The 56,943-nt window shown below is 73.1% G+C and carries 49 protein-coding genes (1 of these 49 only partly in view); 25 read left to right on the top strand and 24 right to left on the bottom strand.

Annotated features, from left to right (window positions below; translation table 11 throughout):
• The 3 genes from ACWGJO_RS15905 to ACWGJO_RS15895 all read right to left on the bottom strand — a co-directional run.
• Positions 1–556 carry the 5' portion of a redox-sensing transcriptional repressor Rex gene (locus ACWGJO_RS15905; RefSeq protein ID WP_359902755.1) on the bottom strand. Its footprint begins 347 nt before the window's first position, so only the first 556 of its 903 coding nucleotides appear in the window; its start codon is at positions 554–556; the stop codon falls past the left edge of the window.
• Between the two features lie 101 nt (positions 557–657).
• Positions 658–1,413 carry a 3'-5' exonuclease gene (locus ACWGJO_RS15900; RefSeq protein ID WP_452184185.1) on the bottom strand — a complete coding sequence of 252 codons (756 nt, stop codon included), beginning with the start codon at positions 1,411–1,413 and terminating at the stop codon, positions 658–660.
• A 172-nt stretch (positions 1,414–1,585) separates the two neighbouring features.
• Complete coding sequence (locus ACWGJO_RS15895; protein ID WP_452184183.1) at positions 1,586–1,879, bottom strand: glutaredoxin family protein; 294 nt, start codon at positions 1,877–1,879, stop codon at positions 1,586–1,588.
• Between the two features lie 104 nt (positions 1,880–1,983).
• Between ACWGJO_RS15895 and ACWGJO_RS15890 the strand changes: the two genes are divergently transcribed.
• The 3 genes from ACWGJO_RS15890 (at position 1,984) to ACWGJO_RS15880 (ending at position 6,077) form a co-directional block, all read left to right on the top strand.
• Entirely contained in the window at positions 1,984–3,048 is a 1,065-nt protein-coding gene (locus tag ACWGJO_RS15890; protein WP_452184181.1) for an HAD family hydrolase, read from the top strand.
• Positions 3,049–3,694: 646 nt separating this feature from the next.
• Positions 3,695–4,522, top strand: a complete 828-nt coding sequence (locus tag ACWGJO_RS15885; RefSeq protein ID WP_452184198.1) for an ECF subfamily RNA polymerase sigma factor, BldN family — start codon at positions 3,695–3,697, stop codon at positions 4,520–4,522.
• Between the two features lie 265 nt (positions 4,523–4,787).
• On the top strand, positions 4,788–6,077 hold the full coding sequence (locus tag ACWGJO_RS15880; RefSeq protein ID WP_452184179.1) for a DUF5667 domain-containing protein: 1,290 nt from the start codon (positions 4,788–4,790) through the stop codon (positions 6,075–6,077).
• A 160-nt stretch (positions 6,078–6,237) separates the two neighbouring features.
• On the opposite strand, the gene ACWGJO_RS15875 is transcribed toward ACWGJO_RS15880, so the two are convergent.
• The 5 genes from ACWGJO_RS15875 to ACWGJO_RS15855 all read right to left on the bottom strand — a co-directional run bounded on the left by ACWGJO_RS15875 (position 6,238) and on the right by ACWGJO_RS15855 (position 10,432).
• Positions 6,238–7,245, bottom strand: coding sequence for a lysophospholipid acyltransferase family protein (locus ACWGJO_RS15875; protein ID WP_452184177.1), 1,008 nt, complete (start codon positions 7,243–7,245; stop codon positions 6,238–6,240).
• Positions 7,246–7,252: 7 nt separating this feature from the next.
• Positions 7,253–8,374 carry an NAD-dependent epimerase/dehydratase family protein gene (locus ACWGJO_RS15870; protein ID WP_452184175.1) on the bottom strand — a complete coding sequence of 374 codons (1,122 nt, stop codon included), beginning with the start codon at positions 8,372–8,374 and terminating at the stop codon, positions 7,253–7,255.
• Positions 8,375–8,522: 148 nt separating this feature from the next.
• Complete coding sequence (locus ACWGJO_RS15865) at positions 8,523–8,621, bottom strand: 30S ribosomal protein bS22 (RefSeq protein WP_003948845.1); 99 nt, start codon at positions 8,619–8,621, stop codon at positions 8,523–8,525.
• 190 nt (positions 8,622–8,811) lie between these two features.
• Positions 8,812–9,021, bottom strand: a complete 210-nt coding sequence (locus tag ACWGJO_RS15860) for a helix-turn-helix domain-containing protein (RefSeq protein ID WP_045699258.1) — start codon at positions 9,019–9,021, stop codon at positions 8,812–8,814.
• A gap of 214 nt (positions 9,022–9,235) precedes the next feature.
• Positions 9,236–10,432: an acetoin utilization protein AcuC gene (locus ACWGJO_RS15855; protein WP_380351274.1), complete on the bottom strand. Its 1,197-nt coding sequence runs from the start codon at positions 10,430–10,432 to the stop codon at positions 9,236–9,238.
• A 178-nt stretch (positions 10,433–10,610) separates the two neighbouring features.
• On the opposite strand from ACWGJO_RS15855, the gene ACWGJO_RS15850 reads away from it, so the two are divergent.
• The gene (locus ACWGJO_RS15850) at positions 10,611–11,132 is read left to right on the top strand and encodes a hypothetical protein (RefSeq protein ID WP_359902736.1); all 522 of its coding nucleotides are present in this window, start codon (positions 10,611–10,613) and stop codon (positions 11,130–11,132) included.
• Here the strand turns inward: ACWGJO_RS15850 and ACWGJO_RS15845 are convergent.
• Positions 11,125–12,324, bottom strand: a complete 1,200-nt coding sequence (locus ACWGJO_RS15845) for an MFS transporter (RefSeq protein ID WP_452184196.1) — start codon at positions 12,322–12,324, stop codon at positions 11,125–11,127. The two genes, ACWGJO_RS15850 and ACWGJO_RS15845, sit on opposite strands and share 8 nt — an antisense overlap.
• Before the next feature lie 154 nt (positions 12,325–12,478).
• Positions 12,479–13,306 carry a pyrroline-5-carboxylate reductase gene (gene proC / locus ACWGJO_RS15840; RefSeq protein ID WP_359902730.1) on the bottom strand — a complete coding sequence of 276 codons (828 nt, stop codon included), beginning with the start codon at positions 13,304–13,306 and terminating at the stop codon, positions 12,479–12,481.
• Between the two features lie 168 nt (positions 13,307–13,474).
• On the opposite strand from proC, the gene ACWGJO_RS15835 reads away from it, so the two are divergent.
• Positions 13,475–13,924 carry a hypothetical protein gene (locus ACWGJO_RS15835; protein ID WP_359902728.1) on the top strand — a complete coding sequence of 150 codons (450 nt, stop codon included), beginning with the start codon at positions 13,475–13,477 and terminating at the stop codon, positions 13,922–13,924.
• Positions 13,925–14,048: 124 nt separating this feature from the next.
• Positions 14,049–15,341: an SCO2583/SCO2584 N-terminal domain-containing protein gene (locus tag ACWGJO_RS15830; RefSeq protein WP_452184173.1), complete on the top strand. Its 1,293-nt coding sequence runs from the start codon at positions 14,049–14,051 to the stop codon at positions 15,339–15,341.
• Between the two features lie 17 nt (positions 15,342–15,358).
• On the opposite strand, the gene ACWGJO_RS15825 is transcribed toward ACWGJO_RS15830, so the two are convergent.
• The 8 genes from ACWGJO_RS15825 to ACWGJO_RS15790 form a co-directional block, all read right to left on the bottom strand.
• The gene (locus ACWGJO_RS15825) at positions 15,359–15,889 is read right to left on the bottom strand and encodes a hypothetical protein (protein ID WP_452184171.1); all 531 of its coding nucleotides are present in this window, start codon (positions 15,887–15,889) and stop codon (positions 15,359–15,361) included.
• 113 nt (positions 15,890–16,002) lie between these two features.
• Entirely contained in the window at positions 16,003–17,847 is a 1,845-nt protein-coding gene (gene ilvD, locus ACWGJO_RS15820) for a dihydroxy-acid dehydratase (protein ID WP_452184169.1), read from the bottom strand.
• 140 nt (positions 17,848–17,987) lie between these two features.
• The gene (locus tag ACWGJO_RS15815) at positions 17,988–18,794 is read right to left on the bottom strand and encodes a class I SAM-dependent methyltransferase (RefSeq protein ID WP_452184167.1); all 807 of its coding nucleotides are present in this window, start codon (positions 18,792–18,794) and stop codon (positions 17,988–17,990) included.
• Between the two features lie 46 nt (positions 18,795–18,840).
• Positions 18,841–19,644 (bottom strand): sugar phosphate isomerase/epimerase family protein, encoded by an 804-nt coding sequence (locus ACWGJO_RS15810; RefSeq protein WP_452184194.1) that lies wholly within the window; start codon positions 19,642–19,644, stop codon positions 18,841–18,843.
• Between the two features lie 569 nt (positions 19,645–20,213).
• On the bottom strand, positions 20,214–21,176 hold the full coding sequence (locus ACWGJO_RS15805) for a Ppx/GppA phosphatase family protein (protein WP_452184165.1): 963 nt from the start codon (positions 21,174–21,176) through the stop codon (positions 20,214–20,216).
• Positions 21,177–21,391: 215 nt separating this feature from the next.
• Positions 21,392–22,702, bottom strand: coding sequence for an SUKH-4 family immunity protein (locus ACWGJO_RS15800; protein ID WP_452184163.1), 1,311 nt, complete (start codon positions 22,700–22,702; stop codon positions 21,392–21,394).
• Positions 22,703–23,247: 545 nt separating this feature from the next.
• On the bottom strand, positions 23,248–26,019 hold the full coding sequence (locus ACWGJO_RS15795) for a toxin glutamine deamidase domain-containing protein (protein WP_452184161.1): 2,772 nt from the start codon (positions 26,017–26,019) through the stop codon (positions 23,248–23,250).
• A 26-nt stretch (positions 26,020–26,045) separates the two neighbouring features.
• Positions 26,046–26,540: a hypothetical protein gene (locus ACWGJO_RS15790; RefSeq protein WP_452184160.1), complete on the bottom strand. Its 495-nt coding sequence runs from the start codon at positions 26,538–26,540 to the stop codon at positions 26,046–26,048.
• A gap of 228 nt (positions 26,541–26,768) precedes the next feature.
• Between ACWGJO_RS15790 and ACWGJO_RS15785 the strand changes: the two genes are divergently transcribed.
• A complete protein-coding gene (locus ACWGJO_RS15785; RefSeq protein ID WP_387686033.1) occupies positions 26,769–27,680 on the top strand; it encodes a hypothetical protein in 912 nt (303 codons plus the stop codon).
• A 77-nt stretch (positions 27,681–27,757) separates the two neighbouring features.
• Here ACWGJO_RS15785 and ACWGJO_RS15780 read toward each other — a convergent pair whose 3' ends face one another.
• Both ACWGJO_RS15780 and ACWGJO_RS15775 read right to left on the bottom strand, forming a co-directional pair.
• Positions 27,758–28,927: an NADH-quinone oxidoreductase subunit D gene (locus ACWGJO_RS15780; protein WP_380357499.1), complete on the bottom strand. Its 1,170-nt coding sequence runs from the start codon at positions 28,925–28,927 to the stop codon at positions 27,758–27,760.
• Positions 28,924–29,940 carry an SAM-dependent methyltransferase gene (locus ACWGJO_RS15775; protein WP_452184157.1) on the bottom strand — a complete coding sequence of 339 codons (1,017 nt, stop codon included), beginning with the start codon at positions 29,938–29,940 and terminating at the stop codon, positions 28,924–28,926. The genes ACWGJO_RS15780 and ACWGJO_RS15775 overlap by 4 nt, the downstream gene beginning before the upstream one ends.
• 129 nt (positions 29,941–30,069) lie before the next feature.
• Between ACWGJO_RS15775 and ACWGJO_RS15770 the strand changes: the two genes are divergently transcribed.
• The 8 genes from ACWGJO_RS15770 (at position 30,070) to ACWGJO_RS15735 (ending at position 38,078) form a co-directional block, all read left to right on the top strand.
• The gene (locus ACWGJO_RS15770) at positions 30,070–31,302 is read left to right on the top strand and encodes a sensor histidine kinase (RefSeq protein ID WP_452184155.1); all 1,233 of its coding nucleotides are present in this window, start codon (positions 30,070–30,072) and stop codon (positions 31,300–31,302) included.
• A 79-nt stretch (positions 31,303–31,381) separates the two neighbouring features.
• Positions 31,382–32,071 carry a response regulator transcription factor gene (locus ACWGJO_RS15765; protein WP_359910511.1) on the top strand — a complete coding sequence of 230 codons (690 nt, stop codon included), beginning with the start codon at positions 31,382–31,384 and terminating at the stop codon, positions 32,069–32,071.
• A gap of 110 nt (positions 32,072–32,181) precedes the next feature.
• A complete protein-coding gene (locus ACWGJO_RS15760) occupies positions 32,182–33,159 on the top strand; it encodes a Rossmann-like and DUF2520 domain-containing protein (RefSeq protein ID WP_359910508.1) in 978 nt (325 codons plus the stop codon).
• Positions 33,160–34,065 (top strand): pantoate--beta-alanine ligase, encoded by a 906-nt coding sequence (gene panC, locus ACWGJO_RS15755; RefSeq protein WP_452184153.1) that lies wholly within the window; start codon positions 33,160–33,162, stop codon positions 34,063–34,065.
• 69 nt (positions 34,066–34,134) lie between these two features.
• The gene (panD, locus tag ACWGJO_RS15750; protein ID WP_359910502.1) at positions 34,135–34,584 is read left to right on the top strand and encodes an aspartate 1-decarboxylase; all 450 of its coding nucleotides are present in this window, start codon (positions 34,135–34,137) and stop codon (positions 34,582–34,584) included.
• A gap of 15 nt (positions 34,585–34,599) precedes the next feature.
• Entirely contained in the window at positions 34,600–36,270 is a 1,671-nt protein-coding gene (locus ACWGJO_RS15745; protein WP_452184151.1) for an L-aspartate oxidase, read from the top strand.
• A gap of 4 nt (positions 36,271–36,274) precedes the next feature.
• Positions 36,275–37,243, top strand: coding sequence for a carboxylating nicotinate-nucleotide diphosphorylase (nadC, locus tag ACWGJO_RS15740; RefSeq protein ID WP_452184150.1), 969 nt, complete (start codon positions 36,275–36,277; stop codon positions 37,241–37,243).
• A gap of 46 nt (positions 37,244–37,289) precedes the next feature.
• Entirely contained in the window at positions 37,290–38,078 is a 789-nt protein-coding gene (locus tag ACWGJO_RS15735) for a type III pantothenate kinase (protein WP_452184148.1), read from the top strand.
• Positions 38,079–38,085: 7 nt separating this feature from the next.
• Here the strand turns inward: ACWGJO_RS15735 and ACWGJO_RS15730 are convergent, their stop codons facing one another.
• Together ACWGJO_RS15730 and ACWGJO_RS15725 are read right to left on the bottom strand one after the other, a co-directional pair.
• Complete coding sequence (locus ACWGJO_RS15730; RefSeq protein ID WP_452184146.1) at positions 38,086–38,979, bottom strand: hypothetical protein; 894 nt, start codon at positions 38,977–38,979, stop codon at positions 38,086–38,088.
• Positions 38,980–39,051: 72 nt separating this feature from the next.
• Positions 39,052–39,606, bottom strand: coding sequence for a SigE family RNA polymerase sigma factor (locus ACWGJO_RS15725; RefSeq protein WP_452184144.1), 555 nt, complete (start codon positions 39,604–39,606; stop codon positions 39,052–39,054).
• 162 nt (positions 39,607–39,768) lie between these two features.
• Between ACWGJO_RS15725 and ACWGJO_RS15720 the strand changes: the two genes are divergently transcribed.
• The 8 genes from ACWGJO_RS15720 (at position 39,769) to ACWGJO_RS15685 (ending at position 51,813) form a co-directional block, all read left to right on the top strand.
• Positions 39,769–40,515 carry a hypothetical protein gene (locus ACWGJO_RS15720; protein ID WP_452184142.1) on the top strand — a complete coding sequence of 249 codons (747 nt, stop codon included), beginning with the start codon at positions 39,769–39,771 and terminating at the stop codon, positions 40,513–40,515.
• Positions 40,516–40,800: 285 nt separating this feature from the next.
• The gene (locus ACWGJO_RS15715) at positions 40,801–42,585 is read left to right on the top strand and encodes a hypothetical protein (protein ID WP_452184140.1); all 1,785 of its coding nucleotides are present in this window, start codon (positions 40,801–40,803) and stop codon (positions 42,583–42,585) included.
• 96 nt (positions 42,586–42,681) lie between these two features.
• Complete coding sequence (lysX, locus tag ACWGJO_RS15710) at positions 42,682–44,238, top strand: bifunctional lysylphosphatidylglycerol synthetase/lysine--tRNA ligase LysX (RefSeq protein ID WP_387686008.1); 1,557 nt, start codon at positions 42,682–42,684, stop codon at positions 44,236–44,238.
• A gap of 297 nt (positions 44,239–44,535) precedes the next feature.
• Entirely contained in the window at positions 44,536–44,973 is a 438-nt protein-coding gene (locus ACWGJO_RS15705) for a BlaI/MecI/CopY family transcriptional regulator (RefSeq protein WP_452184138.1), read from the top strand.
• Positions 44,974–44,984: 11 nt separating this feature from the next.
• On the top strand, positions 44,985–45,521 hold the full coding sequence (locus ACWGJO_RS15700) for an amino-acid N-acetyltransferase (RefSeq protein ID WP_359910474.1): 537 nt from the start codon (positions 44,985–44,987) through the stop codon (positions 45,519–45,521).
• Positions 45,522–45,612: 91 nt separating this feature from the next.
• Entirely contained in the window at positions 45,613–45,966 is a 354-nt protein-coding gene (locus tag ACWGJO_RS15695) for a histone-like nucleoid-structuring protein Lsr2 (RefSeq protein ID WP_387686004.1), read from the top strand.
• Positions 45,967–46,603: 637 nt separating this feature from the next.
• On the top strand, positions 46,604–49,123 hold the full coding sequence (locus ACWGJO_RS15690; RefSeq protein ID WP_452184135.1) for an ATP-dependent Clp protease ATP-binding subunit: 2,520 nt from the start codon (positions 46,604–46,606) through the stop codon (positions 49,121–49,123).
• A 344-nt stretch (positions 49,124–49,467) separates the two neighbouring features.
• Complete coding sequence (locus ACWGJO_RS15685; protein ID WP_452184134.1) at positions 49,468–51,813, top strand: immune inhibitor A domain-containing protein; 2,346 nt, start codon at positions 49,468–49,470, stop codon at positions 51,811–51,813.
• A gap of 99 nt (positions 51,814–51,912) precedes the next feature.
• On the opposite strand, the gene ACWGJO_RS15680 is transcribed toward ACWGJO_RS15685, so the two are convergent.
• Positions 51,913–53,139 (bottom strand): threonine aldolase family protein, encoded by a 1,227-nt coding sequence (locus ACWGJO_RS15680; protein WP_452184131.1) that lies wholly within the window; start codon positions 53,137–53,139, stop codon positions 51,913–51,915.
• A gap of 357 nt (positions 53,140–53,496) precedes the next feature.
• On the opposite strand from ACWGJO_RS15680, the gene ACWGJO_RS15675 reads away from it, so the two are divergent.
• On the top strand, positions 53,497–54,447 hold the full coding sequence (locus ACWGJO_RS15675; RefSeq protein ID WP_452184130.1) for a M23 family metallopeptidase: 951 nt from the start codon (positions 53,497–53,499) through the stop codon (positions 54,445–54,447).
• A gap of 15 nt (positions 54,448–54,462) precedes the next feature.
• On the opposite strand, the gene ACWGJO_RS15670 is transcribed toward ACWGJO_RS15675, so the two are convergent.
• Positions 54,463–55,095 carry a TetR/AcrR family transcriptional regulator gene (locus ACWGJO_RS15670; protein ID WP_452184128.1) on the bottom strand — a complete coding sequence of 211 codons (633 nt, stop codon included), beginning with the start codon at positions 55,093–55,095 and terminating at the stop codon, positions 54,463–54,465.
• A gap of 221 nt (positions 55,096–55,316) precedes the next feature.
• On the opposite strand from ACWGJO_RS15670, the gene ACWGJO_RS15665 reads away from it, so the two are divergent.
• The gene (locus ACWGJO_RS15665) at positions 55,317–56,912 is read left to right on the top strand and encodes an MDR family MFS transporter (RefSeq protein ID WP_452184126.1); all 1,596 of its coding nucleotides are present in this window, start codon (positions 55,317–55,319) and stop codon (positions 56,910–56,912) included.
• Positions 56,913–56,943: the final 31 nt, after the last annotated feature.

Raw genomic sequence — 56,943 nt, 5'->3', positions numbered from 1 at the left:
GGTCGCACACCTGCTGGGCGGCGCCGGGCGGGGTGGTGATCACGCCGATGGAGACGTGCTGGCTCTCGACGATCGACTCCAGCTCGTCCATGTGCCGCACCGGCAGTCCGGCCGCGGTGGAACCGACCACGTTGGGGTCGGCGTCCAACAGGGCGGCCACCCGGAAGCCGCGGGAGGCGAACCCGCCGTAGTTGGCGAGCGCGTGGCCGAGGTTCCCGATGCCGACGATGACGACCGGCCAGTCCTGGGTCAGGCCGAGTTCGCGGGAGATCTGGTAGACGAGGTACTCGACGTCGTAGCCGACACCGCGGGTGCCGTAGGAGCCGAGGTAGGAGAAGTCCTTGCGCAGCTTGGCCGAGTTCACGCCCGCCGCGGCGGCCAGCTCCTCGGAGGAGACGGTCGGCACCGAGCGCTCGGAGAGCGCGGTGAGGGCCCGCAGATAGAGGGGCAGGCGGGCGACTGTCGCCTCCGGGATGCCCCGGGCACGCGACGGTCGGCGCGCGGCGCCCTGGTCGGGCGTCTGCGAACTGCTCTGTGGTGATCGGCCGATTGCCACGGTGCTCCTGTGGGTGAAGCTGGGCTTTGGCAGCCAGGCTATGCGTTTGTGAACGTGTGCACAAAGATGGTGTCCGTTTTGTCCCTGCACAGTGATGCGCATCACGCCATCGACCGCATAGCACCGGCCCGGGTCAGCACGACCTCCGGGGCTCGCGAACCGGGCAGCCAGGGGCCGTACGGGGCCTCCCTGCGCAGCAGCGGGACGCCGGCGCCGGACGGGTGGGAACGGGCCCGCCCCAGCCGGGGCCAGGGCACCTCGGCGGCCTCGCGCAGCGGGCCGGTCCAGTCGCCCGGCGGGCAGGACGGGGCACCCAGGCAGTGCCGCAGCAGCTCGGCGGTCACCCGGGCGTCGCCCAGCGCGGTGTGCGCCGGGTACCAGCCGAGGTCCGCCGCCTCCGCGCAGGCCGCCAGGCCCTGGCCGCGGGCCTGCGGCAGGTGGGCGCGGGCCAGCCGCATCGTGCACAGCAGCGGCACGGGCGGCAGCGGCACCCCGATCCGGGCGAACTCGCGATCCAGGAAGGCGTGGTCGCAGCTGACGTGGTGACCCACCAGCACCCGGCCGGCCAGCAGCTCCAGCAGCCGCGGGGCGATCTCCCGGAAGCGCGGGGCGCCCTCCACGTCGCACTGGCGTATCCGGTGCACATGGGTCGGGCCGACCGGGCCCAGCGGATCCAGCAGGGTGGCGAACTCGCCCTCGGGACGCAGCCGCTCGTCGAGCAGCACCACGGCCACCTCGACCACCCGGTGCCGCCACGGGCTGCGGCCGGTCGCCTCCACGTCCACCACGGCGAAGCCCCGGGGGACCGTCCGGGGCTCCGGAGCTCCGGACACCCCGGGGGCAGGACCGGGAAGCATGGCGCACTCCTCGTGTGCTCAGCCCCCCACGGGCGCAAACGCGTTCGATCGTAAGCCGACCAACCCGCCCCGCCCCACGCCGGAACGGAGTGTCTTTGGCAACGATTCGGCGAACCTCCCCCGCCGATCGGCGGGGGGTCGGTACACGGACGAACGCCCGGTCAGGCCCCGCTCAGCCGCCGAGGGCAGTGCGCAGACGGCGCTCGTCGACCCGCCAGAAGTCGTGCTGGCGACCGTCGATCAGGGTGACCGGAATCTGCTCCCAGTAGCGGCGGTACAGCTCCTCGTCCCGGGTGATGTCCCGCTCCTCGAAGGACGCCCCCAGCTCGCCCGTCACCCGGAGGATCACCTCGCGGGCCTCGTCGCACAGGTGGCAGCCCGGCTTGCCGACCAGGGTCACGGTCCGGTCCGCGGGCTCGGGGCTCTTACGTCGCAGCAGTGGGCTCACCACCCCATTCTCCGCCATGGCACCCGCCCGCCCGGCGGCGCCCGGCACCCGGTGGAGCTGTTCACCTCGCGGGCACGGCTCCGTCACGGTCGCCGCGCGCCCGGCTGGCTATCCTCGATGACATGGCCGTGCTCAGAAGGCTCACCCAGGCAAGGCGTTCCAGCAGCGAGCGGAGCGCCCTGGCCGGCGAAGCCGCGGCCGAGGCGGCCGAGGCCGCGCTGCGGGCCGAGCCCGGGCCGGACGGCACCGCGGGGCGGGACGGCGGCACCGAGCCGGACAGCGGTACCGGAACGGACGACAGCACCGGAACGGACGGCAGCACCGGGCCGGACGCGCCGGCTGCGGCGAAGCCCGGCAAGGCCCCCAAGGCCCCCAAGGCCTCGACCGAGAACCACACCCCGGACCCGGACGACCCCCGCGCCGCCGCCTTCTTCGACTGCGACAACACCATCCTGCGCGGCGCCGCGATCTTCTACCTCGGCGTCGGCCTCTACCGCCGCGGCTTCTTCACCCGCCGCGACATCGCCCGCTTCGCCTGGCAGCAGGCCTGGTTCCGGCTGCACGGCACCGAGGACCCGGACCACATCTCCGACGCCAAGCAGTCCGCCCTCGGCATCGTGGCCGGCAAGCCCACCGCCGACCTGGAGGCGATCTGCGAGGAGATCTTCGAGGAGGTCGTGGCGGACAAGATCTGGCCCGGCACCCGCGCCCTGGTCCAGATGCACCTGGACGCCGGCCAGCGGGTCTGGCTGGTCACCGCCGCCCCGCTGGAGGTGGCCAGGATCATCGCCCGGCGGCTCGGCATGACCGGCGCGCTGGGCACCGTCGCCGAGGCCCGGGACGGCCTGTACACCGGCCGGCTGGTCGGCGACCTGCTGCACGGCCCGGCCAAGGCCGCCGCCGTTCGCGCGCTGGCCCGGCGCGAACGCCTCGACCTCGACCGCTGCGCCGCCTACAGCGACTCGGCCAACGACATCCCGATGCTCTCGCTGGTCGGCCACCCGTACGTGGTGAACCCGGACGGCGCACTGCGGCGCCACGCCCGGACCCAGGGCTGGCGGGTGCGGGACTTCCGGACCGGGCGCAAGGCGGCCCGGGTGGGGCTGCCGGCCGCGGCCGCGCTCGGGGTGCTGGCCGGCGCGACGGCGGCCGGGGTGGCGCTGAACCGGCGCAGGCGCCGCTCCTGAACCTCCCGCGCCGGGGGCCGCGCGGGCTCCCGAAGGCCGCCGGGGGCGCGCCCGAAAGCCGCCCCAGGATGGTCGGGAGATCGCCGGCGGGTCGCCGGGAAGCCGTCGGAACGCCGTCGGGACGCCGTCCGGACGGGCTCGCCCCGGCGGGTGAGCGGGCGTCAACAGGGCCTCTGACCTGGCCCCTCTTACGGGCGAACTCCCCTGCACCGCAGGGTGGTCCGAGTCACCTGCACGAACCTGTCACCCGGTGACCGGTTCTGATCGTTCGCCAGGCCGGGAAAGTCAGGGGTTGCCGAGCCCCAAGGCTGGGAAACCGCCCCTCAGGCCGCCGAATTGGTCACCCTGAGCGCCTGTTCGATCACGTTGAGCCGGATGAACGATGACAGCTCCGGTCAGTGTCAGCCGAATATGCACAACAAATGGATCCCAAACGACCACTTCGACCACACGGTGTAGCTGTCATTGCACAAAGCGTTATTCTCTCCTGGATGCACGTCACCACGCGTCCCGCTCGAACGGACGCTTCAGGGAGTGCTCTCCGCGCAGGCGGAGGTGATCCGTCCACAGTTCTGCCTCTGGGAGTCCCGTGTACCCACCCGTCCGGAACGACGCGCCTGCACCCTCCCGCCCGTCGTCCGCGCCCCTGCGTCCCCGCACCGGCCTGCGCGGTCGGCCGACCGCCGAGCGGCAGATCTCCACCGGCCTGACCCTGTTGCGCTCCCTGCTCCGCAGCCAGTTCGCCGTCCTGCCCCAACTCGCGCCGGCTGGAGGATCGTTCGTCCAGCCCCAGCCCCAGCCGCCCGGCCCGGCGCTGCGCACCACCGCCGCCGGCTCGGCCGGCACCGGCTCGCGCGGCCGCACCGGCAGCACCGGCGCCGGCCGGGGCCGCGCCCGGACGGCGCCCAACCCCGGCTACGAGACCGAGCACAACCCGATCATGGAGCTGGTCGAACGGGCCCAGGCCGGCGAGAGCGACGCCTTCGGGCGGCTCTACGACCACTACGCGGACACCGTCTACCGCTACATCTACTACCGGGTCGGCAGCCGGGCCACGGCCGAGGACCTCACCAGCGAGACCTTCCTGCGCGCCCTGCGCCGGATCGGCACGTTCACCTGGCAGGGCCGGGACTTCGGCGCCTGGCTGGTCACCATCGCCCGCAACCTGGTCGCCGACCACTTCAAGTCCAGCCGCTTCCGGCTGGAGGTCACCACCGGCGAGATGCTGGACTCCAACGAGTGCGAGCGCAGCCCGGAGGAGTCGGTGCTGGAGTCGCTCTCCAACGCCGCCCTGCTGGACGCCGTGCGCCGGCTCAACCCGCAGCAGCAGGAGTGCGTCACCCTGCGCTTCCTGCAGGGGCTCTCGGTGGCCGAGACGGCCCGGATCATGGGCAAGAACGAGGGCGCCATCAAGACCCTCCAGTACCGCGCCGTCCGCACCCTGGCCCGGCTGCTCCCGCCCGACGCGCGATGAACCGTGCCGAGGACGACCCCGGTGCCATACGGCACGGCCGTCCGTCACCGTTCGCGCCCGGCCGACACGTCAGGGTGAACGGTCGGTCCGATGATCAGCCGTGCGTAACCGACCGCCCGCACCACTCGTTGGCCAACGTGCAAGCCCCCACCAGGCGTACGGTCAAGTCGAATTGCGGCCTATCACCCGATGGAGTGGCTTTGGCCAGCCAGGGCAACCGTCCGGCAGGCCAGGGTGTCGACAACGACGAAGGGAGGTGTGGCCCGTGACGGCAAACGTGCTGGAGCACCGGCGGGCGAAGGCCTTCGCCGAGGCGCTGGAGGCCCACCAGGCAGAGCAACGCGCTGCGGCCAACGCCGAATCGGACAACGCCGCCGCCACCGGCGCCGGTCCGGTCGCGATGGCCGAACTGGTCGGTCTGACCGACGCGCTGGGGGCGCTGCCCGGGCCGGTGCTGGACCGGGAGGTCCGCACGGTCCAACGCGCCCAGCTGATGGCCGCGTTCGAGCAGGCCTTCGCCGGCGGAACGGGCACCCCGGTGCCCCGGCAGCGCCGCCACCGGGCGATCCGGACGGCGCCGCGCGGCCGCTGGAGCCGCCGGTTCGCGATCGGCGGGCTGGTCGCCGGGCTCGCCGTCGGCAGCCTGACCGGCGCCGCCGCGGCCAGCGCCCACGCCCTCCCCGGGGACACGCTGTACGGCCTCAAGCGCGGGCTGGAGGGACTCCGGCTCGACTTCGCCGGTTCCGACTCCGAGCGCGGCGAACTGCTGCTCGACAACGCGGCCACCCGACTCGGCGAGGCCAAGACCCTGGTCGGCCGCACCGGCCCGGCCGGCGGCCTCAGCCCGGCCACCGTCGAACAGGTCCGCCGCGCCCTGGACGACATGCACGCCGACGCCCTCAGGGGCCGCGAGCTGCTGCGCTCGGTCTACCGCAGCAACGGCTCGCTCGACCCGATGCGGGCGCTGGCCGGCTTCGCCCACGACGAGGACGGCCGGTGGAGCGAGCTGCAGGGCCGGCTGCCCGTCCAGCTCACCCAGCAGGCCGACCTGGTGAACCGCCTCTTCGACGACATAAGCGAGGACGTCGCGCCCCTGCGCCTGGTCCTGCCCCCCGCTCAGAGCGGTGGCGCGGCCGGCTCCGGAGCGGGCGACGGCTCCTCCCACTCCACCGACGGCTCCCCGGCCGGGTCCCCCGCGGCCGGATCCGGCACCACGGCCGGCGCCGACCGGGCCCCGGGCTCCGCCGGCGACCGCCCCGGCGCCCCCGAGCACGCCCCGGCCAACCCCGGCTCCGGCGCCTCCGGCACCGGGGGCAAGGGCGGCGTCCTGCCGGACACCCTGCCCAGCAGCGCCCCCGACGCCGTCAACGGCCTGGTCGGCGGCCTCACCAGCGGCCTCACCGGCACCAAGCCCTCGCCGAGCGCCGACGCGGCCCCGCAGCAGGCACCGCAGCAGGCCACCCCCGGCGCCCCGAACGCGGCCCAGCCGCAGGGCGTCGAGGTGCCCCCGCTGCTCCCGGACCTGTTGCCCGGGCTGCGCATCCTGGGCGGCTGACGGCAGGGCGGTGGGGGCCCCGCGGGGTGCGATATCCGCCGGGCCCCCGCCGTACCCGGGTCCTTCCGTGGAGCCCCGGCCCCGCGGAAGAACCCGGGCCTCCTCGGCCGAACACCCGCCGGAAGGACACCGCCGACAGAGCGCCGTCGGAAAGGCAGCGTCAGAAGAACACCGAACGCCGCTGCACCAGCAGCTGGTAGAGGGTGTGCTGGATGGTCTCGCGCACCTCGTCGGCCAGGTCGAAGACCAGCATCGGGTCGTCCGCCGCCTCCGCCGGGTAGCTGTCGGTGGCGATCGGCTCGCCGAAGCGGATCGTCCACTTGGTCGGCAGCGGCAGCACCCCGAGCGGGCCCAGCCACGGGAAGGTGGGGGTGACCGGCACGTACGGCAGGCCCAGCAGCCGGGCCAGGGTCTTCACGTTGCCGATCATCGGGTAGGTCTCCTCGGCCCCGACGATCGAGCAGGGCACGATCGGCACCCGCGCCCGCAGAGCCGAGGCGACGAAGCCGCCGCGGCCGAACCGCTGGAGCTTGTAGCGCTCGGAGAACGGCTTCCCGATCCCCTTGAATCCCTCCGGCCAGACCCCGACGACCTCGCCGCGCTCCAGCAGGGCCTGGGCGTCCTCGTTGCAGGCCAGCGTGTGGCCGGCCTTGCGGGCCAGCTCGTTGACGCCGGGCAGTACGAAGACCAGGTCGGCGGCGAGCATCCGCAGGTGCCGCCGGGCAGGGTGGTGGTCGTGGATGACCACCTGGGTCATCAGGGCGTCCAGCGGGATCGTGCCGGAGTGGTTGGCGACGATCAGCGCGCCGCCCTCGGCCGGGATGTGCTCCACGCCCTGGACGTCGATCCGGAAGTACTTCTCGGCCAGAGGGCGCAGCAGCGAGAGCAGCACCTCCTCGGTGAGCTCCCGGTCGAAGCCGAACTCGTCCACCTCGTAGTCGCCGGTCACCCGGCGGCGCAGGAAGGCCAGCCGTTCGGCGGCACGGCCCTCCCAGCCCTTGCCGAACAGTCCGGTGGCGGCCGGGCCGAGCGGCCCGGACAGCACGCCGCCGACGGCCTCGGCGAGCCGGTCGGCCAGTTTCGGCCCCTCGGGCGAGGTCCAGCTGGGGGCGGACTCGATCGGGATGACCTTGGCCTCGCCCGGCGCGTTCTCGGCTGCGGCATTCATCGCGGGTTCAGCTCCTCGGTCGGCGGGGGCGGTTCGGTACGGCGTCCGGTCCGGCGGCCGCCCCCGCGGAGGCGGCCCCTTCCGGGCCGAGCAGGGCCGTCAGCCGGTCGGTGACGGCGGCCAGCCGCTCGGGCGGCAGCAGCCCCGGCCCCTGCGCGGCGGCGAAGTCGGCGAAGGCCTCCGGGGTGCCGAACGCCGGGCGGTAGCCGAAGGTGTCGCGCAGCCGCGCGGTGTCCACCACCCGGCCGTGGGTGAGCAGCCGCAGCTGCTCGGGCGAGACGTCGACCAGCCGGGTCTGCCGGGCCAGCACGGCCATCCAGCTGACCGCGGGCAGCAGCAGCGGCAGGGTGGGCCGGCCGAGCCGGCGGGCGCACTGGGAGAGCAGCAGGACGCCCTCCCCCGCCACGTTGAAGGTCCCGGTGTTGACGGTGCCCGGCGCGGGCTCGTCGGCGGCCCGGCAGAGCACTGCGACGGCGTCGTCCTCGTGCACGAACTGCAGCCGCGGGTCGTAGCCGAGCACAGTCGGCAGCACGGGCAGCGCGAAGTACTCGCTGAGCGGGGTGTCCGCGTCCGGGCCGACGATGTTGGCGAAGCGCAGCACCGTCACCGCGACGTCCGGGCGGCGCCGGGCGAAGCCGCGCACATAGCCCTCGACCTCCGCCGCGTCCTTGGCGAAGCCGCCGCCGGGCGGGTCCTTGGGCTGCATCCGCTCGCTGAACACCGCCGGGTCGCGGGGCGCGGATCCGTAGACACCGGTGGTGGACTTCACCACCAGCCGGCGCACCCCGGGGGCCTTCTGGCAGGCGCCGAGCAGCTGCATGGTGCCGATCACGTTGGACTCCTTCACCGCGGAGCGGTTGGTGGAGCCCAGGCCGGTGGCGCTGACGCTGAGGTGCACCACGGTGTCCACCCGGTGCTCGGCGAGCACCCGGGAGAGCGCCGGGCGGCGCAGGTCGAGCTGGTGGAAGCGGTACGGGGCGGCCGGACCGGCCGGCTCCTCGGGCGGCAGTCGGGGCGGCTGCACGTCCACGCCGACCACCAGGTCCACGCCCGGCCGGCGGCGGACCTCGGCGACGAAGCGGGCACCGAGATGGCGTGCCACGCCGGTGACGAGCACGACCACTCCCACGGTGCTGCCCCCGTTCCCCGGCCCGAACGGCCTGCGTGCACCGTACCGCGCCACGCTGCCGGGCCGTGAAATGACACCGCCCGCCCAGGCCACGAGGGTCTGGGCGGGCGGTGGAAGCGCTGGGCGCGCTAGGCGCGGCCGGGGGCGCTTACTTCTTGTTGCGACGCTGAACGCGGGTCCTCTTCAGAAGCTTGCGGTGCTTCTTCTTGGCCATACGCTTGCGACGCTTCTTGATGACAGAGCCCACGGAACAACCCTCGCTCACTGAGACTCTCGCCCGTGAGAGACGGAGTCCATACGACTGACGTGAGGGCCTAGCCTACCGTCCACGGTGCTAAGGCCGTAATCGTGCTCCCCGATACCGGGAAACTCGGGGGAAATCCCCGACGAACGGGTGCGGTGCCCACCGGTGTGGACCCCGCACCCGCGCGCCGCCGCTACGCGCTCTCGAGCCGCACGTAGGACTCCTTGAGGTACTCGTGCACCGCCTGCTGGGGCACCCGGAAGGACCGTCCGACCCGGATGGCCGGCAGCTCTCCGCTGTGCACCAGTCGGTACACCGTCATCTTGGACACCCGCATGACCGCGGCGACCTCCGCCACGGTCAGGAAGACGACTTCCTGAAGGGGGCGCTCGACGGAACTCATGACCATCACCCGACCCTTACCCGTGTGCAAGGCACCGGCTTCCCCTCCGGTGACTCCACCGGCACACGTGTATCCCCAGAGTAGTTATGGGTGGTACCAGTGGGAAGAGGGGAAGTGCAGTCCTCGTACGGTGAGAGATAGGACCGTTGCAGTACGTAGCCGATCGGCCGATGGCACCGCCCGGCGTACGCACGGCCTGACCAGGGCGGCGGGTTCAGGCCAGCAGTCCGTGCTGGGGGAACACCGCCCGCCGGGTGGCGAGGATGGCCTGATCGAGCCGGTCGGCCGGATCGTAACCCGAGTCGAAGTCGCGCCAGGCGGGGCGGGCGCCGTCGGTCATCCGCAGCGGGGCCGGGCGGCGGGTGCGGCGGTAGACCTCGGCGCGCCAGGACTCGGGGGTCTCGGTGGCCGGGTCGACGGGCCGGGCGGCGGCGGTGGCGACCAGGTGGGTCCAGGTGCGCGGGACGACGTCCACCACGGCGTAGCCGCCCCCGCCGGTGGCCACCCAGCGACCGCCGGCGTACTGGTGGGCGAGGTCGTGCAGCGCCTCGGCGATCAGCCGCTGGGCGTCCACGGTGACGGCGAGGTGGGCGAGCGGGTCCTCCAGGTGGGTGTCGGCGCCGTGCTGGGTGACCAGGACCTGTGGCCGGAACGCGTCGAGCAGTTCGGGCACCAGGGCGTGGAAGGCGCGCAGCCAGCCGGCGTCGCCGGTGCCGGCGGGCAGCGGCAGATTGGCGGCGGAGCCGGGGGCGTCCTCGCCACCGGTCTCGATCGACCAGCCGGTCTGCGGGAAGAGCGTGGCGGGGTGCTCGTGCAGCGAGACGGTGAGCACCCGGGGGTCGTTCCAGAAGGCCGCCTGGACGCCGTCGCCGTGGTGGACGTCCACGTCGACGTAGGCGACCCGCTCGGCGCCGAGCTCCAGCAGCCGGGCGATGGCCAGCGCCGGGTCGTTGTAGACGCAGAAGCCGGAGGCCTTGCCGGGCATCGCGTGGTGCAGCCCGCCGCTGAAGTTGACGGCGTGCGGGGTCTCGCCGCGCCAGACCGCCTCGGCGGCGGCCACGGACTGGCCGGCGATCAGTGCCGAGGCCGAGTGGATCGCCGGGAAGGACCAGTTGTCGTCGGTGCCCAGCCCGTGCAGCGGGTCGGAGCGCTCGGGATGGGCGGCGGCGTTCCGGACCGCCTCGACGTACTCCCGGGTGTGCACCAGCCGGAGGGTGGACTCGCCGGCGGGCGGCGCGGAGCGGACGGTCACCCCGGGCCCGGTGCTCAGTCCGAGGGCCTCGACCAGGCGCATGGTGAGGGCCAGCCTGGTCGGGTCCATCGGGTGGCCAGGGCCGAAGTCGTAGGCGGTGACAGCCTCGTCCCAGAAGAGGTGCAGGCCGCAGGGGGTGTCACGCTCGGCTTCGGGCATGGCCTCCACCGTAGCGGGTGGCGGTGGCCGGACCGCCGTCAGGGCGCGCCGGGGCGGCACTCGCGGGAGCCGCCGGGCGCGGGGTGCGCAATGAAACTACGGAAGTTGTGGGGCAGCTGTGGAGGCGGGTGTTGAGGCGGTGCAGACAAACGCTTTGCGACTCCATATCCTCTCCGCCATGAAGCCATTCAGCGTGCAACGCCTTGGGGTAATTCTCGCTGCAATACTGGGTTTTGGCGTCTTCTTCGCCGCCCAGCCGGCCTCCGCCGCGGTCAGCGGCACCACGTTCGCGGTCGACAAGTCGACGGCGAAGGCGGGAGACCAGCTGACCCTGACGCTGTCGCTCACCAACAGTGAGACCAGTCCCATCTACTTCGCCTACGAGGCCGTCCAGCCGACCTGGCCGGCCAACACGCAGGCCGGAGCGTTCACCGTCCTCAGCTGCACCGGTGACACCTCCGACTGCGCGATCAACGGGAACAGCGCCAACTTCCACTTCAACGCGCCGATCGCGCCCGGGGCGACGAAGAGCGTCACGCTCACCGTCAAGATCACCGACACCCCGGCGTGGGGCACCGCACCGTACACGCTGAACTGGGCGCCGTACGTCTACTACGAGTTCGGCCAGGTCGGCAACGGCACGGCCAAGGACCAGGGCTGGACCTACGGAGTGCCCGAGCTCCAGACCGTGATCAGCTGACCCCCGCCCCGTCGACCACCCCCGCCGCCACGCCGGCGGCGGGGGCCGGGGCGAAGCGGTCGGCCAGCGGCAGGACGGCGAGCACCAGCAGCATCGGGGCGAGCAGCGCCCAGCGGTACGAAGCGGCGTCCGCGATCGCCCCGACCAGCGGCGAACCCAGCAGGAACCCCACGTAGTTGAAGAGGTTGAGCCGGGCCACCGCGGCGTCGGAGTCGGCCGGGAAGAGCCGGCCGCCGGCCGCGAACACCTGCGGGATGATCGCGCAGATGCCGAAGCCCAGCACGGTGAAGGCGGCGATGCCCGCCCAGGCGCCGGGCGCGACCGCGGCCAGCCCGAAGCCGAGCGCGGCCAGCGCGGCACCGGCACGGACCACCGGGACGGCGCCGAAGCGCTGCACCGCGCGGTCGCCCAAGGCCCGGCCGAGCAGCATCGCGACCATGTAGCCCAAGTAGGAGAGCTTGGCGAGGTCCTCCCGGCTGCCCAGCCCGTCGGTGAGGTACTTGACGCTGTAGTTGGAGACCGAGGCGTCCGCGATGTACGCGAAGGCCATCGCCAGGCAGAGCGGCAGCAGCGGACGCCAGGGGACGGACCGGGCGGCGGCCTCCGCGGCCTCCCGGACGGCGTCGCCGAGTTCGGCCGGGCCGGCGAGCAGGCCGCCGGTCAGCAGGGCGAGCGGGGCGACCACCGCGGCGGCCGTGCCGAACAGCACCGGCAGCCCGAGGTCGTAGTGCGAGCCGAGGCCCGCCAGGGCCGCGCCGATGATGCCGCCGAGGCTGAACGCCGCATGGAAGCCGATCATGATCGAGCGGCCGTAGCGGTGTTGGAGCCCCACCCCGAGCATGTTCATACTGGCGTCCAGCGCGCCCACCAGCAGCCCGAACGCGCCGAGGGCCAGGGCGAGTTGCCACAACGTACCGCCCAGTCCGGCGGCCGCCAGGCTGAGGCAGACGGCGGGCTGGACCACCCGCAGCACGGTCCGTGCGCCGGTGCGCTTCACCAGTTGCTCGGAGACGATCGAACCGACCCCGGCCAGAACCGGCACCGCGGCCAGGAAGACCGGCAGCAGCCCGTCGCTCAGCCCGTACCGGTGCTGGATCTCCGGGATGCAGGTGACCAGCAGGGCGAAGGTGACGCCCTGGAGCAGGAAGCTGACGGCGAGCGCCGCCCGCCCGACGCGCAGACCGGGCGCCATGGCGGACGGGACGGGCCCTGCGGACGGTGCGGCACTCAAGCGGACCTCCAGGCGGACTCCACACGGACCTCGCAGACCTCGCTACCGACCGGTAGGACGATGTTGGCGAGAGCGTAGGGGGTGCGCCGCGATTACGGGAGGGGTCGCGCAGCGGTCATTTCCCGCCGGAGGCCAACTCCCGGGAACGGTCCCGCGCCGCCTCCAGGGCACCGAGCAGCGCGGCCCGCACCCCGTGGTTCTCCAGCTCGCGGATCGCCGCGATGGTGGTGCCGGCCGGGGAGGTGACCGCCTCGCGCAGCTTCACCGGGTGCTCGCCGGAATCGCGCAGCATCACCGAGGCGCCGATCGCGGACTGCACGATCAGGTCGTGCGCCACCTGCCGGGGCAGCCCGAGCAGGATGCCGGCGTCGGTCATCGCCTCGACCAGGAAGTAGAAGTAGGCCGGACCGGAGCCGGAGAGCGCGGTGGCCGCGTCCTGCTGGGACTCGGGCAGCCGCAGCGCCTTGCCGACCGAGCTGAAGATCTCCTCGGCGCGCACCAGGTGCTCCTCCCCCGCGTGCGAACCGGCCGAGATGACGCTCATCCCCTCGTCCACCAGGACCGGGGTGTTGGGCATCACCCGGACCACCGGGGTGCCGGCCGCCAGCCGCTCCTCGAACCAGGCGGTGGGGACGCCGGCCGCGGCCGAGATCACCAGCCGGTCCGCGCCGACGTGCGGGGCCAGCTCCTCCAGCAGGGCGCCCATGTCCTGCGGCTTGACCGCCAGGATCAGGGTGTCGGCAAGCTTGGCGGCCTCGGCGTTGGAGACGGCCACCACGCCGTAGCGGGCCGCGAGTTCGGCCGCCCGCTCCGGGCGGCGGGCGGTCACCAGGACATCGGCCGGATCCTTGCCCGCCCGCAGCAGACCGGAGAGCAGGGCCTCCCCGATCTTGCCGGTGCCCAGGAAGGCGATCTTCTGTCCGTGTGCTGCGCTGCTGCCCATCGTCCGCTCCTTGCCTCGGTACTGCGGCCATCCTCGCACCGCCCACCGGCACACGCGGGGACCGTCCGACCCGTGGTCGCCACGGACCCGAACGACCCTTGCCCCTAGGGAGAGAACTCGGGGGTTTCCCCTATGGCCTCCCGGCTCCGGGGAGCGCACCGTGGAGTCATGGCACACGACGAAATGTCCCGACGTGAGAACCGGCAACTCGCCGTCGCCTCGGCGACCGTGGGCCCGTGGCGGACCGCCGCGGGGGTCGGTGCGGTGGTGGGGGCGACGGCCCTGGGGATCGAGGCGATCTCCGGGAACTGGTCGCTGAGCATGCTGGCCTCACCGGCCGGCTGGGGTCTGTTCTTCTTCTTCCTGGTCGGCACCGTCGGCGGCCAACTGCGGCGTGACACCACCGACCGGCGACTGCGCCGCTGGGCGAACGAGCACCCGTGGCAGTCCGCGCTCCCGGCAGCCGGCGGCCTGCTGGCACTGAACACGCTGGCCCAGCTGTTCCTCGGCGACGAGGGCCTGTTCGGCGCCTTCTTCCTCTCGCTGCTTCCGGCCGGCCTCCTGCTGGCGATCGCCGGGGTGGTCGGGTCGGTCAAGCAGGCCCGCGGCAAGGGCTGACGGCCACCCGCGACCTGCCCGTTTCCGGACAAACGACACCGGTCCCACGGATCACGCACACGCGTTCACCACGAAGTGTGCCCCCGATCAACGGACCGTCACACCCTGTCGGCATACTGGCGCGATGCCGACAGCCGAAGATCCGCAACCGCGCCCCGAGACGGGCCGCGAGGCGGGCGGGAAGGACCCGTTCGCCGACCTCGTCCTGGACGAGGAATTCGTCCGCGGGGCCACCGTCAAGGAGCAGAGCGGGCGCACCCGCATGCTGTCCGCCCGGTGGAAGCACACCCCGCCGGTCGACCCGGGCGGCCGCCGCTCGGTCAACGACGGCCCGTCCGCGTCCAAGGGCCGGTTCGGGCGCAAGCCGAAGCCCGCCGCGCTCGACCCGTGGGGCAACCCCCGCCGCCCGCGCCGGCGCGGCTGGCGCGCACCGGTGCTCGTGGTGCTGACCATCGCGGTGGTGCTCTCCGCCCTGAACGTCGACGGGCTGCGCACATGGTTCTCGGACCACGTCTGGAAGAACTCCTCCGCCGCCCCGGTGCCCACCGTCGCCCCGGAAACCGCCAGGCCGACCTCGGCGCCGCCGGCCACCCCCGACGACCAGCCGACCGTGGACCACCCCTGGAAGGGCTCCCCCGCCGAGGGCTGGCCGAACGGCCCGGAGGCCTTCGTGCTGCCCGAGGCCAAGGCCGTCGGCGTCTTCTCGGCCGACGAGGTCGCCGCCCAGCTCCAGTCGGTCAAGGACTACCTGATGGCCTCCAACCTCGACCCCCGGGTGATCGCGGGGGCCCGTCCGGACGCCGCCCTGGCGATGCTCGACCGCCAGGAACGGGCCAACGCCGTCACCGCCCTCGACCACCCCGCCAAGGAGACCGACCCGACCAGCTGGTTCACCCGTTTCGACCCGCGCGAGGCCGCCCTGGTGGGCACCACCGTCAAGGTCCAGGGCCGGATCAGCTTCGAGGAGGACGGTGACGGCGGCGTGCTGGTGCACACCGACTTCACCTTCGTCTACCCGCTGCAGCCGGGCCCGGACGCGGAGAAGCTGGCCTCGTCCCGCCGCCGCACCCCGGACACCGCGCCGGGCGGCACCGCCAAGCCGGTCGGCCTGGTCACCCGGGCCGCCGCCACCGACAACGGCGACACCTGGACGACCCGCACCATCGTGCGCAAGGTCGACGACGTCCGCTTCTACGACCCGAAGCACTACAAGGTCGACGCGAAGAAGCTGGTGTTCGCCAAGACCCAGTGGGACGCGGGCAACAGCGCCTGCGACGTCTACGACGGCTTCCTGCACCCGCAGTTCCAGCAGTTCACCAGCCACGACCCGGCACCGACCGGCCCGACCACCGACCCGTACGACCGGAACAAGGACATCGCCCCGGCCGACCAGTGCGGCAGCGTCAGCCGGACCTAGGGTCTCATCGGGAGGCGTCAGCGCTTGCGCTTGGCCCGGCCCGGCGCCTTGGCGTCGGGCCGGCGGCTGCGGCCCGCCTGGCGCTTCTCGTACTGGGCGACGGCCCGCTCGTGGGCGGCCCGCCGGACCGCCTCGCCGGGGGCCTCGACCAGGCTGCGGGCGAAGTAGGCGAGCAGCGATCCGGCCCCGCCGATCAGCCAGACCGCGCCGAGCGACTTCTCCTCGGCCATCCAGCCGGTCAGCTGGTCCTTGCCCTCGGTGAGCACCTTCCAGGTGCGCCGCACGGCCATCATCGAGCAGACCGCGATGGCGGCGGTCAGCAGCCCGTTGAGGAACGTGCCGTTGTCGGAGAGGGCGATGCCCTCGATGCCGAAGCGCAGCAGCAGCACCACGGCGGCCGCCGCGACCAGGGCGCCGATCGACACGGCGACCCGGCGCGGCCAGTAGCCGTTGTCCCGGTTCAGCCAGCTGGTGCCGAACCAGCGGATCGGCTCCGGCTCGGGGGCGCCGACGGGAGTGGGGGCGGGGGTGGGGGGCTGCTCGCTCACGCCGTCGATTATCACCCGACCGCCGCACACGGCGGAGGAGCCGTCCCGGCCGGTGGGACGGCTCCTCCTCGTTCTGTGCGGGCCCGGTGCCGTACCGTGCGGGCCCGGCCGGGTCAGCCGAGCTTGGACACGTCGCGGACGGCGCCCTTGTCGGCGGAGGTGGCCATCGCGGCGTAGGCGCGCAGGGCCTGGCTGACCTGCCGGTCGCGGTTCTTCGGCCGGTAGCCGCCCGCGGCCTCCAGGGCCCGGCGGCGCTCCGCCAGGACCTCCTCCGCGACCTCCAGGGAGATCCGGCGGCCGGGGATGTCGATGGAGATGGTGTCGCCGTCCTCGACCAGCGCGATGGTGCCGCCGGACGCCGCCTCCGGGGAGGCGTGGCCGATGGACAGGCCCGAGGTGCCGCCGGAGAACCGGCCGTCGGTGACCAGCGCGCAGGCCTTGCCCAGACCCCGGCCCTTGAGGAAGGAGGTCGGGTAGAGCATCTCCTGCATGCCCGGGCCGCCCTTGGGGCCCTCGTAGCGGATGACGACGACGTCGCCCTCCTTGACCCGCTTGGCGAGGATCGCCTCGACCGCGTCCTCCTGGGACTCGACCACGACGGCCGGACCGCTGAAGGTCCAGATCGACTCGTCCACGCCGGCGGTCTTCACGATGCAGCCGTCCTCGGCGAGGTTGCCGTACAACACCGCCAGGCCGCCCTCGACCGAGTAGGCGTGCTCGACGCTGCGGATGCAGCCCCTGGCGGAGTCGGTGTCCAGCGACTCCCATCGCTCAGACTGCGAGAAGGCCTCGGCGGAGCGGACGCAGCCGGGGGCGGCGTGCCACAGCTCGACGGCCTCCGCGGAGGGCGAACCGCCGCGCACGTCCCAGGTCTTGAGCCACTCGGCGAGCGAGTCGGCGTGCACGGTGTGGACGTCCTCGTTGAGCAGCCCGCCCCGGTACAGCTCGCCGAGGATGGCCGGGATGCCGCCGGCCCGGTGCACGTCCTCCATGTAGTACGAGCCGTTCGGCGCGACCTTGGACAGGCAGGGCACCTTGCGGGAGATCGCGTCGATGGCCCGCTGGTCGAAGTCCAGCTCGGCCTCCTGGGCGGCGGCGAGCAGGTGCAGGATGGTGTTGGTCGAGCCGCCCATGGCGATGTCCAGGGCCATGGCGTTCTCGAAGGCGGCGCGGGTGGCGATCGCCCGGGGCAGCACCGAGGCGTCGTCCTGGCCGTAGTGGCGATTGGTGATCTCGACGACGGTCCGGCCGGCGTTCTCGTAGAGGGCGCGGCGGGCGGTGTGGGTGGCGAGCACCGAACCGTTGCCCGGCAGCGAGAGGCCGATCGCCTCGGTCAGGCAGTTCATCGAGTTGGCGGTGAACATGCCGGAGCACGAACCGCAGGTGGGACAGGCGTTCTCCTCGATGATCGCGATGTCCTCGTCGGAGACGTTCTCGTTGACCGCCTGGGAGATCGCGTCGACCAGGTCGAGCTTGCGCACGGTGCCGTCGACCAGGGTGGCCTTGCCGGCCTCCATCGGGCCGCCGGAGACGAAGACGGTCGGGATGTTCAGGCGCAGCGCGGCCATCAGCATGCCCGGGGTGATCTTGTCGCAGTTCGAGATGCAGATCAGGGCGTCGGCGCAGTGCGCGTTCACCATGTACTCGACCGAGTCGGCGATCAGGTCCCGCGAGGGCAGCGAGTAGAGCATGCCGCCGTGGCCCATCGCGATGCCGTCGTCCACGGCGATCGTGTTGAACTCGCGCGGGATGCCGCCCGCCCGCTTGATCGCCTCGGAGACGATCCGGCCGACCGGCTGGAGGTGGGTGTGCCCGGGCACGAACTCGGTGAAGGAGTTGGCGACCGCGATGATCGGCTTGCCGAAGTCCTCGCGGGCTACGCCGGCCGCCCGGAGAAGCGCCCGGGCGCCTGCCATGTTGCGACCGTGGGTGACCGTACGGGACCTCAGCTCGGGCACTGTGCTCCACTCCTTCGGGGCTCTCGCGGGCACCCCGCTGCTGGGAGGGTCCGGGGGCCGCTGTGGGTACCGAGCCTACGCCCGCCGTCCGGCCGGCGGACGCTCCGTCCGCGATGCGGGCAGGCGGCGGGCCTCCCCGGTCAGTCCCGCCCGACGGCCACGGTGAGGTCCAGGACGTACGGCTCGACCACCTGCCCGTCCGGGAACTCGGCCAGCAGCGCCGCGCGCTCGGCGGCGAGCAGCGGCTCGCGCCGCTCCGGGGCCAGCGAGGCGAAGTAGGAGCGCGAGGTGAGGTTGTCGACCACCTGCTCGACCGGCACCTGCCGCTGCCAGCGCAGCTCGGCACGGGAGACCTCCAGCCCGGCGGCGGCGAAGGGCGCCGTCAGCTCGGCGATCCGGCGGTAGCCGTGGTAGCGGCCCGACAGCGCCGCCCACAGCCGCTCGTCCCGGGCGCGCACCCACGGAACGCTCTCGTCGAAGACGTTCCACCAGGCCGCGACGGCACCACCCGGCCGCAGCACCCGCAGCACCTCGGGGACGGACTTCTCGGGGTGCGTCCAGTGGAAGGCCTGGGCGTAGGTGATCAGGTCGGCGGAACCGTCGTGGAACGGCAGGTCGTCGCCGACGCCGCGGACCAACGGCAGGTCCGGCGAGACGGCCTGGAACTGCGCGGCCATCCCGGCGGAGGGCTCGACCGCGACGACGTCCGCACCGCGGGCGGCCAGCAGACGGGTGGCGATGCCGGTGCCGGCGCCGACGTCCAGAACCCGGGCGCCCTTGAGCTCGCGACCCCAGAGCCGCTCCAGCTCGTCGAACAGCCCCTCCGGATAGCCGGGGCGGCCGCGGTCGTACGCGGCGGCCACCGCGCCGAAGCTCCCGGCCAGCTCGCGGAAGTTGCGGACCTCACTGAAGCCGCCCACCTCGCCGGCGTTCTGATCACTCGTCACTTCTCCCCCTCCGTAAGGCGGTTCGCGCCCGATCCGGCCGGACGGCTCAGCGTACGCGCGAGGGGGTGGCCAGGTGCAAGCGGGTAAAAGCGAGGGCCTCGGCCAGATCGGCCTCGCGTTCGGCGGGGGAGGCCGAGCGCCGGGTGTTGACCTCCAGCACCACGTGGCCGGCGAAACCGGTGCGGGCGAGGTGCTCCAGCAGCTCGGCGCAGGGCTGCTTGCCGCGGCCGGGGATCAGGTGCTCGTCCTTGCCGGAACCGCTGCCGTCGGCCAGGTGGACGTGGGCGAGCCGGTCGCCCATCCGCTCGACCATCGCGAAGGTGTCGATCCGGGAGGTGGCGGCGTGCGAGAGGTCGATCGTGAAGTGCCGGTAGTCCTCGTCGGTGACGTCCCAGCCCGGCGCGTACGCGAGCATCTCGCGGTCGCGGTAGCGCCACGGGTACATGTTCTCGACGGCGAAGCGGACGTCCGTCTCGCCCGCCATCCGGTTGATGCCTTCGACGAACTCCTTGGCGTACTGGCGCTGCCAGCGGAACGGCGGGTGGACGACCACCGCGCTCGCGCCCAGCTTCTCGGCCGCCGCCCGGGCCCGGACCAGCTTGGTCCACGGGTCGGTGGTCCACACCCGCTGGGTGATCAACAGGCACGGCGCGTGCACGGCCAGGATGGGCAGCCGGTGGGCGTCGGAGAGCCGGCGCAGGGCGTCGATGTCCTGGCTGACCGGGTCGTTCCAGACCATCACCTCGACCCCGTCGTAGCCGAGCTTGGCGGCCAGCTCGAAGGCCACGGCGGTGCTCGCCGGATACACCGAGGCGGTGGACAGCACCACCTTGGTGTCGGGGATGTGCAGGGCCGGGTGCCGCGGCAGCACCAGCCGGTCGGTGGTGCGCAGCAGCGGTGGGCGGGCGGCGTCGCGCTTGGCGGCCTTGACCGAGCGGACGGACTGGACGGCGGCCTTGGCGGCGCCGGCGGCCCGGGCGGTGCGGGTCTCCTTCGGGACGGGCTTCGCGGCGGCTCTGTTCGGGGTGGTCTTCCCGGTGGCGGGCTGCTGCGCGGTGCGCTTCCGTGCGGTGGCTGTCTTCGCCGTGTTCGCCGGACCCGCCGCGGTCGGCTTCGCGGTCTTCGCCGCTGCCGTCTTCGCGGTGCGCTGGGCGGCCTTGACGGCCTTCGCGGCCTGCTTGGCGGCCTGGGCGGCGGTGGCGCCCGTGACCGCCTTGCCGAGCCGGCGGCGCGGACCGTCCGGCCGCGACTGCCCGCTCCCGGGAGTGCGGCCCTCCTGCGTTCCGTCCTCGCCCGCTGGTTGCACCACGGGAGACAGCGTAAGCGGATCACGCCGCGAACGGGGCGGGATGACCGGCGCAGTGACCATCGGCACGTCGACCCGGCCGGCGGTCGATCGACGGCCGGCGGTCGGCCGGGCTACGGGGTGAGCGCCGGGCGGCGGCGGTCGGCCGGGCTGTCCATGGCGTCCAGGCGGCGCAGGATGATGCCCTCGCGCAGCGCCCACGGACAGACGTCCAGCTCCTGCAGGCCGAACAGGTCCATCGCGGCGTCGGCGACCAGCGCCCCGGCCAGCAGCTGCTTGGCCCGGCCCTCGGAGACGCCGGGGATCCGGGCGCGCTCGGCGACGGTCATCGCGGACAGCCGGGGCAGCCAGGAGGCCAGCCCGCTGCGGGTGAGCCGGCGGTCGGCGTACGGACCCGCGTCGGCGGGGGCCGCGCCCGTCATCCGAGCCAGCTGCTTGAAGGTCTTGGAGGTGGCGACCGCGTGCCGCGGCGGGCCGAGGCGGTTGATCTCGCCGACCACGGCGGCCAGCTCGGCCCGGATGTGTCGTCTCAGCTCGCGCAGCACCTCCGGGTCGGCGATGTCGCCCGGCAGCCAGCGGGCGGTCAGCCGGCCGGCGCCCAGCGGCAGCGAGCAGGCGACGTCCGGCTGTTCGTCCAGGCCGCAGGCGATCTCCAGCGAGCCGCCGCCGATGTCCAGGTTGAGCAGCCGGCCCGAGGACCAGCCGAACCAGCGGCGGACGGCCAGGAAAGTGAGCCGGGCCTCGTCCTGCCCGGAGAGCACGCGCAGCTCGACGCCGGTCTCGGTGGCCACCCGGCGCAGCACCTCCTCGCCGTTGGCCGCCTCGCGCACGGCGGAGGTGGCGAACGGGAGGATGTCGACGACGCCCTTGTCCTCGGCGACCCGCAGCGAGGACGCGACATGGCCGACCAGCCGCTCGACGCCGGCCGCGCTGATCGCACCGTCCGCGTCCAGGAGCTCGGCCAGGCGCAGCTCGGCCTTGTGCGAGTAGGCCGGCAGCGGGGCAGCGCCCGGATGGGCGTCCACCACGAGGAAGTGGACCGTGTTGGAACCTACGTCGAGCACACCGAGTCGCATAACTCTCCACGCTACGCGATGCGGACCCTGGTGAGAGGGGGTGCGACGGTATTCGCGCTGGTCCGGGACCGGGCGGCGGTGCCGACGGCGATCCGGCCGACCGGGTCGTCCGCGCCCGGACCGCCCGGGCGCTCAGTGGCCGCGCGGGCGGGCGGGGTGACGGCAGGGTGGGCGACGGTGACGGCATGGGCGCAGCCTGTTGTGGCGGCCGGCCGTCACAACAGGCCGTCCCACAGCTGCTCCACGATGACGGCCCACCAGTTCTCCGGGTCGGCGAACACCGTGCCGTCCACCTCCGCCAGCGCGCGTTGCAGGGCGTCCACCGCCCCGCCCGCGGCCACCGGGTCGAGCCCGCGCAGAGCGGGCCACCAGCCGGCGAACACCTCCAGGCAGCGGACGAAGGCGCGCAGGCTCTCATTGCAGTGACGGACGGTCGCGCAGTCCGGGTCCACCGCCCGGACTGCGCCGTCCACCGGGCCGAGGGCCAGCAGCGCCCAGCCGTCCGTCCCCAGCACCAACTGCCCGGCGAGCGCCAGGCGCTCCCGCTCGGAGGCCCGGGTGCCGCGCCCGGACTCGGCCAGCTGCGCGGCGAGCGGGGGCAGGACGGTGCCCTGGCGGGTGCCGTCGGCGATCGCCTCCGTGCCCGGGTGGTGCAGCGCGAAGAACCCGGGCACGGCCACCGGGACGCCCACCGCCAGCAGCAGCGCGGCCGCGTCCCCGGGCAGTTCGGCGCGGGCGACGTCCGCCGGCTCGAAGCGCTGGACGCCCGCCGGGCCGAACCGCTCCGCGAGCCGGGCGGCGAGCGCCGTGTCGGACTCGTCGGCCGCCTCGCCCGCCGGGTGTGCCCCGCCCGGTGCGCGGGGGAAGGGCGCCCGGTTGCGGGCCGGACCGTCCGGCGACGCGGGCAGCGCCCGTACGGCGGCGGCCCGGTGGTCGAAGCGCGGGCCGTACGGGAGCTCGAAGTCGATCCGGGCACGGGGCAGTTCGGCGGTCAGCGCGTACGACCAGTAGCCGCCGGGCAGGGCGCTCATCCGCAGGTCGGTCCGGACGGCGAGCACGTCCTCGGCCGCCACACCCTGCTCGCGCAGCCACCACCAGCCGCGCAGCGCCGGGTGCGGCAGGCCCGCCGCGGAGCGCAGGGCCAGCGACCGTTCCTCACCCGTGTCGTCCCGGTAGGTCAGCTCGGCCCGGGCACCCCGGCCGGTCACCGGCGGGAGGGTCGGATCGTAGCCGCCGGCGCCCACGAAGTCCCGGTACAGCCCGACCACTTCGTCCACCGGCACCGAGGGCCACACTGTGAACCGTCCGCTCTCCCGGTCCACCACGGCACAGGCCGCCCCCACCTCCTCGGGCGCCCGCCGCTCCCCCGTCCGCGGGTCGACCACCACCCGGGCGGGCTCCGCCCACACCACCCAGCCGAGCTCGAACTCGTGGGTGCACACCCGCCGCACCGCCCCGGCACCCTGCGGCAGATCCCCGTTGACCCACCGGTGCCCCGCCTCCACCGCCTGCGCCCGCGAAATCACCCGGCCACCCCCGTCCCGTCCACTCCCCGCCGCCCGTCCCGGCCCGACCCGCGACCCTACGCCCGCGCCAAGCACCGGAGGCGCACCCCCCTCATACACGAGAAGTCGGCCCCGCCGACTTCCCACGCGGGCGTCCACATCCCCTGCCGCCCCGCAGCCGGCCCCGGAAGAATGAATATGACGTCCGGTCTACATATTCACGCGCAGACCCAACCCCGCCCGGACCGGATCCGCGTGAGAAGTCGGCCCGGCCGACTTCTCACGCATCACCCCGCTGAATATGTCGGTCGGTCTACATATTTCCGCCGAACCCGAACTCAGCCGCCCCGAATGCGCACAGAAAGTCGGCGGGGCCGACTTCTCGCGCAGGCTCCTTCCACTGCCCCGCATTCCACCGCCCAGAAAAACCACCGCGGCCCGCCGCACAGGAAGTCGGCAGGATCGACGGCCCGTGCGGCTCCCTCCGCTACCGCGCATTCCACCGCTGAGGGGCAGCGTGGCAGGCCACGCAGGAAGTCGGACGGGCCGACTTCCTGCACTGGGGGTCACGGGGTGGGGGTGAGGGGGCGGCCTTCGGGGGTGAGGGCGATGGCCCAGAGGCCGTGGGTGGCGGGATGGAGGGGGGTGGGGGCCCGGCGGGCGAGCTGGTGGTCGAGGTAGGTGACGGTGTCCTGGTGGTTGACGGCGTTCCAGGCGTGCGGGCGGCCGTAGGCGTCGAGGGTGAGGAGTAGCGCCTGGGAGCCGTGGCCGGCGCGGCGGAGGCCCTCGGCGAGGCGGTCGAAGGCCCGGCCGCCGTCGCCCAGGTCCCGGAAGGGGGCGCCGAGTTCGCGTTCGGCGCGGTCCCGGCCGCCGCGTTCGCCGGCGTCGCCGTCGGTGGGGATGCGCGGGGCCGCGCAGGTCGGACGGCCGGTGTAGCACTCGACCGCCGAGAGGGCGATCTCCAGGCTGTTGTTGGCCCGGCCCGGTTCGCGGTAGCCGCCGTCGTTGACGGCCTCCGCCCAGCCGCCGGCCGCCGGGTCGGGGTGACGGACGGGCAGGCCGTCCCCGTCCCGGGGCGCGCGGCGTTCGAGTTCGGCCTGGTGCTGCGGGTCGACCGGCGCGAGCCCGCCCGGCAGGCCGTACGGACGGCTGTCGGCGATGCTGCGCAGCCGGACCGCCGGGTCGTCCGGCCGGGCTCCGCGCCGTGCGCGCAGGGCGAGTTGGAGGGCCATCGCGTGGGCGGTCGCGACCGGGACCGCGCCCCAGGCGAGGGTCTGGTCGGCGAGTCCCGCCGCGTTCTCCCGCCTCCGGGCCTCCACCGGGTGGGTTTCGGGCCGGCCGACCACCGGGGTGGTCCCGACGATCGGTGGTGCGGCCGGGGCCGGCGGCGCGGCGTGGACGGGCGGCGGTCCGACGACCGGGTGCGGTGCCGCACCGGCCGGGGTCCGGGCCACCGGCGCGCCGGGCTGCGGCCCGCCGACGGCCGGCCCACCGCCCGCCCCGACACCACTGCCGAACGGCGCCGCCACGTTCACGGGCCCGCCGGCTGCGCCCGCCAGCGGCCCGGGACCGACGGTGCCGACGGGCCCGGCCGGTCCGGCCGGCTGGTACCCGCCGTACACCGGAGTCCCGAACTGCCCGGGCACTGCGACCGGCCGGACCGGCGGCGGAGCGTCCGGCGCCGGCCCGTACGCCGGGCCGGACGTGGGGCCGGACGCGGGGCCACCGGCGGACGGCGCGGTGACGGGCGCGGTCGGCGCACTCACCGAGTCCGTCCGTACGGTCACCGGCCCACCTCCGCCACCACCACCCGCACCACCCGCACCACCCGCACCGCCACCGCCATGCGCGGAGGCCGCGGGCGCCTGGAGCGGGTAGTCCCCGTCCACCCGGACCGCCGGCCCGCCGCCCTGCCGGACCGGCGCGACCGCGGACGGCACCGACGGCACCGGTGGCGACCAGTCACCGCCCCCGCTCCCCGTCGCCCGGTGCTGCCCCGGCGGGCCCCCGGCAGCGGCGTACCCGCCCCCGGCCCCGCCCGCCGACGCCCCCGCCGACGCCCCGGCCGTCACGTTCGCCGCGACCACCGCGTCCGGCCCACCGACGACCGCCCCCGGATCCGCCACCGCGACCGCGGCCACCGTCACCACGCCCGGCGTCCTCGGGTCCGCCGGCCCGCCGGGCGTCCCACCCGCGCCCAGCCCCCCGGCGCCCGGCCCCTCCGGCCTACCCGGCCCGTCCGCCCCCGGCGTCAGCCCGGCGACCGGCACCCCGCGGACCGCCTTGCCGTTCTCGTCGGTGAGCACCGGCTGCCCGTGCTCGTCGAGCCGGACTGCGAGGTCCGCCACCCCGACCACCGGCTTGCCGTCCGGCCCGGGGACGACCAGCAGCCCGGTGGCGTCGGCCAACGGTGTGCCGTCGGCGCGGAGGATGACCGGCTGCCCGTCCTGGCCGAGGACGGGCGTGCCGTGCTCGTCCACCTTGACCGTCAGCCCGGGCACGCCGACCAGCGGCTTGCCGTCCTTCCCGGCGAGCAGGACCAGTCCGGAGCCGTCCGCCCCGAGCACGCCCGGTTCGCCGAGGGCGGCGGGCAGCCCGGCGGCGAGCGGGTCGAACGCGCCGCCGCGGTACGAGGCGGCGGTGATCCCCGTCCCCTGCGCGGTGCCGAGCTTCAGCAGGGCGACGGCGGCCGGTTCCTTGAGCACGCCGGACAGGGCGTCCTTCATGGCGCGGCCGAGTTCGGCGAGCAGTCCGCCGATCTTCAGCCCGGCGGCCTCGACGGCGACGGCCGCCACGCCCGCCGCGACCTGCTCGGTGGCGGTGTTCCTCAGCTTGGACGCGAAGCCGCCGACGGCCTTCTCCAGTCCGCCGACCACCCCGCTCCGCGCCGGGTCGCCGCCTGCCGCCGCGGCGACCTCGGCAACCTCGGCGGCCGTCTGCTTGACCTTGGCCGCCTGCTCCTCGGCGTGCCGGAGGTCGGCGGCGAGCTGCTGCAGGGTCGCGACGATCTCGGCCTTGCAGGTGTCCACGGCGCGCGCGGCGGTGTCGAAGGCCCCGGCGACCAGCCCGACCGCGCTGTGCGCGTCGTCCAGGTGGCCCTTGCCGCCGGCGCTGAAGCTCTGCCAGTACGTGCCGAAGGCCTCGACCGCGTGGCCGGAGTTGTCGGCGGTGACCCGCCGGACGGACTCGCCGCAGCGGCGGGTGAGCCGATCGGCCTCCTTGCCGAACTCGCGCCAGACCCCGGCGGCCCTGCGCAGGCCCTCCTCGTCGGCCTGCGGCCACTGCTGGCCGGTCCGGGCCAGCACCGGGACCAGTTCCTCGGGCAGTTTCCGGGACACGCGCTTCCCCCTTCGAGCCGGGTCCGTCAGACCGACATGTCCTTGGGGACGGCGGGAGCCGCCCCCGGGGTTGCCCCCGGCGCCGTGGAGTACACCGCGGGCACCACCGGCGAGGCCCCCGGCACCCCTGAAACCGCCGCCGCACCCGGCACCGCCGCACCTGCCGCCCCCGGCACGGCCGTCGCCCCGAACCCGCTCGCCGCCGAGCTGTCCGCGTCGGCCGTCCGCGCGGCCATGGTGTGCAGCCCGGCCCCGACCCCGGTCACCCTCCCGGCCAACCCGCGCAGCCCGCCGACGAGTTCACCGCGCGCCTGCCCGTACACGGCGGCGAAGCCGCTGCCCGGCCGGTCCGTCCCCCAGGGCGCGCCGAGCGCGGCGAGGCCCTGCTCCAGGGCGGTGACGGCTTTCGCCAGCTCGCCGCCGAGCTTCTCGAACTCCCGCCCCTCGCCGTGCAGTTCCCACGGCTTGAGGACGAACTCCCCGCCCGCGCGGCCGGACGCCCCGGTGCTGCCGCCTGCCATCCCCGTACCTCCCCGTCACGGGCCGGTGGCGGCCCGGTAGCGGCCCGTGGCGGACCGGCCGCCATCGTAGGCCCGCCTCCGGACCCGCCCGCAGGGCCCGCCGGAGCTCTTCACCGCGCCTTCACGCCGTTCGGTCCCGCCGCTCCGGCCCCGCTCCGGCCCCGCTCCGGGCCCCCGTCACCGGTCCCGCCGCCGCGATCCCGCCGCCGAAAGCTCTACCCTTGCCGGGTGGCACCAGCAGAAACGTCCAAGAAGAAGTCCAAGGCGAAGCCCGAGGCCGCCCCCGCCCCCGTCGATCTCGCGATGCCGACCCTGCGGCGCGAGATCCCGCGCGACGAGGTCCCGCTCGACTTCCCCCGCGCCTGGGTCGAGTTCGCCGACCCCGCCGACGAGGAGCAGGTCTTCCGCTGCGACCTCACCTGGCTGACCTCCCGCTGGTCCTGCGTCTTCGGCCAGGGCTGCCACGGCATCCGCGAGGGCCGCGGCGAGTCGGACGGCTGCTGCACGCTCGGCGCGCACTACTCGGACGAGGACGACGAGAAGCGCGTCCTGGGGCACGCGGCCCGGCTGACCCCCGAGCTGTGGGAGAACTTCGCCGAGGGCACCGACGCCGAGGGCAGGATCACGTCCGACGGCGGCATCACCATGCTGGACGAGGACGGCGACCGCCAGACCCGCCGGGTCGACGGCGCCTGCATCTTCGTGAACAGCCCGGACTTCGCGGGCGGGGCCGGCTGCGCGCTGCACGCGCTCGCGCTCAAGGAGGGCCGCGAGCCGCTGGAGACCAAGCCGGACGTCTGCTGGCAGCTGCCGGTCCGCCGCACCTACGACTGGATCGACCGCCCCGACGACAGCCGCTACCTCCAGGTCACGATCGGCGAGTACGACCGCCGCGGCTGGGGCCCGGGCGGCCACGACCTGCACTGGTGGTGCACCGGTGCCCCGGCGGCGCACCAGGGCGCGGAGGCGGTGTACGTCAGCTACCGCCCGGAGCTCACCGAGCTGATGGGACGGAAGGGGTACGAGGTGCTGGCCCGGCTGTGCGAGGAGCGGATCGCCACCAAGGGCGACCGCAGGGTGGCCCCGCACCCGGCGGACCCGGTCAGGAAGTCCAAGAAGGACCGACCGGCGAAGGACTGACCGGCCCCACCGGTCGGCACCGGCCCACTCCCCGGCACCGGCCCACTCTCCGGCACCGCCCCGCCCACCGGCACCGCCTACTTGTCGATGTCGCCGACCACGAAGAACATTGACCCCAGGATCGCCACCATGTCCGCGACCAGCGTCCCCGGCAGCAGTTCGGTCAGCACCTGGACGTTGTTGAAGGACGCCGAGCGCAGCTTGAGCCGCCACGGCGTCTTGTCGCCGCGCGAGACCAGGTAGTAGCCGTTGATCCCGAGCGGGTTCTCGGTCCACGCGTAGGTGCTGCCCTCGGGCGCCTTGAGCACCTTGGGCAGCCGCTGGTTGACCGGGCCGGGCGGCAGCGTGGCGAGCTTGTCGAGGCAGGCGTCGGCGAGGTCCAGCGAGTTGAGGGTCTGCTCCAGCAGGCACTCGAAGCGGGCCAGGCAGTCGCCCTCCTCGCGGGTGACCACGGTGAGCACCTGTCGCAGTTCCTCGGAGCCGTACGCGAGGTACGGCTCGTCGCGGCGCAGGTCGAGGTCGAGGCCGCTGGCCCGGGCGATCGGGCCGCTGACGCCGTACGCCTCGGCCTGTGCCCGGGTGAGGATGCCGACGCCGGCGGTGCGGGCGCGGAAGATCTCGTTGCCGAGGACGAGGTCCTCGAAGACCGGCAGCTGCGAGCGCACGGTGGCGACGGCGGTGCGGACCCGGCCGAGCCAGCCGGCCGGCAGGTCCTCCTTGAGGCCGCCGACCCGGTTGAACATGTAGTGCATCCGGCCGCCGGAGGCCTCCTCCAGCACGTGCTGGAGGTCCTCGCGGCCGTTGAAGGCGTGGAAGACCGGGGTGATCCCGCCGAGTTCCAGCGGGTACGAGCCGAGGAACATCAGGTGGTTGAGCACCCGGTTGAGCTCGGCGAGCAGGGTGCGGATCCACACCGCCCGCTCGGGGACCTCCATGCCGAGCATCCGCTCGACGGCCATGACGACGCCGAGCTCGTTGGAGAAGGCGGAGAGCCAGTCGTGCCGGTTGGCCAGCATGATGATCTGCCGGTAGTCCCGGGCCTCGAACAGCTTCTCGGCGCCCCGGTGCATGTAGCCGATCACCGGCTCGGCGCTCACGATGCGCTCGCCGTCGAGCAGCATCCGAAGCCGCAGCACGCCGTGGGTGGCCGGGTGCTGCGGGCCGATGTTGAGCACCATGTCGGTGGTGCCCGCCGCGCCGGTGAAGTTCTCGGCTCCCGCCCCGATGCCGACCGTGGTCTCCCTCATGCCCCCAGAGTCTGCCATCCCGGCAGGGGCGCCAGGCTCTCAGGTTCCGACATCCGGACGGCCTGTACCAGCCACCCGAACCCGCCCAGCCCGCCCGGGTCGGTCAGTTCGGCCCCCTCCCCCGCCCCGCTCAGCGCCCGCAGGTAGCCGGCCGGGTCGCTGGTGGCCAGCGTGAGCGCCGGGCGCCCGCCGCTCACGCCGAGCGCGCGCAGGGCCTCCCGCTGGGTTGTCCACAGGCTGTGGAGAGCGGGCGCGGCGACGGCGTCCAGCGCGACGTGCGCGGTGACGTCGCAGGAGCCGTCCGGCACCGGGGCCACCTCCCGGCCGTCGCGGAAGCCGGCGTACGTGCCGAACGGCGGCCGCCGCCCGGCGGTGTGCCCGTAGTCGACGGCGACGGCCAGGCCGCGCTCCAGCCCGGCCACGGCCCGGGCCCAGGCGGCGTCCCGGGGGCCGCCGAACTCCACCACCTCGCCGGGCTCCGCGACCGGCCACCAGCGGGCGGCCCAGGCCGCGTCGGCCTCCGACACCGGCTCGCCGAGCCGCTGCTCCCCGGTCGCGGTGTCCACCTCGACGTAGCGCAGCACCCCGTCCTCGTCGACCTCGCCGGCGTCCAGCGGGACGTTGTCCAGCCACTCGTTGGCGAACAGCAGCCCGGCCACTCCGCGCGGCGGCTCGTCCGTCCACAGGGCTGTGGACGGCAGTCCGGCCGGGCGGTCGGCGATCTCCACGCCGTACGGGCGCAGCCGCGCCAGCACCTTCGCGGGCAGCTCGGCCAGGACTCCGGTGAGCAGTTCGCCCCGCCCGGCCCCCAGGTCGACCAGGGCCAGCTCCTCCGGACGACCGAGGGCCGCGTCAACCTCCAGCAGCAGCCGGGCCACCGCACGGGCGAACCTCGGCGAGGCGTGCACGGAGGTGCGGAAGTGCCCGGCGGGACCCTCCGGCCTGCGGTAGAAGCCCCGCCCGGGGTCGTACAGGGCCTGTTCCATGGCGGGCGCCCACCGCATCCAAGTCATGGGGTGGGACGCTACCCGGCGCCGGACCGCCCCTCCCCATCGGATCAGGTGCTTCTCCGACCTACGGAGTAGGACGGATCGCCCTACCGGCGGACCTGGGCACGCCGGGCGACTGCCTACGCTGGACACGTGCATCGACTCAACGCCTGGCTCCGCCGTCACCCCATGGTGGTCGACGCCGCCTGGGCGTCGATGGTGCTGTTCTTCGGCCTGCTGCCGAACGACGCCTCCCTCGACGAGGGCTGGCGCTTCGACGCCTCGATCCTGGTCGCGGTGCTGCTGCCGCTGCTGATGGTCTTCCGGCGGCGCTACCCCGACCTCACGGTGGCCGCCGCCGCGGGCATCGGTGTCGGCCAGGTGGTCGCGAACGTGTCGCCGGGCGGCTCCTCGATCGCCTACCTGGTCTTCGCCTACACCGGCGCCGCCTTCGGCCAGAAGTGGACCTCCCGGCTGGCCCTGGTGGCCGGCCTGGCCGCCGGGCCGCTGGTGTTCTGGCAGATGAAGCCGGTGAAGACGGTCTTCGACCGGGCGGGCGACGCGCACACCCGCCCGTACACCTTCGGCGAGGCGGCGCTGATCACGCTGCTGATGAGCACGCCGTTCATCCTCTGCTGGGCCTGGGGCCGGCTGACCAGGGTGCGCCGCGCCTACCTGACCGAGCTGGAGGACCGCGCCGCCCGGCTGGAGCGCGAGCGGGACGCCCAGTCCAAGGTGGCGGTCGCCGCCGAGCGGGCCCGGATCGCCCGCGAACTGCACGACGTGGTCGCGCACAACGTCTCGGTGATGATCGTCCAGGCCGACGGCGCAGCGTACGTCCTGGACAACTCCCCGCAGCAGGCGAAGGAGGCGCTCGGCACGATCGCCTCCACCGGCCGCCAGGCGCTGGTCGAGATGCGCCGCCTGCTGGGCGTGCTGCGCACGTCCGACACCAAGGCCGAGGAGTACGTGCCGCAGCCGGGCGTCGAGGAGCTGCCGGAGCTGCTGGAGCAGGTCCGCACGGCCGGACTCGACGTGGACTACGCCACCTCCGGGCAGCCGCGCGAGCTGCCGCGCGGCGTCGAGCTGACCGTCTACCGGATCGTCCAGGAGGCGCTCACCAACGTCCGCAAGCACGGCGGCCCCGATGTCCACGCCCGGGTCGCGGTCGACTTCGGCGAGCGCGAGCTGGCCGTCCTGGTGGAGGACGACGGGCGTGGCAGCACCGACGAGCAGCTGGTCGCCGGCGGCGTGGACGGTCTCGGCCACGGCCTGATCGGCATGCGCGAGCGCGTCGGCATGGTCAGCGGCAGCCTCGACGTGGGCCCCCGCCCCGGCGGCGGCTTCCGGATCCGCGCCGTCCTGCCGCTCAGGACGGTCCACTAGCCCCGCCCCCAGCCCCGCCCCCAGCCCCCCGTCCAGTCCTCACCCCCGTCCGCCGTCCATCCCCCCAAGGAGTCCCACCTTGACCATCCGCGTGATGCTCGTCGACGACCAGGAACTGCTGCGCACCGGCTTCCGGATGATCCTCCAGTCGCAGGGCGACATCGAGATCGCCGCCGAGGCGGGCGACGGCGCGCAGGCCCTGGAGCAGCTGCGGCGCACCGAGGTGGACGTGATCCTTATGGACGTCCGCATGCCGCGGCTGGACGGCGTGCAGGCGACCCGCCGGATCTGCCTGGCCGAGGACGGCAGCCCGCTGCCGAACGCCCCGCACGTGCTCATCCTCACCACTTTCGACCTGGACGAGTACGCCTTCGCCGCGCTCAAGGCCGGCGCCAGCGGCTTCCTGCTCAAGGACGTCCCGCCGACCGAGCTGGTGGCCGCGATCCGCGCGGTGCACGGCGGGGACGCGGTGGTCGCCCCGACCACCACCCGCCGGATGATCGACCGCTTCGCCGAGGTGCTGCCCACTCCGCAGAGCGCGCCCGGCTCTGACGTCCTCGGCCCGCTGACCGAGCGCGAGCGGGAGGTGTTCCTGCTGGTCGCCCAGGGGCTGTCGAACGGCGAGATCGCGGCCCGGCTGGTGCTCTCCGAGGCGACCGTGAAGACCCATGTCGGCCGGATCCTGGCCAAGCTGGGCCTGCGCGACCGGGTCCAGGCCGTGGTGCTGGCGTACGAGGCCGGGCTGATCCGGGCCGGGGCCACCGACTGAGCCGCCGGGCGTATCCGCTCCGGCGTTCGGGCGCGCCCGTAGACTGGGGCGGTACGTCCGGTACCCGTCGAGTGGACTGGAACGGTCATTCAGGACAAGGCAGGACAAGGGTGGACGTGAATCCGTCCGGCTTCGCCGACTCCGGCGAGTTCGCCCCGCTCGCCGACGGTCTCGGCGACCAGGTCTTCGGTGCTCCCGGCGACCCCGGCAACCGCCCGGCCCGGCTGGCCGTCGGCGTGGTCGGCACCGGCCGGGTCGGGCCCGCGCTGGGCGCGGCGCTGCAGCTCGCCGGGCACACCGTGGTCGCCGCCTCCGGGGTGTCCGCCACCTCCCGCCGCCGCGCCGAGGCGCTGCTGCCGGGCGTGCGGATCGTCACCCCGCCACAGGTGCTGGCCGCCGCCGACCTGGTGCTGCTGACCGTGCCGGACGACGCGCTGGCCGACCTGGTGACCGGGCTGGCCGCCACTGGCGCGGTCCGCCCCGGACAGCTGCTCGTGCACACCTCCGGCGCGCACGGCGTCGCCGTCCTGGAACCCGCCACCCGGGCCGGGGCGCTGCCGCTGGCCCTGCACCCGGCGATGACCTTCAGCGGCACCTCGGTGGACCTGGCCCGGCTGGCCGGCTGCCCGTTCGGCGTGACCGCCCCCGAGGAGCTGCGGCCGGTCGCCGAGGCGCTGGTGGTGGAGATGGGCGGCGAGCCCGAGTGGGTGCCCGAGGAGGTCCGCCCGCTCTACCACACCGCCCTCGCCCACGGTGCGAACCACCTGGTCACCCTGGTCGCGCAGGCGATGGACCTGCTGCGCACGGCCGGTGTCGCCGAGCCCGGCCGGATGCTCGGCCCGCTGCTCGGCGCCGCCCTGGACAACAGCCTGCGCTCCGGCGACGCGGCCCTCACCGGCCCGGTCGCCCGGGGCGACTCGGGCACCGTGCGGCGCCACCTGGCGCAGCTCAGTACGGTGTCCCCGGACATCCCGGCGGCCTACCGTGCGATGGCCCGCGCCACCGCGCAGCGGGCGCTCGCCAACGGGACGATCGACGAAACGTCGGCGGCGGCGCTGCTGGACGTACTGAACGAGGAGAAGCGCTAGATGGCACGCGGTAAGCAGTCGAACAAGCCCCAGCGGACGCCCAAGGTCCACCGGGCCGTCGTGACCCGCACCGTGGACGAATTCGAGGCCGCGTTCTGGCCGGACGAGCAGCCGGTGGACAACGCCGTCGTGATGACCATGGGCGCGCTGCACGAGGGCCACGCCGCGCTGATCCGGGCCGCCCGCAAGCAGGTCGGCCGGGATGGCCGGGTCGCGGTGACGGTCTTCGTCAACCCGCTGCAGTTCGGCGCCGGCGAGGACCTGGAGCGCTACCCGCGCAGCCTCGACGAGGACGTGCGGCTGGCCGAGGAGAACGGCGCCGACGTGGTCTTCGCGCCGTCCGTCGAGGAGGTCTACCCGAACGGCGAGCCGCAGGTGCGCTTGGCGGCCGGCCCGATGGGCGAGCGCTACGAGGGCGCCACCCGGCCCGGCCACTTCGACGGCGTGCTGACCGTGGTCGCCAAGCTGCTGCACATCACCGACCCGGACTTCGCCCTCTTCGGCGAGAAGGACGCCCAGCAGCTGGCGATCATCCGGCGGATGGTCGCCGACCTGGACTTCGACGTGGAGATCGTCGGCGTGCCGACCGTCCGCGAGGAGGACGGCCTGGCGCGGTCCTCCCGCAACCGCTACCTCTCGGAGCAGGAGCGCGCGCAGGCGCTCGCCCTGTCCAAGGCCCTGTTCGCCGGCCGGGACGCCGCCGCACAGGGCCCGAAGGCCGTCCGCGAGGCCGCCTCGGCCGCCCTGGACGGCGCCGAGGGCATCACCCTGGACTACCTCGCCCTGATCGACCCGCACGACTTCTCGGAGGCGGCGGACGACTTCCAGGGCGAGGCGGTGCTGGCCGTCGCCGCGAAGGTGGGCGCGACCCGCCTGATCGACAACGTCCACATCGTCGTCCGCTGAGCCGCTGAACCGCTGAACCACCGGCACCACCCCCCTTCCGGCATGCACTCACAGGAGGCGTGACCCGCAATGCTCCGCACCATGCTCAAGTCCAAGATCCACCGGGCCACCGTGACCCAGGCCGACCTGCACTACGTGGGATCCGTCACGGTGGACGAGGACCTGCTCGACGCCGCCGACCTGCTCCCCGGCGAGCTGGTCCACATCGTCGACATCAACAACGGCGCCCGGCTGGAGACGTACACGATCGCCGGCCCGCGCGGCTCCGGCGTGATCGGCATCAACGGCGCCGCCGCCCGTCTGGTCCACCCGGGCGACCTGGTCATCCTCATCGCCTACGGGCAGATGGACACGGCCGAGGCCAAGGGCTACGAGCCGAAGGTCGTCTTCGTGGACGAGCGGAACCGGATCACCGGCCTGGGCGGGGACCCGGCCGAAGCCCAGGAGGGCACCGGACTGCTGCGCGGCGACGCGGCGTACGGTGGCGGCAACGGCGCGGCCGACGCCGCCTCGCGCTGAAGGAGCCACCCACCGATGTCCACGCACCGCCTCACCGCCCCGGCCCCCGGCTGGACCGCCACCACCGACGTGGTCGTGGTCGGTTCCGGGGTCGCCGGCCTCACCGTCGCGCTCAACGTCCGCAAGGCCGGCCTGCGGGCCATGGTGGTCACCAAGGCCGTGCTGGACGAGGGCTCCACCCGCTGGGCCCAGGGCGGCGTCGCGGCCGCCCTGGGCGAGGGGGACACCCCCGAACAGCACCTGGACGACACCCTGGTGGCCGGCGCCGGCGTCTGTGACGAGGAGGCCGTCCGCACCCTGGTCACCGAGGGCCCGGACGCCGTCCGCCGGCTGATCGCCACCGGCGCCCTGTTCGACCGGGGCCAGGACGGCGAGATCCTGCTGACCCGCGAGGGCGGCCACCACCGCCGCCGGATCGTCCACGCGGGCGGGGACGCGACCGGCGCCGAGATATCGCGCGCCCTGGTCGCCGCCGTCCGCACCGACCCGGACATCGAGCTGATCGAGCACGCGCTCGTCCTCGACCTGCTGACCGACGCGGCGGGCCACGCCGCCGGACTGACCCTGCACGTGATGGGCGAGGGCCAGCGCGACGGCGTCGGCGCCGTCCGGGCCCGCGCGGTGGTGCTCGCCACCGGCGGCATGGGCCAGGTCTTCTCCGCCACCACCAACCCGGCGGTCTCCACCGGCGACGGCGTGGCACTGGCCCTGCGGGCCGGCGCCGCCGTCACCGACCTGGAGTTCGTCCAGTTCCACCCCACCGTGCTCTGGCTCGGTCCGGAGGCCGAGGGCCAGCAACCGCTGGTCTCCGAGGCGGTCCGCGGCGAGGGCGCCCACCTGGTGGACGCGGACGGCGTCCGCTTCATGGTCGGACAGCACGAGCTGGCCGAGCTGGCCCCGCGCGACATCGTCGCCAAGGCGATCACCCGGCGCATGCAGGAGCAGGGCGCCCAGCACATGTTCCTGGACGGGCGGCACTTCGGCGCCGAGATGTGGGAGCAGCGCTTCCCGACCATCCTCGCCTTCTGCCGCGCCAACGGCATCGACCCGGTCACCGAGCCGATCCCGATCGCCCCGGCCGCGCACTTCGCCTCCGGCGGCGTCCGCACCGACCGGCACGGCCGCACCACCGTCCCCGGCCTGTACGCGTGCGGCGAGGTCGCCTGCACCGGCGTGCACGGCGCCAACCGGCTGGCGTCCAACTCGCTGCTGGAGGGTCTGGTCTTCGCCGAGCGGATCGCCGCCGATCTGGCCGGCCGCGACCGGTCCGGCGAGCTGCCCGAGCGCGTGGTGGACGTCGCCGCCGCGCGCACCGCGCAGCCCGTCCCGCTGCCCCCGTCCGAGGCGCGCGCCGAGATCCAGCGGCTGATGTCGCGCGGCGCGGGCATCCTGCGCTCCGCCGCGTCGATGGCCGACACCGCCGCCGGGCTCGCACTCCTCGCCGAACAGGCCTACGCCCACGTCGCCGAGGAGAAGCCGGCCGACCCCCGGGTGGAGACCTGGGAGGCCGCCAACCTGCTGCTGGTCGCCACCGCCCTGGTCGCGGCCGCCGCGCAGCGCGAGGAGACCCGCGGCTGCCACTGGCGCGAGGACTTCCCCGAGCGCGACGACGCCCACTGGCGGCGCCACCTGATCACCACCCTCGCCGCCACCGGCGGTCCCGTCAGCACCCCTGAGGAGCAGTAGAACCATGACCCACTCCCACGAGGAACTCCCCCTGGCCGACCAGGGCGGCTGCGGCGACGGCTGCGCCTGTGGCGACGGCGAGGGCTACGAGACCGGTCTCGACCCGCAGCTGGCCGAGCTCCTGGAGCAGGTCGGGCTGGACCCGGTCGAGGTCGAGGACATCGCCACCCTGGCGCTGGCCGAGGACCTGGCCGGCGGCGAGGACGTCACCTCGGTGGCGACCGTGCCCGCCGATGCCGTCGCCACCGCCGACTTCACCGCCCGCCAGGCCGGCGTGGTGGCCGGCCTGCGGGTCGCCGAGGCGGTCGTCTCGCTGGTCTGCGAGGAGGAGTTCGAGGTCGAGCGGCACGTCGAGGACGGCGACCGGGTCGAGGCCGGCCAGGTGCTGCTCTCGGTGCGCTCGCGCACCCGTGACCTGCTGACCGCCGAGCGCAGCGCGCTCAACCTGCTCTGCCACCTGTCGGGCATCGCCACCGCGACCCGCGCCTGGGCGGACGCCCTGGAGGGCACCGGCGCGGTGGTCCGGGACACGCGCAAGACCACTCCGGGCCTGCGCGCGCTGGAGAAGTTCGCGGTGCGCTGCGGCGGCGGCGCCAACCACCGGATGGCGCTCTCGGACGCCGCGCTGGTGAAGGACAACCACGTGGTCGCGGCCGGCGGCGTGGCCGAGGCCTTCCGGGCCGTCCGGGCCGCGTACCCGGAGCTGCCGGTCGAGGTCGAGGTGGACACCCTGGAGCAGATCACGCCGGTGCTGGAGGCCGGGGCCGACCTGATCCTGCTGGACAACTTCACCGTCGGGCAGCTGAAGGAGGCCGTCGCGCTGGTGGCCGGCCGGGCGAAGCTGGAAGCCTCCGGCGGACTGACCCTGGCCAGCGCGCGCGAGGTCGCCCAGACTGGTGTCGACTACCTGGCCGTGGGCGCGCTCACCCACTCCTCGCCGATCCTGGACATCGGCCTGGACCTGCGCGCCTGACCGTCCGGACCCGCGCAGCCCCGTCCCGACTCGCAGAAAGCGGCCCATGCTCCTCACCATCGACGTCGGCAACACCCAGACCACGCTCGGCCTGTTCGACGGCGAGGACGTGGTGGAACACTGGCGGATCTCCACCGATCCGCGCCGCACGGCGGATGAACTGGCGGTGCTGCTGCAGGGGTTGATGGGCAACCACACCGCGGTCAAGGAGGCCGCGGTGGAGGGCCTGGCGATCTGCTCGTCCGTCCCCACCGTGCTCCACGAGCTCCGCGAGGTGACCCGCCGCTACTACGGCGACGTCCCCGCGGTGATCGTGGAGCCCGGCGTGAAGACCGGGGTGCACGTCCTGATGGACAACCCCAAGGAGGTCGGCGCCGACCGGATCGTCAACGCGCTGGCCGCCAACCACCTGTACGGCGGCCCGTGCATCGTGGTCGACTTCGGCACCGCGACCACCTTCGACGCCGTCAACGCGCGCGGCGACTACGTCGGCGGCGCGATCGCCCCCGGCATCGAGATCTCGGTCGAGGCGCTCGGCGTCCGCGGCGCCCAGCTGCGCAAGATCGAGCTGGCCCGCCCGCGCAACGTGATCGGCAAGAACACCGTCGAGGGCATGCAGTCCGGAATCCTCTACGGTTTCGCCGGGCAGGTCGACGGCCTGGTCGAGCGGATGGCCCGGGAGCTCTCCAAGGACCCGGACGACGTCCAGGTGATCGCCACCGGCGGTCTCGCCTCCCTGGTCCTCGGCGAGGCCGCCACCATCGACGTGCACGAGCCCTGGCTGACCCTGATCGGCCTGCGCCTGGTGTACGAGCGCAACCGCCCCGCGAGCTGAGCGGCGCTCAGCGGCCGGGGGTCGGGAGGCCCGGCAGGGCCGACGCGGCCCCCGCCACCGCGCCGGAGGGCAGCAGGGTGGTCAGGCCGGTCGACGCGGGCGTCGGGACGGTGAGCCGAGTCGCTCCCGGCTGCGGGTCCTTCGGGATGGCCGCCACGACCTTCTTCCAGCGCGGGTCCTTCACCACCGCGGCGAGCCCGTCCGGCGTCAGCGGCGGGTCGGTACGGGTGATCGGCGTGCCCTGGTCCAGCGGCTTGCGGTTCCACTCCTGGAGCAGGATCTCGTAGCCGGTCCCGGTCAACGTGGCGGACCAGGTCTTGGAGCCGGCCGGCTCGCCGGGGCGCGTCCCCGCCTGATAGAGGGTCAGGTGCTCGCCGCCCGGGAGGTCGGTCTCGCTGCAGGCGTCGCCTGGAAGCGGGCCCAGGCAGCCGGGCTCGACGCCGTTGCGCATGATCCAGAACAGGTACTGGACCGGGCCGTTCCCGTCGTCCAGCACCAGCCGCAGCTGCGGGATGTCGCTCTCGGTCCCCCGCGCCTCGCCCACCTGCACCGTCCCCGGCGGGAGCAGTTCGGTGAGCATCCGCTGGAACTCCGGGCCGGAGACCGGCGGGCCCACCGCCGCACCGGAGGAGGCCGAGCCGGCGGACGCCGGGCCGCTCGGCACGGGGCCGGGCCCGGGCAGCAGGCTGCCGATCCCGGCCGTACCCACCCCGACCAGGGCCAGCGCGGCGACGCCCGCCACGGTGCCGATCCGCCGCCTGCGGCGCAGCCGGCGCCCGTACGACCAGCCGGTGTCGACCAGCCGGGTGGCCTCGGCGTCGTAGGACCCGCCAGCCCGGCCGAGGGCCTCGGTGAAGGACTGTTCGAACCGCTCGTCGGGCCCGTCGTGCTCAGCGGACATGCTGAACCAACCTCTCTACCAATCGAGTTGACGTGAGTAGTGCGGAGATGCCGCCGTGCCGTGCCGGCCGGCTCAGCGCTCGGCCAGCTCGTCGAGGCTGCCGCCGAGCAACGTGCGGATCCGGCCGAGCGCCCGGAAGGACTGGGTCCGGACGGCCCCCGGGGTGAGCTGGAGGATCGCCGCGGTCTCCTCGACGCTGCGGTCCTCCCAGTAGCGCAGGACCAGCACCGCGCGGTCGCGCGGCGCGAGCCGGCCGAGCGCCTCCACCAGGGCCAGCCGCAGTTCCGGGTCGCCCCGCGGGGCCTCGCCGTCCGGCACCGCGTCGACCGGCCGCTCGCCGCTGGAGCGGCGGCCGCGGTGCGAGAGGAAGACCCGCACCAGCACGGTGTGCGCGTACCCGGCCGGGTTGTCGATCCGGCGCTTGGCCCCGAACGGGAAGGTGCGGTGCCACTGGACGTAGATCCGCCCGAACGCCTCCTGCACCAGGTCCTCGGCGAGGTGGGTGTCCCCGCCGGCGAGCAGGCAGGCCGACCGGTAGAGCGGTCTGGCGCGGGCGGCCGCGAAGGCCTGGAAGTCCTCGTCCCGCCGCCCGCCCCGGGACGCCTTCCCCTGACCGTCCGGTTGCATCCTGCCCGGCCCCCTCGCTCGTTCTCCCCTGACACCTGGATGACCAGCTGGCCCCCGGATGGCGTTACAGGTAGCGGCGAAAGGTTTTTTCACCAGGCCGAACATGGGTGGTTCGGCGCGACGTTACCGACAAATCGGATATTCCTCACGTAGTGTCAGTCCATGCCTACGCCACACGGATCGCGCGGCGGTATGGCCTTCAGCGCCGACGAAGTCCGCGTGTTGCGCCGAGCCCTCGCCCAAGCCCTGCACCCCGCCGTCCCCGTCCACCTCCGGCCCGACCGGCCGGCCCTCGCCGGGCCGGGCGCCGAACTCTGGGCGGAGGACGTCCAGGACGCCCTGCGCCTGACCGAGGCGATCGACGAGGCCGTCCAGGAGGGCGGCCGACTGCGCGCCTTCCTGCTCGCCGACCTCGGACGCTACCGCTCCGCCCTGCCCGGCAGCGCCCCCGGCTACCTGGAACGGCTGGAGGACGCGGTGTCCGACGGGTACCTGCCCGGGCCCGAGGACCTCACCGCGCTGCGCGGGCTGAGCCGCCAGCCCTGCGGCCAGGGCGAGCGGGCCCGCCGCTCCCGGCTGGCCGGGCGCTGCCACGCGCTGGCCGAGGCCGCCGTCCGCGAACGGCTCGCCCTCCACACCGGGCAGCCCCGCCACCTGGTGGCCGTACCGAGCCCCGCCGCACCGCCGCACAGTCACCCCACCCCCGTAGGAGGACGGACCACCATGAGCAGCACCGAGTCCCGCCCGGAGCAGCCCGCCGCCGCGAAGACCCCGACCCGTCCGCACCGGATGCCCACCCCCGCCGAGCTGTTCGGCCGCCGCCCCAAGCCCCCGGCCCGGCCCGTCCCGCCCGCCGACCTGTCCCCCGAGGAGACCGAGGACGTCGAACTCGCCACCGGCACCGGCTGAACCGGCCCATCCGCCGAACGGAGGGGAGACCGCCACCGCGGTCTCCCCTCCGTTCGTGCGCCGGCCCTCCGCCGGCACGCCTGTCCACCACCCGCACACCGGTCCATGTGTCGACAATGCCGTGATCCCGCCGGCCGCCGTCGATCACGTCTTCATAACCTTCACCCCGATGACCAGGCCGTTCGATCCCGTCCTGGGCGAATTGGCCACTGATCAACCGGGTTGACGACCGTTCAACAATCCCTAGGGTGCGGAGCCTCACCACTCCAACCGCGGGGGATTCACATGCTTTCGACTCGCACGCGCCGGATCCTCGGCGCGGGCACGGCCACGATCGTGGCCGCCCTTGCCGCCGGCACCGCGGCCGTCCCCGCGCACGCCGCCGGCACCCAGCTCCGGATCTTCCCGACCGGCACCATCCAGATCTCGACCCAGCCGGCCCCTCAGCCCCAGTTCGGCGAGAACATCCACCTGCGGATCGGCCGGACCGGCACCGAGGTCGTGACCGGCGCCAAACTCGCGTTCGACACCACCGGCATCGACGGGCTGGCCACGCTCAGCGTCCCGGGCTGCGCCACCGCGGGCAAGGTGATCACCTGCGACATCTGGCGCCTCGACCTGGAGAACATCAACATCACCAGCCACCCGTGGCTGAGCGCCGTCGTGGGCGTCCGCCCCGGTTCCACCGGCACCGTCCACGCCACCCTCAGCGCCTCCGGCGCCGAGACCGCCGAGGCCGACATCCAGGTGGAGATCGGCGGTGCCGGCTTCCGCACCAAGGAGCCCTCGGAGCAGCGTGACGTCAAGGTCGGCAGCACGCTCCCGTCGACTCTCGCCTTCGCCAACCACGGCGAGGTCGCGGCCCGGCGGGCGGTCGTCGAGATCTACCTGACCCCGGGCCTCGACGTGGCCACCTGGCCCTCCAACTGCGAGTACGCGAAGGACAAGGGCGACTGGGCGGGCCACGGCTTCGGTTCCCCGATGCCCACCGTGCACGGCATCTGCACCATCGACGGCGAGATCGCCCCCGGCCAGGCCGTCAAGCTGAACGGCCTCGACCTCACCGTGGGCGCGGACGCCCGCTACGCCTTCGCCGACTACGCCGTCTTCCCCGCCGAGGGAGCGAGCGGCAGCAGCGCCGCGGACCTGCGCCGGCGGATGTCGTTCCAGCGCGGCACCGGCGCTCCCGCCGTCCTGGTGCCGACCTCCGGCGAGGGGATCCCGGACGGCCTCGACATGAACGCCTACTCCACCGAGCAGGAGGTCCTCGCCGACAACGGCGCCGACTTCGCGGTGAACGGCTCCTGGGCACCGGACGGCTCCGGCACCACCGGCACCTTCACCCTCGGCGCCGTCAGCGGCGGCCCGGCCTCGATCATGGACCGCAGCGGCGGCGAGAGCGCACCCGAACTCCAGGTGCAGTTCCCGGAGGGGGTCACCGTCACCGGCCTGCCGTCGACCTGCCAGCCGTACGACTACGTCCTCGGCCAGAAGTCCGACAAGCCGCTCAACAAGTTCAACTGCGAGGGGCTGGGCGGGTTCTTCATCCCGGCCGGCGCCACCAACTCCCACAAGCTGACCCTCTCGGTCCCCGCGGGCACCGACGAGCTCACCGCGACGGTCTCGCTGCAGAACATGGCGAGCTCCTACGAGCCGGGCCACCCCAGCGCCGTCATGAGCTGGGACCGCAACCCCGCCAACGACCTGCTGAAGGTCTCCCTGCGGGCCACCCCGGCCACCACCCCCGGCACCGGCGGCACCCCCGCCCCGACCCCGACCGGGACGCCCACCACCGCGCCCGTCACCGACCCCTCCCCCGCGCCGACCACCGCGGTCGTCCCGGCCGGCCTCAGCGACAAGGACTCCGCGAGCCCCGCCCGGGAGACCGGCACGGGCACCGGCGGCACCGGCACCGGCGGCTCCGGGAGCGTCCGGACCTCCGACGGCCCGCTGGCCGCCACCGGCAGCTCCGCCGCCCTGCCGCTGGCCGCGACGAGCGCCGCCGCCGTGGTGCTCGGCGCCGCCGGTCTGGTCACCGCCCGCCGGCTCCGGGCCCGCCGCAACGGCTGACCCGACCGGTCCGTTCCCCGGGGGAGGCCGCCGTCACGGCCTCCCCCGCGGGAATCCCGGCGCGGAGCACCGTGTGTGGCTGGCTACCCTTGTGGGGTGAGCGATCAGAGCCTTGTTCCCGCGACCGACGACCTTCCCGAGCAGATGCGCGTCCGGCGCGAGAAGCTGGACCGGCTCCGGGCGGCCGGCGTCGACCCGTACCCGGTCGGATTCCCCCGCACCACCACCATCGCGGACCTGCGTGCCAAGCACCCGGACCTGGAGCCGGACACCGCGACCGGCGAACGGGCCGGTGTCACCGGCCGCGTGATCCTTTCCCGCACCGGCGGCAAGCTCTGCTTCGCCACCCTGCGGGACGGCACCGGCGACCTCCAGGTGATGTTCTCGCTGGACAAGCTGGGCCCGGAGCGGCTGGCGGCCTGGAAGACCGACATCGACCTCGGCGACCAGGTCGGCGTCGAGGGCGAGGTGATCACCTCCAAGCGCGGCGAGCTGTCCGTGATGGTGGACCGCTGGGAGCTCACCGCCAAGTGCCTGCGCCCGCTGCCGGACAAGCACAAGGGCCTGACCGACCCGGAGGCCCGGGTCCGCCAGCGCTACGTGGACCTGATCGTCAACCCCGAGGCCCGCGAGATCCTGCACCTGCGCAGCAAGGTCGTCCGCTCGATCCGCCGCACCTACGAGGACCGCGGCTACATCGAGGTCGAGACCCCGATGCTGCAGCCGGTGCACGGCGGCGCCAACGCCCGTCCGTTCAAGACGCACATCAACGCGTACGACATCGACCTCTACATGCGCATCGCCCCCGAGCTGTACCTCAAGCGGCTCGTGGTCGGCGGCGCCGAGAAGGTCTTCGAGATCAACCGCAACTTCCGCAACGAGGGCGCGGACTCCACCCACAACCCGGAGTTCACCTCGCTGGAGTCGTACGAGGCGTACGGCGACTACGACACCCAGGCCGAGCTGATCCGCGAGACGATCGTCAACGCGGCCCGGGACGCACTGGGCACCACGGTCATCAAGGGCGTGGACGCGCACGGCGTCGAGCACGAGATCGACCTGGCCGAGCCGTGGGAGGAGGTCGCGGTCTACCCGGGCATCTCCGCCCACCTGGGCGTGCAGGTCACCCCGGAGACCGGCGTCGAGGAGCTGCGCAAGCTGGCCACCGAGCACGGCATCCCGTTCGAGAAGGACTGGGGCCACGGCCAGATCGTGCTGGAGATGGTCGAGCGCCTGCTGGAGGAGAACGCCGTCCGGCCGACCTTCATCAAGGACTACCCGACCGAGGTCTCCCCGCTGACCCGCCAGCACCGCTCGCAGCCCGGCGTGGCCGAGAAGTGGGACCTGGTGATCTTCGGGACCGAGATCGGCACCGCCTACTCCGAGCTGGTCGACCCGGTCGAGCAGCGCGCCCGCCTCACCGCCCAGTCGCTGCTGGCGGCCGGCGGCGACGTCGAGGCGATGCAGGTGGACGAGGACTTCCTGCGCGCCCTGGAGTACGCGATGCCCCCGACCGGTGGCCTCGGCCTCGGCGTGGACCGCCTGATCATGCTGCTGACCGGCAAGAACATCCGGGAGACGGTGCTCTTCCCGCTGGTGAAGCCGGAGCCGAAGGCTTCCGCCGCGACGGCGGAGAAGACCGAGGAGGAGTGACCTGATGGACTACGTCAGCGCGATCGTGCCGCCGCTGGTCATGGCGATCGGCTTCGGATTCCTGGTGCGGGCCATCGTCCGCAGCCAGGGCGGGGCCCAGCGGGCCAAGGAAGACGTCGACTGATCCCGCGCGGGGCGACAGGCCCCGCGCGGACCGGCGGGCGGAACCCGCGGACGACGCCGTCAGCCGCCCCGAACGACCGGCGCGCCGCCATTCCCGTTTCCCGGGGGGGGCGGCGCGCCGGTTTGGCGTACTTCACAAGATTTGCCCCATTCACTCCCTATCCTGGCCGCACTATGGTCCGGCAACTCGGCGAACTTGAGAACGCCATCATGACCCGGGTGTGGCAGTGGAACCGACCGGTCACGGTTCGCGAGGTTCTCCTGGATCTGCGGTCGGAACGCGAAATCGCGTACACCACGGTGATGACCGTCCTGGACAAGCTCCACAGAAAGGGCTGGCTGCGCCGCGAGCGGGTCGGCCGGGCCTATCGATATGAACCGGTCTCCTCGCGCGAGGCGTACACGGCGGCACTGATGAACGACGCCTGGGCCACCAGCGACAATCCGGCGGCGGCCCTGGTGCACTTCTTCGGCCTGATGTCCCCCGAGCAACGCGAAGCGCTCCGGGACGCCTTGCGGGTGGCGGCTCTGTTCCCGTCCGATCCGGCCGGGGCGGATTCCGCGGACGACGGACCCGATACCGGTGCGACGGAACCGGGAGCGGCGCGATAACGTCCGGGACCATGGAGGTCACCATCCGCCGGGCGCGGACCACGGACGTGCGGGCAGTGCGCAGGCTCATCGACACCTACTCGCGCGACGGCATTCTGCTGGACAAGCCCACAGTCACACTGTTCGAATCCGTCCAGGAGTTCTGGGTCGCGGAACGCGACGACAACGGCGTGGTGGTGGCCTGCGGCGCGCTGCACGTGATGTGGGAGGACCTCGCCGAGGTCCGCACGCTCGCGGTGGATCCGGTCGTCCGGGGCACCGGGATCGGGCACCTGCTGTTGGAGAAGCTGGTGCAGACGGCACGCTGGCTGGGCGTCCGTCGGATTTTCTGCTTGACGTTCGAGGTCGCGTTCTTCGCGAAACACGGTTTCGTCGAGATCGGCGAGCTCCAGGAAACCGATGATGGTACGACAGACCCGGCGGCGATCGCTACGGATGTCTATGAAGAACTCCTCCGCTCGTACGATGAAGGCGTCGCCGAGTTCCTCGACCTGGAGCGGGTGAAGCCCAACACACTGGGCAACTCGCGCATGCTGCTGCACCTCTGAGCCGGTCCACCCGGGTCAAGGGTTTGTGTTTTCCGGAGAAAGGCGCTTTCCTTTCCTTAGGCAATGGGTCGTTTAGCGGAAAGGGAAGCCCGTGGCACAGAGGGTGCAGGTCATTCTTGAAGACGATCTCGACGGCGGTTCGGCGGACGAGACGGTGACGTTCGCGCTCGACGGCGTTGCCTACGAGATCGACCTGAAGAGCGCCAACGCGGACAAGCTGCGCGGTCTGCTGGCGCCGTACGTGGAGAAGGGGCGCAAGCAGAGCGGCCGGCTCGCCGGTGCCCGTCGTCCGGGCCGCAGCGCCGCGGCGCGACCGGCCGGCGGCGGCGCCCCGGACACCGCCAAGATCCGCGCGTGGGCCAAGGAGCAGGGCCTGGAGGTCAACGACCGCGGCCGCGTTCCGAGCAACGTCCGCGAGGCCTACGAGAAGGCCAACGCGTCCTGATCCCGGCGCCGCAGGCCCGCCGGAGCGGGTGCGGGGCCCCGGCGGCCGGAGGCGGCACCGCCATCACACGCACGGGGCGCGGAGGAATCTCCTCCGCGCCCCGCGGCGCGTGCCCGCGGGGCCGCGGTACCGGGGGCCTGCGGGGCACGGGCTCGGGCGGCGGAACAATCACGGGCTGTGCAACGCTGTAAGGGCGAAGCGGTAACGAGGACACCCGGGACGGCGTACCCGGCCCCGGCCGCCGTTGAACCGCCGTCACCACGGCCCGACTTCTCGCCAGGCGAACACCGCCACCGCGGAAACTGCGCGAGAACCGCCCCGATACCGGGTATGAATGCAGGTGGACGGGTTCTTCGGCCCATCCAGGGGCAGTATGTGCGACCGGCCCGACGGTTCCGGCCGCGCCCCGGCGGCGCGTGTTCGCCGATGGCGTAGCGGAATCCGGTGCATCCGGCCCGCCTGCGGGAACACCGTTTCCCAGCATCAGGTTGGGATTGGTGTCGGCTGGTCGCGCAGCATCTCGCTCCTCTACCGGGGAGTGAATCCGTGGGCCGCGCCGCTGAGCGGGACTAGCATGCGGAAGGACAGGGCGGGGACGGACCCCGAACTGCCCGACCGCTCTGAGGAGCGATAAACGATGTTCGAGAGGTTCACCGACCGCGCGCGGCGGGTTGTCGTCCTGGCTCAGGAAGAAGCCCGGATGCTCAACCACAACTACATCGGCACCGAGCACATCCTCCTGGGTCTGATCCACGAGGGCGAGGGCGTCGCCGCCAAGGCCCTGGAGAGCCTCGGGATTTCTCTTGAGGCCGTTCGCCAGCAGGTCGAGGAGATCATCGGCCAGGGCCAGCAGGCCCCGTCCGGTCACATTCCCTTCACCCCCCGGGCGAAGAAGGTGCTGGAGCTGTCGCTCCGCGAGGCCCTTCAGCTCGGCCACAACTACATCGGCACCGAGCACATCCTGCTCGGCCTGATCCGCGAGGGCGAGGGCGTCGCCGCCCAGGTCCTGGTGAAGCTGGGCGCCGACCTCAACCGGGTGCGCCAGCAGGTCATCCAGCTGCTCTCCGGCTACCAGACCGGTGGCGGCAAGGAGTCGGCCACGGCCGGCGGGCCCGCCGAGGGCACCCCGTCGACCTCCCTGGTCCTGGACCAGTTCGGCCGCAACCTCACCCAGGCCGCCCGCGAGGCCAAGCTCGACCCGGTCATCGGGCGCGAGAAGGAGATCGAGCGGGTCATGCAGGTGCTGTCCCGCCGCACCAAGAACAACCCGGTGCTGATCGGTGAGCCCGGCGTCGGCAAGACCGCCGTGGTCGAGGGCCTGGCCCAGGCGATCGTCAAGGGCGAGGTCCCGGAGACGCTCAAGGACAAGCAGCTCTACACGCTGGACCTGGGCGCCCTGGTGGCCGGCTCGCGCTACCGCGGTGACTTCGAGGAGCGCCTGAAGAAGGTGCTCAAGGAGATCCGCACCCGCGGCGACATCATCCTGTTCATCGACGAGCTGCACACCCTGGTCGGCGCGGGCGCCGCCGAGGGCGCCATCGACGCCGCCAGCATCCTCAAGCCGATGCTGGCCCGCGGCGAGCTGCAGACCATCGGTGCCACCACCCTGGACGAGTACCGCAAGCACCTGGAGAAGGACGCCGCGCTGGAGCGCCGCTTCCAGCCGATCCAGGTCGCCGAGCCCTCGCTGCCGCACACCATCGAGATCCTCAAGGGTCTGCGCGACCGCTACGAGGCCCACCACCGGGTCTCCATCACGGACGCCGCCCTGGTCGCCGCCGCCACCCTGGCCGACCGGTACATCTCGGACCGCTTCCTGCCGGACAAGGCGATCGACCTGATCGACGAGGCCGGCTCCCGGATGCGCATCCGCCGGATGACCGCGCCGCCGGACCTGCGCGAGTTCGACGAGAAGATCGCCGACGTGCGCCGCGAGAAGGAGAGCGCGATCGACGCGCAGGACTTCGAGAAGGCCGCGTCCCTGCGCGACGACGAGAAGCAGCTCCTGCAGGCCAAGGCCAAGCGCGAGAAGGAGTGGAAGGCCGGCGACATGGACGTCGTCGCGGAGGTCAACGAGGAGCTCATCGCCGAGGTCCTGGCCACCGCCACCGGCATCCCGGTCTTCAAGCTGACCGAGGAGGAGACGTCCCGCCTGCTGCGCATGGAGGACGAGCTGCACAAGCGCGTCATCGGCCAGAAGGACGCCATCAAGGCGCTCTCCCAGGCCATCCGGCGCACCCGTGCGGGCCTCAAGGACCCGAAGCGCCCCGGCGGTTCGTTCATCTTCGCCGGCCCGTCCGGCGTCGGTAAGACCGAGCTGTCCAAGACGCTGGCGGAGTTCCTCTTCGGCGACGAGGACGCGCTGATCGCGCTCGACATGTCCGAGTTCTCCGAGAAGCACACCGTCTCCCGGCTGTTCGGCTCCCCGCCCGGCTACGTGGGCTACGAGGAGGGCGGCCAGCTGACCGAGAAGGTCCGCCGCAAGCCGTTCTCCGTCGTCCTCTTCGACGAGGTCGAGAAGGCCCACCCGGACATCTTCAACTCGCTGCTGCAGATCCTGGAGGACGGTCGCCTGACCGACTCCCAGGGCCGCGTGGTCGACTTCAAGAACACCGTCATCATCATGACGACCAACCTCGGCACCCGGGACATCTCCAAGGGCTTCAACCTGGGCTTCGCGGCCACGGGTGACACCCAGACCGGGTACGAGCGGATGAAGGCGAAGGTCGGCGAGGAGCTCAAGCAGCACTTCCGCCCCGAGTTCCTGAACCGCGTCGACGACATCGTGGTGTTCCACCAGCTGTCCGAGGACGACATCATCCAGATCGTCGACCTCATGATCGACAAGGTGGACGATCGGCTCAAGGACAAGGACATGGGCCTGGAGCTCAGCGTCGAGGCCAAGAAGCTGCTGGCCAAGCGCGGCTACGACCCGATCCTGGGTGCCCGTCCGCTGCGCCGCACCATCCAGCGCGAGATCGAGGACCACCTCTCCGAGAAGATCCTCTTCGGTGAGCTGCGGGCCGGCCACATCGTCGTCGTCGACGTCGACGGTGAGGGCAAGGAGGCCAAGTTCACCTTCCGCGGCGAGGAGAAGTCGGCCGTCGCGGACACCCCGGCCGCGGTCGCCTCGTCCGGTCCGGACCTGACGAAGTAACCCAACTTTTAACAGACAACTTCACAGCCACCGAGCCCCCGGCGTTCACGCCGGGGGCTCGGTGCGTTCCGGCCCCTCCGCGGTCGGCACCGGTACAGACCGGGACGGCGGCTTCCGCATGGGCTGGTGCGGGTGCGCTCGGTTTCTCAGCGAGCTTTAACCCACATACGGTTGACAGACGGTCAGGTGACAGGGAGTCGCGGAGGATAGCGCCGTGACCATGTCACGGTCAAGGTCTATCTTTTCTGTGCACGCTTGTATCAAATGACGTCCACCTGTCTTTCATTTTGGTTTGCCGGGCTTTGGCCAAGAGCTGGGCCCTGGTCGGGGAGGACGTCACAACGTTGAAGAGCACCAGGAGAACCGCTGCGGCTGCCACGGCCGCAGCGGTCATAGTCACGCTCGGCGCGGGCCTGTTCCCGGGCACCGCCGTCGCCGCCGGCTCGGCCCCGGTCCCGCGGGACCCGGCCGAGGCCGTCCAGAACACCGAGCACAACCTTCCGGGCCCGCTGACCGCGAAGGTGGAGGCGGAGCAGAAGGCCGCCACCGAGAAGCTGCTCAACGGCACCGCCGAGGTCGAGCAGCACAACGGCAGCACCAGCGTGAAGCTCGGCAAGGACAAGTACGTGGAGCTCGCCCGCGAGCGCACGGACAAGATCTTCACCATCCTGGTCGACTTCGGTGACCAGGTGGACAACACCACCAAGACGCCGGACGGCAAGGTCAAGTACGGCGGCGAGGCCGGCCCCAAGCACAACGAGATCGAGAAGCCGGACCCGGCCACCAACAACTCGACCCAGTGGCAGGCCGACTACAACCAGCAGCACTACCAGGACCTGTACTTCGCCAAGGACAAGCCCTCGCTGAAGACCTACTACGAGAAGCAGTCCTCGGGCCGCTACTCGGTCGACGGCGTGGTCCAGGACTGGGTCCGCGTCCCGTGGAACGAGGCCCGGTACGGCTCCGACTACTGCGGCTCCAACGTCTGCGCCAGCGCCCAGGACCTGATCCGCGACGCCGTGGACATCTGGTACAAGGACCAGCAGGCCAAGGGTCAGACCGAGGCGCAGATCAAGGCGACCCTGGCCTCGTACGACCAGTGGGACCGCTACGGTTCGCACCACGACGGGAACTTCAACCAGCCCGACGGGTACATCGACCACTTCCAGATCGTGCACGCCGGCGAGGACAAGTCGGCCGGTGGCGGCAAGCAGGGCACCAAGGCCCTGTGGGCGCACCGCTCGTACGTCTACGGCAACCTGCAGGGCTCGGCCGGTCCCGAGGGCAACAAGCTCGGCGGCGTCCAGGTCGGCAGCAGCGGCCTGTGGATCGGCGACTACACGATGCAGCCCGAGAACGGCGGCCTCGGCGTCTTCGCCCACGAGTACGGCCACGACCTCGGTCTGCCGGACCTCTACGACACCGCCGGCAAGGGCATCGACAACTCGGTCGGCTTCTGGTCGCTGATGTCCTCCGGCTCCTGGCTCGGCGAGGGCAAGAACAGCATCGGCGACATGCCGAACGACCTCGACGGCTGGAGCAAGTACCAGCTCGGCTGGCTGAAGGTGGACCGCGCCAAGGCCGGCACCGAGTCGACCCACCACATCGGCCCGGCGGAGTACAACAGCAACCTGCCGCAGGGTCTGATCGTCGACCTGCCGAAGAAGAGCATCACCACCGACATCAACAAGCCGTTCGGCGGCACCGGTGAGTGGTGGAGCGGCAGCGCCGACAACCTGAACGTCACGCTCACCCGCGACATCGACCTGACCGGCAAGGCCAAGGCCAGCATCAACGCCAAGGCCTGGTACGAGCTGGAGCAGGACTTCGACTACGCGTTCGGCGAGGTCTCCACCGACGGCGGCAAGAACTGGACCGTCGTGGACGGCACCTGGAACGGCACCGCCCTGCCGCGCGAGAACGGCCGTCCGGCCCTCAGCGGCCAGGTGGCCGCCTGGGGCGACCTGTCGTTCAACCTGGACGCCTTCGCGGGCCAGAAGATCAAGTTCCGCTACCGCCACACCAGCGACGGCGGCCTGCACTTCCGCGGCCTGACCCTGGACAACGTCGCGGTCGTCGCCGACGGCGCCACCGTGTTCAGCGACGACGTCGAGAACGGTGACAACGGCTGGGTGGCCGACGGGTTCTCCCGCTTCAGCGGCTCGTACACCAAGGACTACGCGCAGTACTACATCGCGGAGAACCGGCAGTACGTGTCCTTCGACCAGACCCTGAAGACCGGCCCGTACAACTTCGGCTTCGCCGACAAGCCGGGCTGGGTCGAGCACTACTCGTACCAGCCCGGCCTGCTGATCTGGTTCTGGGACGAGTCGCAGACCGACAACAACGTCAGCGCCCACCCGGGCCACGGCCTGGTCCTGCCGGTCGACTCGCACCCGACCCCGCTGAAGTGGTCCGACGGCGCCCTGATGAAGCCGCGCGTCCAGGGCTTCGACTCCACCTTCGGTTCCCGTCGCGTCTCCCCGCTGACCCTGCACAAGGCCGGCGTCGAGACCGTCATCCCGAAGGCCAAGGGCGTCGACGAGTTCAACGACCTGAAGTCGTGGTGGAGCAAGGACAACCAGTACGCCGGTGTCGACGTCCCGAAGACGGGCACCAGCATCGAGGTCGAGAACGAGTCCTCGAACTACCTGGAGACCTGGATCCGGGTCCGCCCGGTCGACAACTGATCGTCACCCCCGGGTAGCGATCGGCCTGTGACCAGGCAGCTCTGACAACTCCACGTCCGGCCCGTCCCCGCAACGCGCGGGGGCGGGCCGGACGCTTTGTCAGGCCCGGACGGCCGCCAGCCGGTCCAGGAAGGCGGCGGCCGCCACCGTGACGTCCGCGGCGGTCCAGTCGAGGGCGGGCGCCGCGACCGTGACCTCGGTCATCGACAGCCCGGGCGGCCCGCCCGCGCGCCAGGCGCCGAACAGCCCGATCCCGGTGTCCTCGGCCAGCCCCAGTCCGGCCTCCTCCAACTCGCCGACCGGGTGCGGCAGCCAGAGCTGGAACTGGTGGGTGTGCGGCGGGGCCGGGTGCACCCGGGCGCCGGGGACGGCGGCGAACGCCCGGTCCAGCGCCGCGGCGACCGTCCGGGCGTGCGCCACGTACCCGGGCAGCCGCGGCAGTTCGCGCTCCAGTCCGGTCAGCGCGGCCAGCGCGAACGGCCACTGCTGGTAGAGCTGCCCGCCGTAGCGGTGCCGCCAGGCCCGGGCGGTGCGGACGAAGCCGCCCGGACCCGCCAGCGCGGCGCCGCTGATCCCGCCGAGCGTCTTGTAGAAGGAGACGTAGACCGAGTCGGCCAGGGCGGCGACCTCCGGCAGCGGCCGGCCGAGGGCGACCGCGGACTCCCAGATCCGGGCACCGTCCAGGTGCAGCGCCGCACCGTGCTCCTCCCGCACCACCGCGGCCAGCTCCACCAGCTCCGCCCAGCCCGGCAGCACGAACCCGGCGTCGCGCAGCGGCAGCTCCAGGCTGAGCGCGGCGTACGGCTCGTCCAGGGCGCGCAGCTCCTCGGCGGTGGGCTGGCGCGGCTCGGTCGTCGGCCAGAGGCTGCGCAGGCCGGACAGGACGCCGAGCGCGTGCCGCTCGTGCCGGTCGGTGTGGGCCAGCGGGTGGGTGACCACGGTGCGCGGGCCGGCCGCCTCGGCGTGGATCCGCAGGGCGATCTGCTGGGCCATGGTGCCGGTCGGGAAGAAGGCCGCGTCCTCGGTGCCGAGCAGCCCGGCGACCCGGTGCTCCAGGGTGCGGACCACGCCGTCGCCGTACTGGTCCGGGCGGCCGTCCAGGTCGGGCACGGCGTGCGGCCCGGCGGCGGAGCCCGGCCCGGGGGCGGCGTCCGAGCCGGGACCGGCGTCCGGGAGCGGGCCGGCCAGGTCGGCGAGGCGTTCGCGGATGCTCTGCGGCCGGACGCCGGACAGCAGCCGCTCGCAGCCGCGCAGGGCGGCGAAGCGGCGGTCCGACAGGCTCGGGCGGTCACTGGCGTCGGGGTCTTCGCTCCTGTTGCCATACATGGCTCGATGGTGCCGCAGCGAGCCGGACCGGTCAGCGCTCCGCACGAAAGCGGTTCGAGCCCGCCAAACCCGGGCCGCGCGTGGCGCTGGTCACAGGCCCGCGGCCCGGTACGACCGGCGGTAGTAGCGGGCCCGAGGGGACCGGCGGGCGCGCTGGAGCGGACCTGGACGATCGGATCTCATGATCGGTACTCCATCGGTTTGAATCTCCGGCGCCACGCCGACTACACGCCGTAGTACGTCACCCCGTTTGGGACTCCGCTCGGTGACCGTTAAACCTGAGTGGTCCCCCGCTCAGCACGCGCCCGAACGGGCCCTTCGTGCTGCCCTCGTACGACCCGTGAGGTACGGCAAGCGATGTCCAACGTCCCGCCCCTGGCGCCGGCCCTGCGCCGGCTCGCCGCCCGTGCGGCGGCCCAGGCCGCGGCCTGGCAGCCCCGACTCGGCCACGCCTTCCGCACCCACGCCGCACCGCTGCACACACTCGGATCGCCCCGGCACACCACGCTGCCCGGCAGCCGGCAGCGGGCCGAGCACGACCACGCGCTGGTCTCGGCCGGAGCGGCCGCCGTGCTGCTCGCCGGCGTGCTGCTGGTCGCCACCCCGGGCTCGGCCTCGGCGCAGACCGTGCTGCCCACCACCCCGGGCAGCTCGGCCTTCACCGTGCCGAAGGTGGACGTGCCGAGCGCGGGGCTGGTCCAGGTGGCCGGACCCAGCGCCTACAAGCTGCCCGACGACGGCGACTCCGCGCAGCAGTCCGTGGCCGTGGCGGCCAACCTGCTGCCGTTCGACCCGCCGGCACCGGAACCGGCACCGGAACCGGAAGCCGCCGCCGAGCCGGCTCCCGAGCCCGGACCCGCGCCCGATCACGGGCTCGATCACGGGCCGGCCCCGGCTCCCGGATGGTCGGCGCCGGTGCCGAACGCACCGACCAGCAACCCGTACGGGAAGCCCAACCGCAGCTACGCGGCCGGGTACCACACCGGGGTGGACTTCGCGGTCGCCCCGGGCACGCCGCTGCTGGCGGTCGGCGACGCGACCGTGGTGTCGGCCGGCTGGGACGGCGCGTACGGCAAGGAGGTCGTGCTGCGGCTGGCGGACGGGCACTTCGCGCAGTACGCCCACATGTCCTCGGTCGCCGTCTCGGCCGGCGAGCGGGTGTCGGCGGGCGAGCGGATCGGCATGTCCGGGAGCACCGGCAACTCGACCGGGCCTCACCTGCACTTCGAGATCCGCACCAGCAACCGCTACGGCGCGGTGGTCAACCCGATCGCCTATCTCGCGGGGCACGGCGTCACGAACTTCTGAGCCGCCCCGCGGCGCTCAGCCGGCGCCGGGCGCGGGGTGGCTGATCCGGGCACCGATCTCCAGCGCGATGTCCCGGGCCGCGCGGATCGCCTCGTCCAGGTCGGCGGGGGGCGGCCGCTCGCCCCACACGTTCGGGGCGTGACCGCAGTCCGCGTTGTCCTGCTTGACCAGGAACAGCGACGAATGGACGGTGAACAGCGCCATCGCGGCCCGCAGCCGGTCGTGGAAGTCCGCGGCCGGTCCGTGCACCAGCTGCATCATGGTGATCATGCGATCCCTGAAGGCCAGCCCGGCCGGGGACTCGCGCAGCGCGGGCTGGTTCTCGTGGAAGAAGCGCAGCAGCGGGGCCCGCTCGGCCATCCCGTCCGCGAAGCGGCGGATCAGCTCGTCGCGCACCTCCGGGCTCCAGACCTGCCGGCGGCCCCACGCGACGGTGTCGTCGATCGGCGCGGCCATCCGCTCGACGATGCCCAGGACGATGTCGTCCTTGGTCTTGAAGTGGTAGTAGAGCGCGGCCTTGGTGACACCCAGGCGGTCGGCGATCTCGCGCAGTGAGGTCTGCTCGTAGCCCTGCTCGGAGAAGAGCTCCAGCGACACCTCGATGATGCGAGCCCGGGTGTCGCTGCGGGGGCTGTGCGGAGTGCCCATGGCCTGCCTCATGACTGCGTCGGTGACTACTGCGGACCCCGGGACGGCGGCCGCCCCGGACTCATTCTCCCTGCCCAGAAGGCCGGTCGGGAAACTGGCTTGACGACCGGCTAGTAAACAACTTACCGTGCCGACGGTCGATAAACTAGCCGGGCGACAAGTAAGTGAGCCGCCGCACGGCACGACGCTCCGTCCGAACCACCCTCCGGGAGACCCCTCTCATGTCACAGCCCAAGACCACCGGCCAGGCGCCGGAGGACAGGACGGCCGAGGAGGAGCAACCGCGGTCGCCGCGCGAGATCCGCCTCGTCATGGTCGGCCTGGTCGTCACCATGCTGCTGGCCATGCTCGACAACCTGATCGTCGGCACCGCGATGCCGACCATCGTCGGTGAGCTCGGCGGCGCCGAGCACCTGTCCTGGGTGGTCACCGCGTACACCCTGGCCACCGCCGCCTCCACCCCGATCTGGGGCAAGCTCGGCGACATGTACGGCCGCAAGGGCAGCTTCCTCACCTCGATCGTGATCTTCCTGGTGGGCTCGGCGCTGTCCGGCCTGGCGCAGAACATGAACGAGCTGATCGGCTTCCGCGCCGTGCAGGGCCTGGGCGCCGGCGGCCTGATGGTCGGCGTCATGTCGATCATGGGCGCGCTCGTCCCGCCGCGCGACCGCGGCAAGTACCAGGGCATGTTCGCCGCGGTGATGGCCCTCGCCACCGTCGGCGGCCCGCTGGTCGGCGGCTTCATCACCGACCACCTGAGCTGGCGCTGGACCTTCTACATCAACCTGCCGCTCGGTGTGGTCGCGCTCGCCGTGGTCGTCGTCACCCTGAAGCTGCCGAAGGTCCGCAGCTCCGCCAAGATCGATTACCTGGGCGCCGTCCTGCTCACCACCGGCATCACCTCGCTGGTGCTGATCACCACCTGGGGCGGCCAGCAGTACGCCTGGGGCTCCAAGGAGATCCTCGGCCTGGGCGCGCTCGCCGCCGCCTCGCTGATCGCCTTCTGCTACGTGGAGCAGCGGGTCGAGGAGCCGATGCTCCCGCTCAGCCTGTTCCGAAACCTGAACTTCACCCTGGTCTCGATCATCGGCTTCATCGTCGGCTTCGTGATGTTCGGCTCGACCGTCTTCCTGCCGCTCTACCAGCAGGTCGTCCAGGGCGCCTCGGCCACCAACTCCGGCCTGCTGCTGATGCCGATGATGTTCGGCATGCTGGTGATCTCGCTGGTGGTCGGCCAGGCCGTCACCAAGACCGGCAAGTACCGGATCTTCCCGATCATCGGCACCGTCGTGATGACCGTCGGCCTGATCCTGCTCTCCACCATGGGCACCGGGACCAGCAGCTTCACCTCCGCGTGCTGGATGATCGTGCTGGGCGCCGGCATGGGCTTCCTGATGCAGATCACCATGCTGGTCGCGCAGAACAGCGTCGAGCTCAAGGACATGGGCGTGGCCAGCTCCACCGCCACCCTGTTCCGCACCATCGGCGGCTCCTTCGGTGTCGCGCTGTTCGGCGCGCTGTTCAACAACCGGGTGACCGACACCATGAAGGAGCGGCTCGGCGAGCATGCCGCCGCTGGCGGCGGCATGCAGGACCCGGGCCAGATGAGCCCGGCCGCGCTGCGCAAGCTGGACCCGGCCATCCAGGACGCCTACCACCACGCGGTGTCCAACGGCATGCACACCGTCTTCCTGTGGGGCGCGGGCGTGGCCGTGATCGCGATCGCCGCGGCGGTGTTCCTGCGCGAGGTGCCGCTGCGCGGGACCGGCAAGGGCGAGAAGCCGGCCGAGGCCTCGCTGGAGGCGGCGGCCGTCTGACGGTCCCCGCACACGACGGCGCCCCCGGGAG

It is taken from the genome of Kitasatospora sp. NPDC054795 (assembly GCF_053611565.1).
This window is presented reverse-complemented; position numbering and strand designations above follow the sequence as displayed.

What these genes read in the sequence shown, in the direction of transcription:
- panD (WP_359910502.1), top strand. Translation starts at nt 34,135, where the DNA reads ATGCTCCGCACCATGCTCAAGTCCAAGATCCACCGGGCCACCGTGACC.
- ACWGJO_RS15780 (WP_380357499.1), bottom strand. Translation starts at nt 28,927, where the DNA reads ATGAGGGAGACCACGGTCGGCATCGGGGCGGGAGCCGAGAACTTCACC.
- ACWGJO_RS15830 (WP_452184173.1), top strand. Translation starts at nt 14,049, where the DNA reads ATGCCGACAGCCGAAGATCCGCAACCGCGCCCCGAGACGGGCCGCGAG.
- ACWGJO_RS15850 (WP_359902736.1), top strand. Translation starts at nt 10,611, where the DNA reads ATGAAGCCATTCAGCGTGCAACGCCTTGGGGTAATTCTCGCTGCAATA.
- ACWGJO_RS15725 (WP_452184144.1), bottom strand. Translation starts at nt 39,606, where the DNA reads ATGCAACCGGACGGTCAGGGGAAGGCGTCCCGGGGCGGGCGGCGGGAC.
- ACWGJO_RS15730 (WP_452184146.1), bottom strand. Translation starts at nt 38,979, where the DNA reads ATGTCCGCTGAGCACGACGGGCCCGACGAGCGGTTCGAACAGTCCTTC.
- ACWGJO_RS15720 (WP_452184142.1), top strand. Translation starts at nt 39,769, where the DNA reads ATGCCTACGCCACACGGATCGCGCGGCGGTATGGCCTTCAGCGCCGAC.
- ACWGJO_RS15890 (WP_452184181.1), top strand. Translation starts at nt 1,984, where the DNA reads ATGGCCGTGCTCAGAAGGCTCACCCAGGCAAGGCGTTCCAGCAGCGAG.
- ACWGJO_RS15835 (WP_359902728.1), top strand. Translation starts at nt 13,475, where the DNA reads ATGGCACACGACGAAATGTCCCGACGTGAGAACCGGCAACTCGCCGTC.
- ACWGJO_RS15665 (WP_452184126.1), top strand. Translation starts at nt 55,317, where the DNA reads ATGTCACAGCCCAAGACCACCGGCCAGGCGCCGGAGGACAGGACGGCC.
- ACWGJO_RS15900 (WP_452184185.1), bottom strand. Translation starts at nt 1,413, where the DNA reads ATGCTTCCCGGTCCTGCCCCCGGGGTGTCCGGAGCTCCGGAGCCCCGG.
- ACWGJO_RS15895 (WP_452184183.1), bottom strand. Translation starts at nt 1,879, where the DNA reads ATGGCGGAGAATGGGGTGGTGAGCCCACTGCTGCGACGTAAGAGCCCC.
- ACWGJO_RS15735 (WP_452184148.1), top strand. Translation starts at nt 37,290, where the DNA reads ATGCTCCTCACCATCGACGTCGGCAACACCCAGACCACGCTCGGCCTG.
- ACWGJO_RS15855 (WP_380351274.1), bottom strand. Translation starts at nt 10,432, where the DNA reads ATGCCCGAAGCCGAGCGTGACACCCCCTGCGGCCTGCACCTCTTCTGG.
- ACWGJO_RS15790 (WP_452184160.1), bottom strand. Translation starts at nt 26,540, where the DNA reads ATGGCAGGCGGCAGCACCGGGGCGTCCGGCCGCGCGGGCGGGGAGTTC.
- ACWGJO_RS15690 (WP_452184135.1), top strand. Translation starts at nt 46,604, where the DNA reads ATGTTCGAGAGGTTCACCGACCGCGCGCGGCGGGTTGTCGTCCTGGCT.
- ACWGJO_RS15680 (WP_452184131.1), bottom strand. Translation starts at nt 53,139, where the DNA reads ATGTATGGCAACAGGAGCGAAGACCCCGACGCCAGTGACCGCCCGAGC.
- ACWGJO_RS15775 (WP_452184157.1), bottom strand. Translation starts at nt 29,940, where the DNA reads ATGACTTGGATGCGGTGGGCGCCCGCCATGGAACAGGCCCTGTACGAC.
- ACWGJO_RS15745 (WP_452184151.1), top strand. Translation starts at nt 34,600, where the DNA reads ATGTCCACGCACCGCCTCACCGCCCCGGCCCCCGGCTGGACCGCCACC.
- proC (WP_359902730.1), bottom strand. Translation starts at nt 13,306, where the DNA reads ATGGGCAGCAGCGCAGCACACGGACAGAAGATCGCCTTCCTGGGCACC.
- ACWGJO_RS15700 (WP_359910474.1), top strand. Translation starts at nt 44,985, where the DNA reads ATGGAGGTCACCATCCGCCGGGCGCGGACCACGGACGTGCGGGCAGTG.
- ACWGJO_RS15875 (WP_452184177.1), bottom strand. Translation starts at nt 7,245, where the DNA reads ATGAATGCCGCAGCCGAGAACGCGCCGGGCGAGGCCAAGGTCATCCCG.
- ACWGJO_RS15805 (WP_452184165.1), bottom strand. Translation starts at nt 21,176, where the DNA reads ATGCGACTCGGTGTGCTCGACGTAGGTTCCAACACGGTCCACTTCCTC.
- ACWGJO_RS15705 (WP_452184138.1), top strand. Translation starts at nt 44,536, where the DNA reads ATGGTCCGGCAACTCGGCGAACTTGAGAACGCCATCATGACCCGGGTG.
- ACWGJO_RS15715 (WP_452184140.1), top strand. Translation starts at nt 40,801, where the DNA reads ATGCTTTCGACTCGCACGCGCCGGATCCTCGGCGCGGGCACGGCCACG.
- ACWGJO_RS15845 (WP_452184196.1), bottom strand. Translation starts at nt 12,324, where the DNA reads ATGGCGCCCGGTCTGCGCGTCGGGCGGGCGGCGCTCGCCGTCAGCTTC.
- ACWGJO_RS15860 (WP_045699258.1), bottom strand. Translation starts at nt 9,021, where the DNA reads ATGAGTTCCGTCGAGCGCCCCCTTCAGGAAGTCGTCTTCCTGACCGTG.
- ACWGJO_RS15675 (WP_452184130.1), top strand. Translation starts at nt 53,497, where the DNA reads ATGTCCAACGTCCCGCCCCTGGCGCCGGCCCTGCGCCGGCTCGCCGCC.
- nadC (WP_452184150.1), top strand. Translation starts at nt 36,275, where the DNA reads ATGACCCACTCCCACGAGGAACTCCCCCTGGCCGACCAGGGCGGCTGC.
- panC (WP_452184153.1), top strand. Translation starts at nt 33,160, where the DNA reads ATGGCACGCGGTAAGCAGTCGAACAAGCCCCAGCGGACGCCCAAGGTC.
- ACWGJO_RS15670 (WP_452184128.1), bottom strand. Translation starts at nt 55,095, where the DNA reads ATGGGCACTCCGCACAGCCCCCGCAGCGACACCCGGGCTCGCATCATC.